Source organism: Streptococcus hillyeri, from assembly GCF_003686955.1.
Lineage (GTDB): Bacteria > Bacillota > Bacilli > Lactobacillales > Streptococcaceae > Streptococcus > Streptococcus hillyeri.
Window position 1 is genome coordinate 1 of record NZ_RCVM01000005.1, and the last position, 57,671, is coordinate 57,671.

Here is a 57,671-nt window from a genome sequence, read left to right on the forward strand (position 1 = left end):
CGAACAAAGTAACAGTTGTTCCACCGAGTCCAAATCCACCAAAACCACCGGTTCCAATCAACCCACCTACTCCAAATAATCCGCCTTCAGGTAATACCCCACCACCAGGTGAAACACCACCACCAGGTAATACACCTCCAGGCAATACCCCACCAACACCGCCAGCAAACCATAAACCAAACTTGCCAGCAACTGGTGATAGCACTACCTACCTTGCGGTAGTTCTAGGAGTTATGAGTTTAGGTTTAGGTGCATGGGTTATGAGAAAGAAACGTGACTAAAGAGAAGGCATAAGCGATAGCTTAAACTTCTAGAAGCAGAGAAAACTCATTCTCGCTTGATTAGAATGTTTCCTTAAAAAGAGAGAAGACCAAATGAAAGGTCCTCTCTCTTTTTTGTACCATTGGGATATTGGTAGTGAGTAAGCGCCCAATAACAGAGTATATTGAACCTTCCAAAGTCTTTGTTGACTCTGGAAGGTTTTGTTTATCTACAATTTTTTTGAATCGTGTCAGACATGGCCAATAAGCCTCTAGCACCTCTTTTTTTTGCGAGTATCTCCACATTTGGTAGATGTTCTAGAAGATAAGTGATGTATTTTTTTGCTTATATGATGACATAGGGGAGCGATTTTATGCTCTTTTAAAAACGCTTGCAAAAGAAAGCGCTTTATAATAAAATAGAAGTGTAAATAAGGATTGTTACTGGTAAGCAGGCAAAACCTAGAAATTTCAATATACAGTCGCTATTTTTGGTCGTACTGTTATTTGGATTTTCTAGGTTTTTTGGTTTGCCATAACAGCCCAATATAAGGAGGCAATCTTATGGATTGGAAAAAACTTATGGCTCTAGGACTGTCAAGTATGGTTCTAGTGGCTTGTTCTAACGATGGTTCGACGGAAACAAAGCAAACCTTCAATCAATCATTGACGCAAACCATTGCTAGCGGTAGTCTTAAAGGTAAAGAAGACTCAGATAATAAGGCGTTAGAATGGTTAGGGGTTCCGTATGCCACAGCAGAGCGCTGGCATGCGCCTAAAGAAGTTGCTAAATGGAAAGACACTTATGATGCTACTCAGTATGGTGAAAAAGCACTGCAATTTTCAAACGGTGAAGTTACTGGTAGTGAAGAAGCATTAAACTTAGATGTAGTCAGACCAAATACGGATGAAACAGAATTACCTGTCATCGTCTTTCTCCATGGTGGAAATAATCAAACGGGCCATGCACAAGAGATTAAAGGAAACACTTTGGTTAATGACCTGAATGCGGTTTATGTTTCTGTCAATTACCGCTTAGGTCCTCTTGGCTTTAATCCGCTGGAGGCTTTGAAAACTGGAAGCGATGAGGAAAATTCAGGGAACTATACTTTATTAGACATTGCTGCTGCTCTTGACTGGGTCGAAGAAAACATTGAGTCTTTTGGTGGAGATGCTGATAATGTCACCCTTACGGGTTTCTCAGCTGGAGGACGAGACGTCATGGCTACCCTGATTTCGCCATTATTTAAAGGGAAATATGACAAAGCCATTTCTTTTAGTGGTGGGATGACACTAGCTGATACCAAGGAAAGTCAAGATATTTTCGCGACAGCCATTGCCCCATTAGTAGTAGAAGATGGCATTAAAGCGACCGAAGAGGAAGCAAAGAGCTGGTTACTAACTTCAGATGGAGAAGTACTAGAGTATTTAAAATCTGTCTCTGGAGATCGTCTGGTTGCTCTTATGGGTAATGCCATGATCCGAATGAAGGCATTCCCTCATCTTTATAAGGATGGGGTGGTTATACCTGAGGAAGGGTTTGAAAGCAAGACCTATAATGATGTGCCTATCATGCTAATTACAGGAACAAGTGAATTCTCATTATTCTCAGCTTTTGACCCACGCTTTGCCAAAGACTTTTCAAGTGGTGATTTGTTTAAAAATACTAGTCAATTAGCGGAATTAACCTATGCAGAGACTTACGGTAGTGCCTTGTATCGTCTATCAAATGGTGTCGAAAGTGCACGTCAGATGGCTGCTAATTACAAATCGGATATCTTTATCGGTGAGATTGCCTATGGTGATAATACTGAGGTGACGCCAACTTTAGCAGCTTCACTTGGAGCCTTCCATGGCATTTTTGAACCGTTACTTCAACAACCGTCAAACTATGCCACTTTTATTGGAGAAGACTTTAACACAGAAGGGGCTCAGGATTTAGCCAAACAATTCAAACATTATCTGAAACAGTTTGTGAGAACTGGCAATCCTAATGAGAAGTCTTTGACCAATTGGACAGCTTGGACGGCTAAAAATAACGTGCTTCGTTTAGATGCAGATCAAAAGAAAGCCATTATAGAAGATACCGTTGATACAGAAAACGCAGAAGAGATTCTCAAGAAAATGACAGAGGACACGACGTTACCTTCTGATGTGAAGCAAGAACTCGACACTACGGTTTTGAATGGACGTTGGTTTAGTACGGTGGTTGACAAGAAATAGAAATAAGGGATAGCTCTGGGCTAGATGATTAGCTTAAGGGCTATTTTTTGCTAAATTCCCAAACTAACTTCCACCGTCTGTTATACTTAACAAAAATCAAAAATTACTTTTTTGCTTCTTTCTTAAAAGTGCGGACGCTCCAAAGGTCTGGGAGACCTTTGGAGGTGGGAAATAAGACGAACAGAGTTCGTCACAGTCGATAAGGTTTGGGAAACCTTTTTAGGTGGGAAATAGAGCTGACGAAGTCAGTATCGCAACCTCCTTTGGAGTTTCATTGCTACTTTTTGATCCCAGGTCTCAAAAAGTCCGTTATAATCAAGAGTTTACTCTTGATTATAATACCACCATGGCGAAAGAAGCGCTGGGAAATTGATACCTTTATTGGTCCTTGAGTTTGCTCAATATGCTAATTTTGATTTTGGTTGAGTATTAAAGTGGAACTTACTTTGGGAAATTACCAGGCTATTTTTTAAAATGTTTTCAAAAAAAACGCTTGCAAAAGAAAGCGTTTTAGGTTATAATTTAAACATAGTTAAGGATTGTTACTGGTAAGCAGGCAAAACCTAGATAAATGCAAAATAACAAGTTACCTTTTTGGGGTACCTGTGTTGTTTGGTATTTGTTTAGGTTTTTTCTATTTTGCCTAGCAGTCCGTACCATGTTTAGACCTGATCACCCTAAACGAATCACAAATCAAAAGGAGATTCCCCATGGCTAATAAGTACACAGAATTAGTTACGGATATTTTAGAACATGTTGGTGGTAAAGAAAATATCACCTCAGTTAAGCATTGTGTGACACGTCTTCGTTTTCAATTGAAAGATGAGTCAAAAGCAGATGACGATTACTTGAAAGCTCGAGATGGTGTCGTGACCGTTGTTAAAGCAGGTGGGCAATACCAAGTTGTTATTGGTAACCACGTCCCTGATGTTTATGCTGAATTTTTGAATGTTAGTGGTTTATCAGGTTCAGGAAGTCTAGATGTTGACGAAGGTGATGCTCCTAAAGGAAATCTGTTTGATCGCTTTGTTGACTTGATTTCGGGTATTTTCCAACCTTCTCTAGGTGCACTCGCAGCTGCAGGGATTATCAAAGGTGTTGTTGCTATTTTGGCTGCAACTCTTGGTTGGAGTAATGCTAATAGTGCGCTATATGCAATCTTAAATGCTGCTGGAGATGGTTTCTTCCAATTCTTACCAATCGTATTAGCGTATAATGCAGCCAATAAATTCAAAATGAATCCATTTACAGCTATGGCGATTGCAATGGCTTTGGTTTACCCAACACTTCCAACTACTGTTACAGCTCTAAAAGAAGCTGGACTAGATCATGTCTTTGGTATCCCATTCCAATTGCCATCAGCTGGAAGTTACCTTTCTACAGTAATGCCAGTTCTTTTGGCCGTTTGGGTAGGATCACATATTGAGAAAGTAATGAAGAAAATCACACCAGATGTGGTTAAAGTTTTCGTGGTACCATTTGTAACAATTATTCTAACTGTTCCATTGACTTTCTTGGCTGTTGGTCCAGTAGCTAATATGGCTTCAGATTTCTTATCAGCGACATTTACAGCTGTTATGAACTTTAGTCCAATCTTATATGGTATTTTACTTGGTGGTTTATGGCAAGTTCTTGTCATGTTTGGTCTTCACTGGGCCATTGTGCCACTTGCTCTTCTTCAATTCTCTCAAAATGGATGGTCTACTATTTTGATTGCTGCTGCTCTTCCAAACTTTACACAAACAGGTGTTTTAGCAGCTATTATGCTCAAAACCAAAGAGTCAAAAGTAAAATCTGTGGCAATGCCAGCCTTCATTTCATCAATCTTTGGTGTAACAGAACCAGCAATCTATGGGGTTACTCTCCCAATGAAAATTCCATTCTATATCTCATGTGCGGTTTCAGCTCTTATCGGAGCAGGCCTCTCATTCTTTGACCTTAAAAACTATGCAATGGGTGCAATGGGTGTCTTCATGTTCCCTGGATACGTTAGCCCAACAGAAGGTATGACACCAATGTTTATTCTAATTGGATTTGCAGTAGCAGCTATCGTTATTTCATTTGCTATCCAAATGGTTGTTCCAGTTCCTTACCTTTACGGTGGACCTGAAGCTGCGCCTGCAAAAGCTGAAACCATTGAACCAGTAGCAGAGCTTAAAGAAGCTCAACAAGAAATCATTGCTAGTCCGCTTATCGGTAAACGTGTTGCCCTTACTGATGTTCCTGACCAAGTATTTGCTTCAGGAGCAATGGGGAAAGGGATTGCGATTGACCCAACAGATGGTTTAGTAGTTGCACCTGCTAAGGCAGAAGTAACCCTTCTTTTCCCAACAGGTCACGCCATCGGTCTTCGCACTGAAAATGGTGCTGAAATCCTTATCCATGTTGGTATGGATACTGTTTCTCTAGCAGGTAAAGGCTTCAAGTCATTCGTCGCTGTGGGTGATAAAGTTGAAGCGGGTCAACAATTGCTTCAATTTGACCTTGACACTATTCGTTCAGCAGGTCTCCCAGTCATCACACCAATCATTGTAACCAATACAGGCGATTTTGACGACATCCTTACCACTCAAGAATACAACTTGAATGCAGGAGATTACCTATTGACAACAGTCAAATAATAATAACTTAAGCAATTGCCTAATTCTTCATTTAGAGAGGAGGAAGGCAGTTGTTTTTCTCTTAAAATCACTCGTTATCACGTTAGTTTTACAACGGAATTGCTGAGTTTTGAGGTCCGAACAAGCCTATGGTGAAAAATAGAGATTGTCACCTCCCCTTAAGTAGCATTTTTTTAGCAATGACTATATTTCTTGTTACAGTGAGTTTCTAGGAAGTAATTGAATTAAAGTGTTATTCGTTATGTAGCAATAGCTAAAGATATTCTTGTACTTATAGAATTCACTGTGATAAGTCATATTGACTTAAAATTTTTGGCGACAAAATTTAGAAAAAATACATAAGAAAAAACGAATGACTGATAACTGGCCTTTTTGACCAAATGCAGACATTCGCTTTTTTATAGTGTCTTAGCTTTAAAATAGTAAACTCGTTTAATACTTAACAAAAATCAAAAATTACTTTTTGTTTCTTTCTTAAAAGTGCGGACGCTCCAAAGGTCTCCTAGACCTTAACGATTGAGACGAACTTCGTTCGCCTTATTCCCCACCTCAAAAGGTCTCCCAGACCTTTGGAGCGCCCCACACCACATTAGGAGAAGTGCTAACAAAAATACTAAATAAAAACTAATTGATTTTAGTACATTGATTTTTATCTAAAAAATTATTTCGATAATCTTTATAGCTTCTAGTAAAGTTTTTATGACTAGTAAGATGAGTGTATCAATACTCTATATGTATTGGTAGTAAACTCTCTATTTTTATAAATTAGTGATAGCGTTTTATTATATAAGCCAAAAATGGTAAGACACCTAGAGCTCCTAGAAGTGATATCATCACTGAAGATAAACCAGATTCTAATGAGTTTGCTTGTGGCAATTTCTTCATTATCCGACGTAGTGTCGCTTTACTTTCTTTGAAGTTGAGGTTTTTTTGTTCTTGTTTAATGGTTTCTTTAGAGTTTATCATTGATTCTGATGAATTTGTATGCTCGGTGTCTTGATTATTATATTTTGATTCAAGATGTGTTTGCTCAGTTTTATAAGATTGAAGTTGTAGTTGAGGCTTTTTTGTTAATGTTAGCATTTCCTCCTTGTTCATATCAGGTGTTTTAACTTCCTCTTTGTGAGGGATCTCTTGCTGATGTCCCAAATCTTGCTTACGCTCTAAGAAAGCCAATTCTTCTGAAGAAAGTGGTTGACCTTTATCAAACTTCTGTTGGAGTAGTTGTTCTATTTGTTTCAGACGTTTATTAATAACTTCCCAGAAATCTTCATTTTGGGCAGGAGAGTTGTCATTCTCAATTGATTCAGTATTATCAAGCGATGCCGTTTGCATAGGACCGAAATAGTCTAGGTACTCTAGACTTTCATGCGATTCAACATTTTCAAGATTTTGACGAAGCTCTTGTTCAATCTGTTTTAAACAATCGTCAATATCTTTCCAGGAGTTTTCAGAATTTGTATGCTCGCCTTCTTGGGGATGTTGACTATTTTGCTGATATTGATAGTCTTGTTGACGGCATTCATATTCTTTAAGTTGTTCATAAGCTTGCTTGAGTTCTTTCTCCCTTAGACTATTTTTGTCTTCCTTAACTTCTAATGTTAAAACTTGTGATATCATTGCTGGATCAAATTTTACTTCTACTACATCTCTATTTTGATCAATTCCTTCGCAGGGTTTCTTTTCGCTTGAACTTTGGATGTCAGACTCGTTATTTTGACGAAGTGAAGCCACAACGGTATCTGTATCTTCTGTTAGAGATTCAATGGTTAAGTCAATTCCGTTATCAGTAGTCACTTGAGTTGCCAAATTCCCTGCCTCATCTGCATTCACCGTTGTTGGTATCAGAATACCACTAACTAATACAGCAGCTAACATTGTACTACTGACACTGCCCCATGCTTTTTTTCGTTTAATCGTTTTGATACGATGCACAGTATTTTTCATGAGCGCTTTGCTCCTTTATTTGTTTTCGACTATAGTTTACAACCTTTTGGAATCTTTACAAGGGGGAAGAAATAATTTTGCCTAAAGCTAAGATAGATTTAAGGTTATCTAAATATTCTTAATGATATCTTTATATTTTATGCTTCTTGTAGTTATTTTTTATAAAGTAAAGCGACACTGTTTATCAAGAAAATAGTTAATTCATATCGTAGTTGATAATGTTGCTTACGACGCCATTTAAGTTGAGTTTTACAATTACTATTATAGAGAGTCTATACTCGCCAATTCAGTCAAAATAGGATAAAATAGAATAAAACGTTTCCAGAAAGGCTTCTCATGCGCAAATTTATCCAGACGACTCTTTATGAATTATCTTTCTATGTGGAAATTCTGATTTCCATGATTTTGGTGCTAGTCCTCTTAGCCTTGACTGGACGGTTGTTTATTGATTTGTTTTCTGTGTTTAGCAGCCACGCAACGATTGGTGATTACCTTCAAGAATTTCTTAATCAAGCTATGAGCATTGCCATCGGTGTTGAGTTGATTAAAATGCTTAGTAAGCATACGTCAGGGACCATTATCGAGGTCTTGCTCTTTGCGGTAGCGCGGCAACTTGTGATTTCGCACGGTTCAGCACTAGACACGCTTTTAAGTGTTTTGGCAATAGCTGCGCTGTTTGCGACACGTAAGTACCTGTTTACCAGCTTTGATGATGCTAGTAGTATTATTGTCCGTGGAAGTCAAAAAGTTCGCTTGGTAAATGTGATTGCCAAAGTAAATCTTAAACCTACTGAAAAAGGAGAGTTACTCAGAGACTTCATGGTACGATACTTAGAAGCCGAAGAAAAAACAGTGGCTATTGGCGCCTCAGTTTATTTTACGGATGTCGCTTTACGAATTGATAGCATGAAATCTGGACAAATTACGCGTGTGGAAGTGATTAAGTCCTCAATGTGATTTTCTTGAAAATTTCTGAAAAAAATGAAAGTTGGATGAAAATTTAATGAATGTAAGAAAAAGATTGAAAAAAGAGTGATAAAGCGATATCATAGTATATGATTTAGATATTTATAGGAGAATAGCATGTCACATATTACATTTGATTACTCAAAAGTTTTAGAAAAATTTGCTGGTCAACATGAGATTGACTACTTGCAAGGTCAAGTCTCAGCAGCAGATAAATTATTGCGTGAGGGAACTGGACCAGGTTCAGACTTCCTAGGATGGATTGACCTTCCAGAAAATTACGACCGTGAAGAATTTACTCGTATTCAAGCAGCTGCTGAAAAAATCAAGTCAGATTCTGAAGTCTTGGTTGTTATCGGTATCGGTGGGTCTTACCTTGGTGCGCGCGCAGCTATTGATTTCTTAAGCAACCATTTTGTAAACCTTCAAACAGCTGAAGAGCGCAAAGCCCCACAAATCCTTTATGCTGGAAACTCAATCTCATCAACTTACCTTGCTGACTTGGTTGAGTATGTTCAAGATAAAGAGTTCTCAGTTAACGTGATTTCAAAATCAGGTACAACAACTGAGCCTGCGATTGCTTTCCGTGTCTTCAAAGAGCTTTTGGTTAAAAAATACGGTCAAGAAGAAGCTAACAAACGTATCTATGCGACGACTGATAAAGCTAAAGGTGCTGTTAAAGTTGAAGCTGACGCTAATGGTTGGGAAACATTTGTGGTTCCAGATGACATCGGTGGCCGTTTCTCAGTCTTGACAGCAGTAGGACTTCTTCCAATCGCTGCGTCAGGTGCTGATATCACTGCTCTTATGGAAGGTGCAGCAGCAGCACGTAAAGAGTACTCATCAGATAAAATCGCTGAAAATGAAGCATACCAATACGCAGCAGTTCGTAACGTCCTTTACCGTAAAGGTTACTCAACTGAGATTTTGGTCAACTATGAGCCATCACTTCAATACTTCGCAGAATGGTGGAAACAATTGGCAGGTGAATCAGAAGGGAAAGACCAAAAAGGGATTTACCCATCATCAGCGAACTTCTCAGCGGACCTTCACTCACTTGGTCAATACATCCAAGAGGGTGCTCGTATCATCTTTGAAACAGCTATCCGTGTTGACAAACCACGCAAAAACGTGATTATCCCAGAACTTGCTGAAGATCTTGATGGCCTTGGCTACCTCCAAGGTAAAGATGTAGATTTCGTTAACAAGAAAGCAACAGACGGTGTGCTTCTTGCTCACACAGATGGGGATGTGCCAAACATGTTTGTGACCTTGCCAGCGCAGGACGAATTCACATTGGGTTACATCATCTACTTCTTCGAGCTTGCAATTGCTTTATCAGGTTACCTCAATGGTGTTAACCCATTTGACCAACCTGGTGTTGAAGCCTACAAGAAAAACATGTTTGCCCTTCTTGGGAAACCAGGATTTGAAGAACTTTCAGCAGAATTAAACGCACGTCTATAATTAAGACTAATCTCTCCTTTTTTGAGGAGGGATTTTTTGCTAGTAGAGTTGTAAAGTTCGTCAGAATTTACATTAAGATGTGACCTCTTTATGCAAAATTCCACTCGGCCTCTTTTTATACTTATCCAAAATCAAAATTAGCATTTTAGAACCTCTAATACTTTTGATGGACTACCGAACGAAGTGAGGCTAAAATGTTTCTTTCGCTATAGTGGTATTCATATCGAGAGTTTACCCTCGATATGAACGGATTTTTTGGGAGAACTACAGAAATTGAGAATCAATTTCGTAGTAGTTCCCCCGCAAGGATGATTAGGTTGGACGCTGTTGAGTAGTCGACAAGTACAGCCAATCATCTACTGCGATAGAGGGCTCAAAAAATAGCAATGAAACTCCGTAGGAGGTTGCTTGCGTCCGCACTTTTAAGAAAGAAACAAAAAGTAATTTTTGATTTTTGTTAAGGATTAATTTCCAAATTTTCAGACAATTTGTTATAATAGTAAGCACATAAACTTGAAATTGAAAGGACTGGAGTGTTTAGTGAGGGAGAGTTGCAGTAACTGTTCTTTTGCTAAAAGTGTCAAAAAAAGAGTGAATAGCTTACCTGTCTCTTTTTTCTCGCTTTGGTAACACTCTAGGGGATTTTAACTATGACAGCGCAAAAAATGTCTGCTCAGGAAATTATTGCTTTTATTGGAAATGCTGTGAAAAAAACGACTGTAAAGGTAACGTTTGAAGGTGAATTGGCGGGAGCTATTCCTGCTGAGGTAACTAAACTTGGTAATGTTCTGTTTGGTGATTGGAAGGATATTGAGCCACTACTTGCGAACTTGACTGAAAATAAAGACTATGTGGTTGAGCAAGATGGCCGTAATTCAGCTGTGCCATTGCTTGATAAACGGAATATCAATGCTCGTATTGAACCAGGTGCCATTATTCGTGATCAAGTAACTATCGGTGATAATGCGGTTATTATGATGGGGGCTGTTATCAATATTGGTGCTGAGATTGGTGAGGGAACCATGATTGATATGGGAGCAATTCTAGGTGGTCGTGCAACGGTTGGTAAAAATAGTCATATCGGTGCTGGTGCAGTCCTTGCTGGCGTGATTGAGCCTGCTTCTGCTGAGCCTGTTCGTATTGGTGACAATGTGCTTGTCGGAGCAAATGCTGTCGTTATCGAAGGTGTTCAAGTAGGTAATGGTTCTGTCGTAGCGGCAGGTGCTATCGTGACTCAGGATGTGCCAGAAAATGTTGTTGTAGCAGGCGTTCCTGCACGAGTTATCAAAGAAATTGATGCACAAACGCAACAAAAAACAGCGCTTGAAGACGCTCTTAGAAATTTGTAATAACTAAAAAGGTTGAGGAAGCTCAGCCTTTTCCCTTAAGGAGATAGTATGTTAGATTTAATTAAAACACGTCGTGACTTGCATCAAATTCCTGAGATTGGCTTGGAAGAATGCAAGACACAGGCTTATTTGCTAGAACGCATTACCGAAATCACAGCTGGCAAATCATTTGTGGAGCAGCGCCTTTGGAAAACAGGGATTTTAGTCTTTTTACATGGTTCGTCTCCGATGAAAACCATTGGTTGGCGGACGGACATTGATGGGCTTCTTATCACTGAGGAGACGGACTTGCCTTTTTCCAGCCAACATGAAGGGCGGATGCATGCCTGTGGGCACGATTTTCATATGACGATTGCTTTAGGGCTTTTGGAGAAAATGGCAGAGCAACAACCTAAAGAAAATATGCTTTTCCTATTTCAACCTGCAGAAGAAAATCTGGGTGGGGCTAAGCTCATGTATGAAGATGATGCTTTTAAAGATTGGTTGCCTGATGAATTTTATGGGCTTCATGTTCGACCAGATTTTAAGGTGGGAGATATAGCAACTAACCGTTCAACACTTTTTGCTGGTACCTGTGAAGTCTATCTAACTTTTAAAGGAAAAGGTGGGCACGCAGCCTTTCCACACCTTTCCAATGATGCCTTGGTAGCGGCAGCTTATTTTGTAACCCAGGCTCAGACAATTGTGAGTCGAAATGTTGACCCTATCGAGGGAGGTGTTGTGACTTTCGGTGCTATGCACGCAGGGGTGACAAGTAACATCATTTCTGAGACAGCCAGTCTTCGCGGAACCATTCGTGCCTTGACGCAGGAGATGAGCTTGCTCATGCAGGATCGCGTCAAGACCATAGCACAGGGCGTAGCGGTTAGTTTTAACATGGAAGTTGAAATCGAACTCCGTCAAGGGGCTTGGCTTCCTGTGGAAAATCAACCTGAACTAGCTGATGAGCTAATGGCTTTCTTTGGACAAAGCAGTGCGGTCAATCTGATTGATTGTCCTCCAGCAATGACTGGTGAAGACTTTGGTTACTTACTACAAAAAGTTCCTGGTGTCATGTTCTGGTTAGGGATTGATACTCCTTACCCGCTCCACCATGCCAAAATGAGCCCTGATGAAACAGCTCTGCCCTTTGCCGTAGAGGAAATTTCAACATTTTTGAGTTATAAAGTTCAGTAAGATAATTATATAAAGAGAGAGTAGGATAGAAGTTATAAGTTCAAAGAAAATAGCTTCCGTCCGCTCTTTATTTTTTACATTTAGACTGAGGTTAGGGCAAAAATATCTCAACTTATACTCATCCAAAATCAAAATTAGCATTTTAAGTAAAATCAAGAACCAATAAATGGCTTGATTTACCAGAGCTTCTTTCGCCATGGTGGTATTCTTATTAGTGAAACTGTCCAGTGGACAGTTTTAGCCCAAGCTCAGAAATAAAAGAGTGAGGGGAATTGGCTTGATAAGAACGGATTTTTGGGAGAACTACAGAAATTGAAAATCAATTTCGTAGTAGTTCCCCCGCAAGGATGATTAGGTTGGACGCTGTCGAGTAGTCGACAAGTACAGCCAATCATCTACTGCGATAGAGATAAGCTCAAATCTAGCAATGAAACTCCGTAGGAGGTTGGGACACTGACTTCGTCAGCTTTATTTCCCATCTCAAAAGGTTCCCCCAACCTTTTGAGCGTTCGCACCTTTTTAGAAAGAAGCAAAAAAGTAATTTTTGATTTTTGTTAAGTATTAATGCTAATAACAAATTGAAGCAGTGGGTGATTAGAAATCCTGAAACTGGATATTTTTTATTTTCAAGTATCCACCTAGAATACCCACTGAACTATTCTTGCTCTTTAGTACCACGCATCGTTAGTGGCCGTCCTATACGACTGTGACGGTTTTATACCTAACTTCAAAAGCCTTTAAGACTTTTTGATTAAACAGTAAGTGATGATAAAAAAGCGTACTTGTTTAAACATGGAATGACTATTGGTCAAGTGGAATCATCTATTTGAGAAATCTGAAATGAATGCCAAAAAGCGAACAAGCCCCTCGGAGTGAGGAGCTTGTTCAGGAGATTTATGAAAAAGTGGGAAATTAGGAGATTTCCCAACCACTTAAGGAAGTGGTGATTAGGATATTTATATCATAACGTTTTATTGTTAAGATAAGGTTAAAAAAACCTAAAACTTTCCTAAATTTTAGTGATATCGCAATTTTTTTGCCAAAATGAAGCTACTTGGAGCTAAAATGATAACACTTCCTAACCAAGCGGCGGGGCTTGCACTGGCAACGCCGTAAAATCCAAAGTAAATCATGCCGATAATGGCGACACCAGCTCGCATGATGAGCTCCATAATACCAGCAAGGGTTGGAACAAATCCTTTGCCGAGACCTTGGATAAAACTTCTAAGGATAAACAAAATGGCTAAAATCCAGTAACAGAAACCATTGATAGTGAAATAAATCAAGGCAAGGTCAAAAACCTCTTTACTACCATTTGATAGGAAAAGTCCCGAGAAGAAATCGTGGAAATTTACGAGGATAATGGCAAAGATGATGGACCAGATGATATTAATTACCAGAGATTGTTTAAGACCTTCTAAAATGCGACGGTATTGTTTAGCTCCGTAATTTTGGGCGGTAAAGGTTGAGACAGCAAGACCTAGATTCATCATTGGTAACATGGCAAGTTGGTCGGTTTTACCGGCAATAGCCTGCGCTGCGATAGCATTTGTCCCTAGTTTATTTAAAACGACTTGAAGCGTAATAGCACCCAGTGCGATGATACTGGCTTGAAAGGCCATTGGGAAGCCTAAGCGTGCATGGATGTTTAAATTTTTCCTGTCCAAATGCCAATCACTTTTGTGAATATGAAGTTGAGGCACCGCTTTTTTAATGTGAATGAAAAGGAAGAGGACAGAAAAGGCTTGAGCGATGATGGTTGCAAGACCTGCCCCGAAGACTCCCATGTGGAAATTAAGGATAAAGCTGAAATCTAGAATGATATTGATGATACAGGCAATAATCAGAGCATATAGAGGCGTTTTTGAGTCTCCGAGACTGCGCAAAATGCTGGAGAGATAGTTGAAAAGGATGGTGAAAATCATACCTCCAAATATAGCTATTAAAAAGTTTTGCGAATGTTCGATTAGATTCTCTGGTGTCTGCATGAGTATCAAGAGAGGACGCAAGCCAAGTAAGGAGATACTACTAAGGGTGATTCCAGTTAGTAGGGCATAGAACAGTCCATGGACAAAACTTTGCCGAATACCAACATCATCCTTGGCACCGAATTTTTGAGCTGTGATAATCGCTAATCCACTGGTAAGACCTTGAGCAAATCCTAAAATTAAAAAGGTAATACTCCCAGTTGCCCCCACACTAGCAAAGGCGTCTTTTCCTAGGGTGTGACCTACAATCATACTATCAGCGAAATTATAGGCCAGCTGAAAGAAGCTTCCTATCAATAGCGGAATGGTAAATAATAAAATAACCTTAATCGGTTTTCCTTTTGTTAAGTCTTGCATATCCCAGAACACCTAATATTATGCGTATCTAAACTATACGCCAATCTTTCTACAAAATAATATCTCCGGTCAGTATTTTACGTTTTCGTCGTTAGAATTGCAAGAAGAAAGTCGTTAAAAGATGTTTTTTTTCGTTTTTGTATAAATTTGTTTTTTAATTCTTGAAAAAGTTGTCATTGGTTGATGAAGACGCTTCGTTTAAAGGGTTTTGAGCTGGTCTAAGGAGAAGCATAAATTTTGTATAAAAAGGGGACAAAGATTTTTCATGAAAAAAGTAATAAATCATGATATGATGTGAACATGGACAAAAAGAAACTTAGGACGACAATGTTAACGATGTTAAAGTCGCAAGATAGGGAGTGGAAATCACATTATGATAAACGATTGGCAGAACGCTTATTTCGTTTACCGATTTATCAAACAGCGACAACGATAGCGGTTTATCTTTCATTTGATTTTGAATACGACACCACTCTGGTGATTGAAAGAGCTTTGGCGGATGGAAAAAGGATTGTGATTCCTAAAACCTATCCAAACGGCAAAATGATTTTTGTTGACTACGATCCCACGGCGCTAGTAGCCTCTTCCTTTGGGGTGTTAGAGCCTGTGAGTAGTCAAGAAGTAGTTAAAGAGACGATTGATTTGGTGGTGGTTCCAGGGGTTGTTTTTAGCAATCAGGGCTACCGCATTGGTTATGGGGCAGGTTATTACGACCGTTATTTGAAGGATTATCTGGGTGAGACTATCAGCCTCATTTATCCTAGTCAGCTCAGCCATTTTCAACCACAAAACCATGATATTCCCGTGAAAGGATTACTTTATGAAGACGATACAACAGACATTTAGACAAAGTCCTGTGACAGCGACGCTTTTGTCTTTGACCATAGGCTATTTTCTCCTGATTCAGCTTCTCTTTTGGGGGAAGTCGACAACAGCTGTTTCTATCTTGAGAGCTGGCGGGATATATGGCGCTTACTTGCACTTTTATCCAGCAGAGCTGTGGCGCTTGATTTCTCCCATCTTTATTCATATTGGTTGGGAACACTTGATTATGAATGCTATTTCGCTTTATTTTGTGGGTGCAATGGCAGAGCAGTGGTGGGGAGTGTGGCGTTTCTTAATGCTTTACCTTCTTTCGGGGGTGATGGGAAATGTTTTTGTCGTCTTTTTTACTCCTGATGTTGTGTCTGCAGGAGCCTCCACATCAATTTTTGGGATGTTTGCAGCCATTTCTGTAATCGGTTATTTTGGCAGAAATGCCTACCTCAAGCAAGTAGGGCAAAATTACCAAGTTCTCTTAGTCATGAACCTTGTGTTTAATGTCTTTATGCCAAGCGTCAGCATAGCAGGACATATTGGTGGAGCTATTGGTGGTGGTCTGTGTGCCGTTTTTCTGACCACTCGCTTTGACCGCTTTATATTTAAACAATCTCAGAGAATGTTGGCCTTGGTGGCTTATGTTGCCCTACTCATCCTGCTCTTAGGAATCGTTTTTGTGAGACCATTATAATTGAGGAAACAATATGACTGAAAATGATAAACAGCTGATTGAAACTATGGAAGCAAAATATGACGCCTTTAATTCAAAACTAGAGGCACTGAGAAAAGCCGTAGAGGATTTTCAAAATCACTATGATGATTATATCGCCTTGAAAGATTTTTATGGTAGTGATGACTGGCATAGACTTTATGACCAACCTCATGACGACGTCAAATGTGGAGTCCTAAGTCAGGATCAATTATTTAACCTCGTCACTGACCATAACGATCTCCTCAAAAACTTCTTAGAACTTGCCCCTAGCATGTATAAGAATATGTGAGGAAATTAGTCACTCAATATTGGAATAAAAAATAAGGCTAGGATTTTATTCTTAACCTTATTTTTATTGGAGATTTTAAATAGAAAATTAATCGAGTTTTCCACCTTCAACAACAATTTCATCTGGTTTGGCCTGATCACCGTAGACAGGGTGAAGGGTTTCTTCGTAGTTCTTGTGGAAGAAGTTTTCTGCCACGAGGCCTTCGATGTGTTTGTTGATGTAGTCTAACAGTTCAGTGTTTCCTTTTTGAACAGCTGGTGCAATGGTATCAACATTTCCAAGAGAAGTAATACCGACTTCAAATCCTTTATTTTCAATAGCCCAAGCCAGAACTTCTGTGTTATCTGTTGAAAAAGCGTCGCCACGTCCGTCAAGGAGAGCTGAGTAAGCATCACTGTACTGGTCAAATTTGATTAATTCTACTTCTGGGAAGTTTTCAGAGAAATAAGTCTCAGCAGTTGTTCCTTTAGCGACAATCAATTTTTTACCGTTGAGCTGCTCTGCGTCTGTGATGACCTTACCTTCTGGTGAAACAACACCGAGAGATACTTTCATGTAAGGATGGGCAAAATCTACCTGCTCTTTACGTTCATCAGTGACAGTGAAGTTTGCTAGGATGACGTCAACTTTAGCAGATGTTAAAAATTCCACACGGCTGGCAGCTTCTACTGGGACATATTTTACTTTGACTCCGAGGTCTTTTGCAAGTCGGTTACCATAGTAGACATCGTATCCTTGGTAGTCTCCGTTTTCGTCAACATAACCAAAAGGTTTTTTATCACTAAAGACGCCGATAGAAATTTCTCCACTTTTTTTGATATCGTCTAGTGTACGAGCTTTGGCAACACTAGGTGCATTGGTAGATGAAGTGCTTTGTTTATCTGAGGATTTATTAGCACAAGCTACCAAGAAAAATGTTGTAACAAAAGCTAAAATAACAGTTAAAAGATTTGATTTTTTCATAAATAATACTCCTTTTTAGATATTATGCGATTTGACTAAAGTCAAAGACGTTTAGAAAGTCACGTGCTCTTTCAGTTTTAGGATTAGTAAAAAATGCTTCTGGAGTGGCTTCTTCGATAATTTTTCCCTTATCCATAAAGATAATACGGTCTGCAATAGCACGTGCAAATTGTAATTCATGGGTAACGATGATCATTGTCCGTTTTTCATTAGCTAGGTCACTGATGAGTTCAAGGACTTCTCGAACCATTTCAGGGTCTAGAGAAGCAGTCACTTCGTCAAATAAAATAATTTCTGGATGCATGAGTAAAGCACGTATTATAGCAACCCGCTGCTTTTGACCGCCAGATAATTGCCTTGCAAAGCTGTGCTTTTTATCCAATAAGCCAACCCGATTGAGAAGTTGTTCAGCTTCCTCAATAATACTAGCCTTAGGTTGTTTGGTTACCTTGCTAGGAGCCAAGGTAAGATTTTGTAAGACATCTAGGTGAGGAAATAACTCGTAGTTTTGAAAAACCATTCCAATTTTTTGCCGAACCAGATGCAGGTTTTTGGTATTGTTGATTAAAGGATTTCCGTCTAAGAGGATTTCCCCTTTTTGGATGGTTTCGAGACCGTTAAGGCAACGTAGTAAGGTACTTTTTCCACAGCCAGATGGACCTAGAACAACGACAACTTCTCCTTTTTTGACTCGAAATGACAAGTCATGAATAATGGTCTGGTCATCGAAGGTTTTTGTGAGATGAGTGATGATTAAAGTATCTGTCATGACTTAGTCCTTCCAATTGTTTTCTAAATAACTTGCAAATTTTGAGATGGGATAACAGGAGATAAAATAAAGTATTAGGATAACTCCGTAAACCCAGAGTGCTGCTGAGGGATATCCAAGGCGATTGCTTTCGATGATTTGTTGTCCTGTTTTAACCATTTCGACAACTCCGATTAGTACGATTAAGGATGTGGTTTTAATCATTCTGGTAACAAGATTGATGGCTTGTGGGAGTAGACGCCGTAACATTTGAGGAATTAGAATATGGCGGTAGACCTGATTTTTTGAGAGTCCTAGTGCTAATCCACTTTCTATCTGATGACTAGGTAAGGAAGTGATTGCTCCTCGTACTAAATCTCCGATCTCTGCCGTTCCCCATAAGGAGAAGACTAAGATTGCAGCAATCTCTCCGGACATGTTTATATTGAATGCTCTTGCTAATCCAAAATAGATTAAAAAGAGGAGAACGAGCTGTGGCATAATTCGGATAAATTCCAGATAGGTTTTGGATAATAGTCTTATTGTGAAATGATGCGAGGTCATAATAATGCCAAAGATAGTCCCCAATACGAGAGAAATTAAGACTGACACCAAGGCAATGCCAAGTGTAATGCCCAATCCTTGTAATAACCGTAAAAAATTATTTCCCTGAAAGAGAACTTGTAGACCCAAATCCTGCATAACGTAGCCTCCTTTCAATTAGACTAAGGATAATAGAAAGAGGAAGTAAAATAATCAAGTAGGAAACCACCAGCATTAATAGAGCTTCGTCCGTTTCATAATAAATACCAATCAATTCTTTTGCTACATACATTAAATCCGCTAGTGCAACAATTGAAAATACAGATGTTTCCTTAATTAAGAAAATCACATTAGCACTGATAGATGGCAGTGAAATAGCTAAGGCTTGCGGCCAAATAATATAAACAAATACTTGCCAAGATTTAAGACCTAGAGCAGTAGCAGATTCTTTTTGACCAAGACTAATAGCTTCCATACCACTGCGGAAAGATTCTGCCATATAAGAGCCTCCTAAAAAAATGAGCCCAATAATGGCACAAGCTTCAGACGATAGGGTCAGCCCAATCTTAGGCAAACCAAAGTAGAGAAAGAATAGTTGGATGAGGAGAGGTGTGTTTCGAGAGAGTTCAATATAAGCGCCAGCTACTTTACTAATAAGAGGAATCTTAAAGTAACGAATGAGACTGATAAGCGAACCGATTACCAAGGAACCTAAAATCCCCAAAAATGCCAAGCGAATGGTTAATAAAAATGCCTCTTGATAGAGTGGGATATTCTCTTGTATAAAATCCCAATTCAACTGTTACCACCACCTTTAACTAAAAGATGAATTTAGTTTAGCATAGATTTAATCATAAGAATAATAGATATTTTTAAAGGCAGCTATAAATAAAAACTATTGGATTTCAAAATATTAAAAGAGTTGTAGATAAGTTATAACTAGTTATTCAAGAGTCTTATTTAGAATAATTTAAAAAGATAATTTATTGAGATTAGCTTTTGATGTTGTTAATAAACAAAAAATCGTTCACAGAAAACATGAACGATTTTTTCAATCTTAGTAAGTCAATACAGAGTATTTTTTCTTACCGCGACGAATAACAGTGAGTTCGCCATCGATTTTATCTGTATCTGAAAGTGTGTAGTCTAAGTCTTGAACACGGTCGCCGTTGATGTAGATGGCACCGTTTTGCACATCTTCACGGGCTTGGCGTTTAGATGGAGACACGCCTGCAGTTACCAAAATATCCACGAGGTTAAGGTTATCATCAGTTTGAACGGCGTAGGTTGGGACACCATTAAGAGCTGCTTTCAAATCTTTAGCGGAAAGGGCACGGATGTTTCCAGCAAAGAGTTGCTCTGTGATATTGAGGGCTTGGTTATAAGCTTCTTCTCCATGGACAAGCGTGACAACTTCGCGAGCAAGAATTTTTTGAGCTAAGCGTTCGTGGCGTGCTGCATCAAATTGTTTTTCAATGTCAGCAATTTCATCTAGTGAGAGGAAAGTGAAAATTTTCAAGAAACGAACGGCGTCATCATCCATCACGTTGAGCCAGAATTGGTACATTTCGTAAGGTGATGTTTTCTCAGCATCAAGCCAAACGGCGTTTCCTTCTGATTTACCGAATTTTTTACCAGTTGAGTCAGTGATAAGTGGAACCGTCATAACGTGACCGGTTTTATCAGCTTTACGGCGAAGCAATTCAGTACCAGCAGTCATGTTGCCCCATTGATCTGAACCACCGATTTGAAGGGTAACATTGTGCTTGTCATTGAGTTCGTAAAAGTCATAGCCTTGCATAATTTGGTATGCAAACTCAGTGTATGAAATCCCTGTCTCGATACGTTTTTTAACAGAGTCTTTACTCATCATGTAGTTGACGGTGAAGTATTTACCGACATCACGTAGGAAGTCAATAAAGCTCACTGAGCAGAACCAGTCGTAGTTATTCACCATTTCAGCTTTGTTGTCGCCATTTTCAAAGTCGAGGAAACGTGATAGTTGACCTTGGATTTTAGTCACCCAACCATCAACGGTGTCCTTTGTTTGAAGGCTACGCTCTGCATCTTTAAATGATGGGTCACCGATGAGACCAGTAGCACCACCAACAAGGGCATAAGGTTTGTGCCCTGCTAATTGTAAGCGACGTGATGTCAAGATTGCTACCAAGTGACCAAGGTGAAGACTGTCTGCTGTTGGGTCGTAGCCAGTATAATAGGATACTTGCCCTTCTGTTAATGCTTTGACGAGGGCTTCTTCGTCTGTCGTTTGAAAGACGAGGCCACGTGCTTTGAGTTCTTCGAAAATATTCATTGGCTTTCTCCTTTTATTAAGATACAAAGATTTAGACTTAAAAGTCTACTACACCCTTGCTCATTTTATAAAACTTAGATTATTATATCAAAAAATAAGGAAAATAAGCAAGTTGGGTAAAAGAATCTTGAAATAATTTAGCATAATTTGATAGTGGTTTCTCTATTTTTTGAGTGAGTTGTTCAAAAAGGAAAAGTGAACTTAAAAGGATATTGGCTAACCTTAAGAATAGTAGTGTTTTATTAAGTTTGGCTTATCTATTCTTAATGTAATCTTATGAAATAAAGGCTGTATTTTGTGCTAGAATTAAACGTGCAGAAGAAGTGTTTTTGTCTAAATAACGAAATTCTAAATCATAAAGAAAAGAATAGGTGGAAATGAAAATAAATCAAGAAATCACATTAAAACGACTTGCTCTTAAGCTAACCGTCGGGGTTATCGGGGTAGTCCTTACCGTTGGAACACCTGATGTTAGTGCGGAGAACCACGCTAGAGCCGTAAGCCAGTCGAGAGTAACTTATCAAGCGCCTAGTATCCTATCACGTGTCATGGATAAAAGGGATGCCAAGCATAAGTTTAAAATGTCAGAGTTATCTCTTAAAGAATCATTGAAGAAAGCGTTTTCAGAGTCTGGAAATAAGTCAATTAGTGTTCATACCTTCGCTGGTGAACGAAGCAAAGCAGAAGTGGGGACTACAGCTGACATTTTGACTCAACTGAAGAAAGAGCTTGGTGACAATGTAGAATCTGATTATACGTTATTGCTAGTAAATGATACATTTTTGAACCATAATACCATAGCGTATGTTGTTAAGAAATCAGGTCGCATTGTCAATACCATGTCTGAATATCAGGCCTTAGTTCGAGAAATGTTAACCACTAATCAAATGGAGCAAGAAGTCTATGCTTCTATTGGTTTCAAGAGAAGTTTCTCAGATATTCTACTACACGCGAATGGCCTAGCACTTGTTCCGCAAGAGCGTCGCTACAATATTATCAATGATGTTGAAATGCACGGGGCGAATTATCGCTTGTCTATTTCTGCTGAAGAGTTAAGTCAGATTCCTCAGGATAAAACTCTGTTAAAAATGGAATCATATATTCAGAATGACACAAAAATTTGGGAGTTGATTCAAAAGTCAGGTGTCTTAGATAAGAAAACGGACGAGGAAAAAGTCAAGGCATGGTCTGATTTTGTGCAACGAAATTTCCCCTACGATACTGCCGCTTTGGCAGCAAGAAAAAACAACTATAATGTTGCCTCTAGTATTTTTTCGGTAACCGAACGTGCAAAAGCCATGTGTGTCGGCTACAGTACCCTATCGGCTCGTGCATTCAATATGATGGGAATTCGTTCTTATGTGGTGTATGGCTTTACTCCTAGTGGAGGCGGGCATGCGGTGACTCGTAGCTATTATGATGGGGCTTGGCATTTTGTGGGTACGACGGCTGCTGAAAATGCAAGCATTGTTTCGTATGTCATTGATACTTACGTTGGGACTGATGGTTCTGCGACCAATAATCAAATGGTCGTTAATAAAGCCTTTGAAAAATGGGCTGAGAAGCAGCGACCGCGTGATTTATTGCTAGTCAATACGGAAATTGGGAAATCGTCGAATCAACGTGATGACGAGTTTATTTCGGTAAATGAATACAAAGAACTTCAAGAACGACAACAATTTATCCGTGAACGCTATCAATATATTGTTGAAAAAGTGAAAAAAGATTATCCAGATAATCCATATTTATTGGAAAATGTAGAAAGTTTTCTTAAAGCTGTTGAAAAAGATCAAGAAGAAACAACAACGAGCGACCTACTAATTGGAAGCCTAGCAGATAACTATACAGAGCATCTAACGGACTTAGAAAAACAAGCAGGTGCAATTGAATATCAATTAAAATTTGAACCATTCAAAGAGGGTAAATCATTTAAAGATATTACGTATGTGAAAGCATCACAGGATGAGGTTCTGAAGGAAGAATCAAATACAGTACAACAATTAAATGAGACTTTGAACAATATAGAACTTGATGAAAAGTCGGAGCATTTAAGAACAAAATATTCTGAGTTGTATCGACAATATGAAACAACAGAAAATACAACAGAGAAAGAGACGATTGCTAAACAATTGTTGGATTTGGGGCGACAGATTGAGACAGAACAAGTAAAAACAATGTCGCAAGATTCAACTAGTCGTGATTACCAAGCGGTAGAAACGGGAGAATCAAATCAAGATGTTCGTGAAGAAGTACCTGTTCAAGAACAAGGTGAGGCGTTCTCGCAAGAAGAAGCCACACTTGAAACCGCATCACTCCAGAATACAGCTGATGCCCTGACAGATATTAATCAAGAGGCGACGACCAATTTTATGAATGACTACGTTGCTCCAGTATTTGACTATGCTGTACCTGTTGTTGAAACAGACAAGCATTTGCGACGGAGATTTGGAGCTCAATCAGTTCAATTTGGCAATAAACAATAGTTAAGAAACGACAAAAAAAGGAGAAGTAACCTAATGAATAACCGTTTATCAAATAAAAGAAATGTCACAAGCGTTTGTGCCTTGGCACTAGCCACAATGTTCTTGTTTTCTAACCATCAACCAGTGATTGTAAGAGCGCAAAGCAATACTGCTACCCATCAAGGGGTAGTAGATAAGTCAAAAGCGGGTCAGATAGTGGAGGATATTCGCTCTGGGAGAAGAGGCCCCCTCTATGCAGGGTATTATCGAACATGGCATGATGAAAAGGCGACAAAGAATAAAGAAGCAGCAGGAAGTAATCCATCCGAAATTGATAAGCCATTGGGGGGACTCAATCGTATGTCAGATGCTCCGAAAGAAGTAGATATTCTTTTTGTATTTGATAGTTTCGTCCATGAGAAAAGTCCTTTTTGGACAACATTGAGAAATGATTATGTTCCTAAATTACATAAAAAAGGAACAGCGGTTGTACAGACAATTGGCATTAAATTTCTAACTGGTGAAGCAGGCCTCTCAGTTGATAGTAAGACTTATCCTGATACTGATGAAGGAAACCAAAAACTTGCCAAAGCTATTGTAGATACCTATGTTAAGGAACGTGGGGTAGATGGCTTGGACATTGATATTGAAGCTCCAGATTATGATGTGGAACAGAAACCTAAAGAGGCCAAACGTGCACTAGCAGTGTTTAAAGAAATTGCTAAATTGATTGGTAAAGATGGGGCTGATAAATCAAAATTATTGATTATTGACACAACCCTTGCGCCGGATAAGAACCCTTTGTTTACAGAAACGGCTAAGTCTATTGATTTCCTTTTACGTCAATATTATGGGAATCAAGATGGAAGTGATGGTTTCAAAAAAATCAATGAAGAATGGTTGCAGTTCAAAGAGCATATTAAGTCGGAACAGTTTATGCCTGGATTCTCATTCTTTGAAGAAAATACCCCGGATAAGAGCCTATGGTTTGATGTTGATCAAGAGGATAGTAATGAAGAAACACGTGCTGAGAAATACGCTAAATGGCAACCTCAAACGGGTGGTCTAAAGGGAGGGATTTTCTCTTATGCTATTGATCGTGATGGTGTTATACATCCAAGTAGGAGACTATATTCCCCTCATCATAAATCAAATGAAAAAGTAAAAACAGAGTATAAATTCTCGCAAAAATTGAAAAAAATGATGACTGATGATGAGCGAAACAAAACGATTTCTGAGAAGGATATCCATGATGAAATACTGCGCAAAGAGATCATGAAGCAAGTAGGAAGAGGTCAAGGTAACTTTGACTTGTTTGATGGAACATTGGTTATCAATAATCCTGAAATTACTTCTCTTAAAGGTTTAGAGAATTTTAAGAATGTTAAGAAGATTGTTATTGATGGTTTGAAAAATATAAAAGAATTGTCTACTAACCATTTTCCAGAAAGTTTAAAGTATGAAAATGGTCAAACGGATTCTGTTATTGAAATTAAAAATATGCCTACTTTGGAAACAATTGATTTGTCTAATTTGAAGATTCAAACATTAGATGGTATTGACTTCAAAAGTATGCCTTTGTTGAAAACGGTTGATATTTCTCAAAATGCTATTGATTTTTCACTTAACAGTAAAGATTATACTACTCTTACGTCTCTCTTAGATAATCGTAAGCAAGTGACTTTTGATAAGCAACGTCCAAAAGGGTATGTTCCAAACCGTTTTGGAAACTCCAAGGTACAATGGGATAAATCTGGGAATGCTATCAATTTGATTGATGCCTTTTTAACTGGTGGTCAGACCGTTAGTGGAAGGACTCTTTTTGATGAGAGAAGTTTTAATGAGATGGTAGAAGAGAAAATTCACGGCCAAACATTCATTGATCCGAACTATAAATTCGATGAATTTAAAGTAAACTATAGTGACTATACTGTTGATATTGTTGATCATCGTTTAGTAAGATCAAAAGAGAAGACTTTGGTGCCCTCTCAAGATTCGGTTTATAAGATTACTTTTAAAGATCCGGCGGATAAAGAAGTGTTGTTTGCAGACGGTGCAAATCAAGCTGTGCTGACAGTTGGTAGTGGTGCAGATACCTTAGATGATTTAGCAGTAGGGGCTAAAGAATTATATAGAACAGGAGTTTCGGATAGTAGATTACTTTTTGATGGAAAATATGAATCAGGAGAGATTTACAAAGAATATCAAGATAGATTTGTTGTATTTGAATTATTAAATCCTGGTGTAGCTCAGTACTGGAATCTTTATAGAAGTGGATATGGAATAGGGGGGTCAAATGGTGATGTAATTCAAGCTAGTTTGAAAATTTTGAAGAATGAAGAGGCGTATTATGAATTACTATCAAATTCTAATATTGCATTAGAGTATTTGAAGAATGAGGATAATTGGCAAGAAATATCAAGTTTTTCTAATGATGTGAGTGGTACTACGCTTTCCTTGCCTATAACTGTGCAACAGGCTCGTATCTTTAAGGTGCATTTTCAAAAATCTTCTGATGGTTATGGGGTTGCGAGTGTCGAACTACAAATTGTAGGGAAAAAACTAGCTAATAATGAGACAATTGTTACTCCAGTGGCCCCTTTAAGTGAGTTAAAAGCAAAACAAGCAGAGTTATCTAAGAAACAAGAGAGCATAGAAGGGACTTCTGAATTTCATGCAATTGCTCAGCAGTTGCATGAAATTAATCGTCAAATAGAGGAATTAGAGGGGAATAGGTCTTCGAGTTGGGAATCTTCAGATGAAGATACGGGTCAGAAAGTAGAGAAAGAATTAGAGCTGAACGTAATTCCTCCTGAAACGGTAGCTCTACAAACGGAAAATTCTTCAGAAACCAATTACATTGATTCAGCATACGAAACTGTTCAAGAGCTTGTCTCTAAAGCATGGAAAGACATCAGTGAGTGGGCTCTTCAATATATTCAATAAAGTAATAAAAGACAAAAAAGTGTTAGGACACTTTTGCAAAGAAAGAAAAATATGCAATGACTTATAAGCAAACAAATATTAAGAAATACGCTCTTAGAAAATTAGCTATCGGAGTAGCCTCATGTGCGATTGGCTGTGCAGTTGTTAATATAGGGTCTCTAAAAGTTTATGCGAATACAAGTGCAGTAGCAACAACAGGTAGCGCTTATGATATTTCGGACATCATTGCAAGAATACCTAAATCCAAAAAAATTGCGGAACGTCAATTTAAGAAAGTCAATTTATCGGAAATTACTAGCATACAAGAAGCTATTAAAAAGGAGAATCCTGAAAACGGAACAGTCCATATCAGTAAGATGCTTGATTCAACTTTTATGGAAATGGATGTTCCTATTAACAAATTAAAGGAAACGTTACAGCAAGAGCGATTTAAAGAATATTCTATTGTAATGCTTGATAGTCAAAAATCATCTTAATTTAGCCGGTAGTAAGATTCTTTATTTGATGAAAACTGATGGTAGGATTGTTAATTCTGAGGAAGAGTACAATCAATTAGTGTCAGAATTATTACAGGCGAATACTGTTGAGAATCGTGAAATTTACGCACCATTTGAGTTTGAAAACTCCTACATTGACTTACTCCTAGATGGTAATGGATTAGGTTTGGCAGGTTATCGTAATTCCGTAACCATTAATGGTATCAATATGTATACTGGTAAACTGAGATTAGCTACTTCTGGTGAATCAATTAATAGAACAGAGTTCAGTCAATTAAATCGAACCATTGAAGACTATGCTAATAATGATAAAAAGATTTTGGAGTTAATTTATAAGTCAGGTGCTTTGAATAAGGAAACAGAAGCGGAACGTGTTCAAGCATGGTCTGACTTTATCAGAAAAGAATTTTCTTATGACATTGATGCACTAAGGGACGGAGGAGAAGATTATAATAAAGCTTCTAGTATTTTTTCGGCAGTAGAGCGTAAAATGGCGATGTGTGTTGGTTTTAGTACCCTGTCTGCTAGGGCATATAATATGATGGGGCTTAGAGCTTATGTCGTTCATGGCAAAAGGCAGAATGGTTCACCACATGCTATAACACGTGTCTATTTCGGTAATAAGTGGCATTTTTTGGATACGACAGCTTCGATTGATGGCAACCGTTACGCGTACCTTTTAGATACTTATAAAGAGGCCGATACAAGCGCATTGGCAGGTGAGATGGTTATCCATCGAGACTTTGAAAAGTGGCTAGAAAAACAACGGCCACGTGATATTCTTTTGGTGAATAATGATGTAGCAAAAATTTCTCCAACATCATCAGTTGATTCTTTTGCTGAAAGAACTGAGCTACAAAAAATGTACGACAGAGTTGTATTTGATATTGCCCGCTATAACTATTTAATTACAAAGTTAGAGGAAAAGGCATCACAACCAACAAGTATTATCAGTCAATCCAAAGATGCTGTGCGTGAGTTAGAAATGTATCGCGATGATATTGATGTTTCAGATAAAGTAGTAAAAAGTTACCTGGAATTACTTGACTGGAAAATAAAAGTTTTAGAAAATTTTGCTGGCCAAGTTGAAATTGGATTTGAAATTCCAAAATTTTTAGAACAACGGACAGCAAATAAAGAAGAAACTATTCTTGAAAAGCATATCTCATCAAATGACTCAGATGAAGATAGTCTACATTCTGAAGATGAGCGGATGTCTCCTCAAGAGGATGTTCAAATAAAAAAAGTAGAGAGTACAGTTGAGGAAGTAAAAGAACTTATAGTACCAGAAAGTAATGGTATTGAGGAAAGTAGGCATAATGAAGAAAATTCAGAACTTGTAGAAAATGTGCCGGTTTTGCATGAATCAATTCCAACTAATGATAATTATAGTGACGTAACTTTAGGAACTGTTCAAAATATTATTTTTTCACTTTGGAACGATGTAAGTAGTCTGTTTTCAAGTAACTAAATTATATAGCACCACCTCTACCTCCAAAATAATCATAAAATCCTTAGTAAGTATTATCTACTTATTGAGGATTTTTGGGTTATTGAAGTCTATCTGAATGTGACAAGTAAGGAGTAGATTCAGATTTTGTGAGTCATGGAAATATTTTTAAGATAACATTAATGTCATCTTAAGAGTGTCTTTATGATGGTGTGATAGAATATTACCAAAAAGAATAGAAAGCAGTATTGATTTATGAATGGTAAGGTAAAACAAACAACTAATCGAAAAATAGATTCACAAAAAGTAAAACTTGGGCTCGCTTTAGGTGTTATCGGAGCAAGCTTGGCGCTCCAAAGTTATTATGCTAAAGCAGAAGATATCTTATCTCAAAATTTAACTCAAAATAGTTCATTTTCAAGGTTTCTTGCTGAAATGAACAGGAATCAAAAGAGCTCAAATACATTTAGTAAAGATGGTTTAGGTGTTGATACTGCCTTTGGTAAAATTAAAGATGAGCTTTCAGTTACCAAGCGAACAGCTATTAATGTGCGTGAATTAGGTGGGAATGAAGGGCTTCTTACTCAAGTTGATGTTCAGGAGTTGTTACCTAAATTAAGACATCGAATTCCTAATTTTGATTCAGACTATACTCTCGTGACTGTTAATGGGAAATATCTTTATGATGATGTTACGCTTTACATTGTTAAAAAGTCAGGTCACATCGTTAATTCTATGCAGGATTATAGTAAGGTGCTGCACGACTTAATGAAGAACAGTGGAAAAGAAATGGATGTCTATGCTCCTTTTAATTTAGATGAGAGTCATTTGAATTTATTGCTACAAGCTAATGGTTTTGGTCTAGTAGGAGATCAACATACTATAGCGGTTAATCATTTAAATATGTATCATGGGAAAGTAAAGGTAGCACCAGTATCCGAATATTTCACTCGTGTTAAGTATAAAAATTCTAATAGAACTCTAGAAGATTACTTAGAAAATGATAATAAGATTCTAGAGCTGGTAAGAGCTTCAGGGGCAATGGAACAAGCAACAGAACGTGAAAAAATTACTCAGTGGTCAAACTTTCTAAAAAGTAAGTTTCGCTATGATAGAAGCTTACTAGATATCGGGGGGACAGACAATTATAATATCGGTTCAGATATTTATTCGATTACAGAACGTGATACAGCCATGTGCGTGGGATTTAGTGTTCTATCAGCGCGAGCTTTGAACATGATGGGAATGCGCTCTTACGTTGTTTATGGTAAAACAAAGGATGGTATCGAACATGCTATCACTAGGGTGTTCTTTGATAATAACTGGCATTTTGTAGATACTACAACACCTCTTAATCATTTGGTGCAACTAACGATTGATACTTTCTCTGAGATGGATAAAAACGAAGGTGGCTATACTCCTAACGGAACGATGCGTGTTGACAAGTCTTTTGAAAAATGGGTGGAGAACCAAAATCCTAGACATCTTTTGCTGTTGAACACTGAAAAAGCGCTTTTCACAAATAAACGTTTAGAATATTATATTTCGGATGGTGAAAAGCAACAGTTGTTAAGTTTGCAACAACTATTGAAAGATCGTTATGACTATATTGTATCAACATTAGAGAAATCTCCTCAGAAAAATGAAAACTTGTTAAAAAACATCAAAGGGTTTGTTGATAACATTGAACAGGATATTGAACAAGTTAAGAGCTATGACAAGATGATTGGTAGTGTCGCAGATAAGTATCGAATGACGATTGACCGATTTAATAGCACTGCTGGATCTATTGAAAGAGAACTTGCCATACAAAATTTCAGTAAAAGTTCAGAAATTGAAAAAGATATAAAAGCTATCAGTAAAAAAGCAACAGAAATAGCCGCTATGACTGAAGATAAGTATACAGAGGCGGAAAAAAATGCTTACAGTGACCACGAGGTAGAACAAGAAGAGAAGGTTGTGAAGACTGAAGAGAGTAAAAAACGCTCTAGGCGTTCGTTGCCAAGTGAATCAGAAGAATCAATCAGTCATAAGGAGAAGCAAGAGTCTGATCAGGATGCCCTTTCTCAAGAACTAGAGACGCTAGTTTCTCAAGAAGTTACAACAGAGGAAAAAGTTGTAGTAGAAGAGAAACAAAAGCTAGAAGAGAGCACTCCAATATCAGAAAAAGTTGATCAAGGAAATATCGTGTCAGATACTTCTGAACAGCAAGAATCATCGCAATCAACGGATAGTAGTGGTACAATGTCGTTTGATAATGGTCTTACAACAACACTGGATGTTATTAAAGAGATTGTTTCTACCGTTTGGGAGAGTCTGAGCTGGATTTTGGAATAGCCAATTTATAAAGGCTTCTTAAATGATTTAACAGAGAAATGACAGATAGAATTTAGTACTGGCTGGGTTCTATTTGTCGTTTTTTATTGGGCAGAATTTGAAGGTTCGTAAACGTCTAAACAGACAAACCCATTAAAGGAGGAGATGACGATTTGGAGAATGTATAAGCCTCGTTGCAAACTGTTAATTTTTATCTTTTTTTGATATAATGAATAATGAGGTATTTTATGAACGATTGGAAAAAGAAGTTTGCTGATTTTTGGCAAGGCTTGAAAAATAAAAACGGCTCCAAAAATTCATCGCGATCATCAAAAAGTGCTGAACGCTATAATTGGAAAGATTATGGCTTGGTTTTTTTGAGAACTTTAAAGCTCTTGGTTGATTTCGCTTATTTGATTCTTGCCTTGATAAGCTTGCTAGGCGCGGGTATTGGTGCTGGTTATCTTGCTAGTCAAGTCGATACCGTGGATGTTCCAGAAACTAAAGAATTGACCGCTAAGGTTAGTGATTTGAGCAAGATTTCTCAGTTGACCTATGCCGATGGAAAACTGATTTCAAAGATTGATACGGATTTGCTACGAACACCTGTTGAAAGCTCTGCTATTTCTGATAATATCAAAAATGCTATTGTCGCAACTGAGGATGAAAATTTTAAGTCCCATAAAGGTGTGGTTCCTAAAGCGATTTTTCGTGCAACCTTGGGCTCTGTCCTAGGTATTGGAGAGTCTAGTGGTGGTTCAACGCTGACACAGCAATTGATTAAACAACAGATTTTAGGTGATGATCCGACCTTTAAGCGTAAGGCGACAGAAATTCTCTATGCCTTAGAGCTTGAGCGGAATATGGATAAGGACACTATTCTCACCAACTATCTGAACGTTTCACCGTTTGGTCGAAATCATAAGGGGCAAAATATTGCAGGGATTGAAGAAGCAGCGCAGGGGATATTTGGAGTCTCTGCGAAAGATTTGACCATTCCGCAAGCGGCTTTCTTGGCTGGTTTGCCACAGAGCCCGATTGTCTATTCACCGTATTTGCCGACAGGTGCCTTTAAGACGGATGAAGACATGACGTTAGGACTGACACGTCAAAAAAATGTGCTTTATAACATGTATCGCGCAGGCATGTTGACCAAAGAAGATTATGAGAGCTATCTTGCCTATGATTTAAAACAAGATTTCAGACAACCAGAAGCAAGGACAACTGACAGTCATGATTATCTCTACTACGCTGTTTTAGAGGAAGCTCAGGAAATCATGTATCAATATCTTATCAAACGTGATAAGGTATCTGAACAAGAGTTGAAAAATGATGCAACCAAGGAGACTTATCGTGAATTAGCCTACCAAGAATTATCGCAAGGAGGCTATACGGTTAAAAGCACCATCAAGCCTAATATTTACAAGGCTATGCAGGATGCAGTTGCTAATTATGGTCATCTACTTGATGATGGTACTGGTGAGGTTCAAGTGGGGAATGTCTTGCTTGATAATAGCACCGGAGCTATCTTAGGTTTTGTTGGTGGTCGTAATTATAATACTAACCAAAATAATCACGCTCTAAATTCTCTACGCTCCCCAGGTTCGAGTATCAAACCTATTCTTCCCTATGCTATCGCAATTGACCGAGGTTTAATGGGAAGCGCAAGTATTGTCTCTAACTACCCGACGACTTATTCTAGTGGTCAACGGATTTATCACGTTGGTGATGCAGGGACGAAGATGATTACGCTTCAGGAAGCTTTAAATATTTCTTGGAATATTCCCGCTTTTTGGACTTATAAAATGTTGCGAGATAAAGGTGTGGACGTTGAATCCTATATGACAAAAATGGGATATGATATCCAGGAATACGGTATTGAAAGTCTTCCTTTAGGTGGAGGTGTTGAAGTATCGGTCTTGCAACAAGCTAATGCTTATCAGACCTTGGCAAATGGTGGAGCTTATTTAAAACATTATATTGTTGAATCTGTGACGGCAAGCGATGGAACAGTAATTTTCAAACATGAAAAAAAACCTGTTCAAGTGTTTTCTAAAGCAACGGCAAGCATCATGATGCATCTACTTAGAGGACCGTTGACATCAGGTTATACCACACGTTATTTAAGTGCTTTAAGAGGCGTTAATGGAAATCTTGCCAATGCCGATTGGGCAGGTAAAACTGGAACCACTGATGACTACACAGATTCTTGGCTCGTTGTTACAACGCCAGGAGCTTCGCTGGGTTCGTGGATTGGTCACGATGATAATACACCGCTAGCTGCTGGTACTGGTGTTACCAATATGGCATCCTACCTAGCACAACTAACCAATGCCATTCATGCAGCGGATTCGTCTGTATTTGCGACTAATAAGCGCTTTGAATTGGATTCTAGTGTGATTGGCTCAACCGTTCTAGCTTCAACAGGGCTAAGACCAGGTACTGTGTTGGTAAATGGGAAAAGTATCACTGTTGGTGGTGCAACAACGACAAGTTATTGGGCTAAAAATGGTGCGCCAAGCATGACTTACCGCTTTGCGATCGGTGGAACAGATGCAGACTATACCAACGCATGGGGGGCTTTCATGCCAAACGATTCCAATAAAAATAAACAAGAGTCTCGAACAGACGAAAAAGATAAAGATAGAGACAAAAAGGAAGACACTAAAACGGACGATAAAGAAAGCTCCGAATCGAGTGATGCGGAAAGTGATTCGTCAGAATAAAATAGTTGCTTCTAACAAGAAAATATGATAAAATATCATAAATTATTTGTCGTCTGTTTTCTTGAAATATTGTCCAGGAAGACTTACAGCAGTTAAATCCAGCTTTTATAGTCAGATTTAGCTGCTCTTTTTGTGCTTAATTTTGACGAATTTAAATCTTGTCACAAAGATTTAAAAGTTCTGAAAATTGCAAGAAGGACAAGGAAGTCTGTTAGCTCAGACGTGTAAAAGCTGTGACCTAAGGTCACGTGTCAGATAATAAAAAGGAGAACAATCACTTGGCAGGACATAATGTTCAGTACGGTAAACATCGTACTCGTCGTAGTTTTTCAAGAATCAAAGAAGTTCTTGATTTACCAAATTTGATTGAAATTCAAACCGACTCATTCCAAGAATTCTTGGACAATAGTTTGCGTGAAGTTTTTGAAGACGTACTTCCAGTATCAAACTTCACTGATACAATGGAACTTGAATTTGTTGGCTACGAATTAAAAGAACCTAAATATACTTTAGAAGAAGCGCGTGCACACGATGCTCACTATTCAGTGCCTCTCTTTGTCACTTTCCGTTTGGTTAACAAAGAAACTGGTGAGATTAAAACGCAAGAAGTTTTCTTTGGTGACCTTCCTTACATGACTGAAATGGGTACGTTTGTTATCAATGGTGCAGAGCGTATCATCGTATCTCAGTTAGTGCGTTCACCAGGTGTTTATTTCAACGATAAGGTTGATAAAAATGGTAAAGTTGGCTATGGCTCAACAGTCATTCCTAACCGTGGCGCTTGGCTTGAATTGGAAACCGATTCAAAAGATTTAGCTCACACACGTATTGACCGTACGCGTAAAATTCCATTTACAACACTTGTTCGTGCGCTTGGTTTCTCAGGTGATGATGAGATTTTAGATATCTTTGGTGATGGCGACTTGGTGCGTAACACGATTGAAAAAGATATCCATAAAAATCCAGCAGATTCACGTACAGATGAAGCCCTCAAAGAAATTTATGAGCGTCTTCGTCCAGGTGAGCCAAAAACTGCAGATAGCTCACGTAGCCTTTTGACAGCACGTTTCTTTGATCCAAAACGCTATGATTTGGCAGCTGTTGGTCGCTATAAAATCAATAAGAAACTTAATGTTAAGACACGCTTGTTGAACCAAACTATTGCTGAAAACTTGATTGATGCTGAAACAGGCGAAATTCTTGTTGAAGCTGGTACAGTGATGACGCGTGACGTGATTGATTCAATTGCAGAGCACCTTGATGGTGATCTTAACAAGTTCGTTTACACACCAAATGATTTTGCGGTAGTAACAGAGCCTGTTATTCTTCAAAAATTCAAGGTCGTAGCTCCAACTGATCCAGACCGTACAGTAACTATCGTTGGTAATGCTAATCCAGATGACAAGGTTCGTGCCTTGACAACTGCGGATATCTTGGCTGAAATGTCATACTTCCTTAACCTTGCTGAAGGTATTGGTAAAGTGGACGATATCGACCACCTTGGAAACCGTCGTATCCGTGCGGTTGGTGAACTTCTTGCTAACCAATTCCGTATTGGTCTTGCTCGTATGGAACGTAACGTTCGTGAGCGCATGTCAGTTCAAGACAACGAAGTGTTGACACCACAACAAATCATTAATATCCGCCCTGTTACAGCTGCCATCAAAGAATTCTTTGGTTCATCACAGTTGTCACAGTTCATGGACCAACACAATCCACTTTCTGAGTTGTCACACAAGCGCCGTTTGTCAGCCTTAGGACCTGGTGGTTTGACACGTGACCGTGCAGGATATGAAGTCCGAGACGTTCACTACACCCACTATGGTCGTATGTGTCCAATCGAGACACCTGAGGGACCAAACATTGGTTTGATCAATAACTTGTCAACCTATGGTCACCTTAACAAATATGGTTTCATCCAAACACCATATCGTAAAGTTGACCGTGCAACTGGTCAAGTAACTAACGAAATTGTTTGGTTGACTGCCGATGAAGAAGATGAATTTACAGTAGCGCAAGCTAATTCAAAACTTAATGAAGATGGTACTTTCGCTGAAGAAATCGTTATGGGACGTCACCAAGGTAATAACCAAGAATTCCCAGCAAGTATCGTTGACTATGTAGACGTATCACCTAAACAGGTAGTTGCCGTTGCGACAGCATGTATTCCATTCTTGGAAAACGATGACTCTAACCGTGCCCTCATGGGGGCGAACATGCAACGTCAGGCTGTGCCGTTGATTGATCCTAAAGCACCTTACGTTGGTACAGGTATGGAATATCAAGCAGCGCACGATTCGGGTGCTGCAGTTATTGCCCAACACGATGGTAAAGTTGTTTATTCAGATGCTGATAAGGTTGAAGTTCGTCGTGAGGATGGTTCACTTGATGTTTATACCATTCAAAAATTCCGCCGTTCAAACTCAGGTACTGCTTATAACCAACGTACGCTTGTAAAAGTTGGTGATATTGTTGAAAAAGGAGACTTTATCGCTGACGGACCTTCTATGGAAAACGGTGAGATGGCGCTTGGACAAAACCCAATCGTTGCCTACATGACTTGGGAAGGTTACAACTTCGAGGATGCGGTTATCATGTCTGAACGACTTGTGAAAGAAGATGTTTACACATCTGTTCACTTGGAAGAATACGAATCAGAAACGCGCGATACGAAGTTAGGCCCTGAAGAAATCACTCGTGAAATTCCAAACGTTGGTGAAGAAGCCCTCAAAGATCTTGATGAGATGGGTATTATCCGTATCGGTGCGGAAGTTAAAGAGGGTGACATTCTTGTTGGTAAGGTAACACCTAAAGGTGAAAAAGACCTTTCAGCAGAGGAACGCCTCCTTCACGCTATCTTTGGTGATAAATCACGTGAAGTTCGTGACACTTCTCTTCGTGTACCACACGGTGGTGACGGGGTTGTTAGCGACGTTAAAATCTTTACGCGTGCTAATGGTGACGAGCTTCCTTCAGGTGTGAATATCCTTGTTCGTGTCTTCATTGCTCAAAAACGTAAAATCAAGGTCGGAGATAAGATGGCCGGTCGTCACGGAAACAAGGGTGTCGTTTCACGTATTGTTCCAGTTGAAGACATGCCATATCTTCCAGATGGAACGCCTGTTGATATCATGTTGAACCCACTCGGGGTGCCATCACGTATGAATATCGGTCAGGTTATGGAACTTCACCTTGGTATGGCGGCTCGTAATTTGGGTATCCACATTGCAACTCCTGTCTTTGACGGTGCAAGTTCAGAAGACCTCTGGTCAACTGTTCGTGAAGCTGGTATGGATTCAGATGCCAAGACAGTTCTTTACGATGGTCGTACAGGTGAACCATTTGACAACCGTGTTTCTGTCGGTGTCATGTACATGATCAAACTTCACCACATGGTTGATGATAAACTTCACGCACGTTCAGTTGGTCCTTACTCACTCGTTACGCAACAGCCACTTGGAGGTAAAGCTCAGTTTGGTGGACAACGTTTCGGTGAGATGGAGGTTTGGGCCCTTGAAGCTTACGGTGCGTCAAATGTTCTTCAAGAAATCTTGACTTACAAGTCAGATGACGTTAATGGACGTTTGAAAGCCTATGAAGCTATCACAAAAGGTAAACCAATTCCAAAACCAGGTGTGCCAGAATCATTCCGAGTTCTTGTCAAAGAATTGCAATCTCTTGGACTTGATATGCGAGTTCTTGATGATGAAAACAATGAAGTTGAACTTCGTGACCTTGATGAAGGTGAAGATGATGACGTGATGCACGTTGATGATCTTGAAAAACTTCGTCAAAAACAAGCAGAAGAAGAAGCTCGCCTAGCAGCAGAAGTTGCAGCTGAAAATGGTGAAACACCAAGTGAAGGTGAATAAAACAGTCCAGTGGACTGTTTTATCCGACACTTGGAACTTGAAAAGTGTTGTCAGTCAGTTTGGATGAGTTACTCAGCACTTTGACTGGTATTTGAAAACACAACATTAAATTTAACGAGAGGAAGAGCTTAATGAGAATAGTCCTTCTCATTAGCTCCTAATACCTCTGAATGCTCTGTCTGAATGTAGCTCTGCTATGTTCAAAAGAAAAAAGAAAGGTAATACTAGTGGTTGACGTAAATCGTTTTAAATCTATGCAAATCAGATTAGCCTCACCAAGTAAGGTCCGTTCATGGTCTTATGGTGAAGTTAAAAAACCTGAAACAATCAACTACCGTACGCTCAAACCAGAACGTGAAGGTCTCTTTGACGAAGTCATTTTTGGACCTACAAAAGACTGGGAATGTGCTTGTGGTAAATACAAACGTATCCGTTATAAAGGAATTGTCTGCGACCGTTGTGGTGTCGAAGTGACACGTGCTAAAGTTCGTCGTGAACGTATGGGACACATCGAGCTTAAAGCACCAATTTCTCACATTTGGTACTTCAAAGGTATTCCATCACGTATGGGGCTTACCCTTGATATGAGTCCACGTGCGCTTGAAGAAGTTATTTATTTTGCTGCTTATGTGGTCATTGATCCAATGGATACCCCACTTGAGCCAAAATCACTTTTGACTGAACGTGAATACCGTGAAAAACTTCAAGAGTACGGCTACGGTTCATTTGTTGCGAAAATGGGTGCGGAAGCTATCCAAGATCTTCTTAAACGCGTCGATTTGTCAAAAGAAATCGCAGAGCTTAAAGAAGAGTTGAAGTCAGCAACAGGTCAAAAACGTGTTAAAGCTGTTCGTCGATTGGACGTGCTTGACGCTTTCTATAAATCTGGAAACAAACCTGAATGGATGATTCTTAACATCTTGCCAGTTATTCCACCAGATTTACGTCCGATGGTTCAATTGGATGGTGGTCGTTTTGCCGCTTCTGACTTGAATGACCTTTACCGCCGTGTTATCAACCGTAACAACCGTTTGGCTCGTCTCTTGGAACTTAACGCTCCAGGTATCATCGTGCAAAACGAAAAACGTATGTTGCAAGAAGCGGTCGATGCGCTTATTGATAATGGTCGTCGTGGTCGTCCAATTACAGGACCAGGTAGCCGTCCATTGAAATCTTTGAGCCACATGCTTAAAGGTAAACAAGGACGTTTCCGTCAAAACTTGCTCGGTAAACGTGTTGACTTCTCAGGACGTTCCGTTATTGCCGTTGGTCCAACGCTTAAAATGTACCAATGTGGTGTGCCACGTGAAATGGCAATTGAGCTCTTCAAACCATTTGTGATGCGTGAAATCGTTGCCCGTGATATGGCTGGTAACGTTAAAGCGGCTAAACGTATGGTTGAGCGTGGAGACGAGCGCATTTGGGACCTTCTTGAAGAAGTAATCAAAGAACACCCAGTTCTTCTTAACCGCGCACCGACTCTTCACCGTCTTGGTATCCAAGCCTTTGAACCAGTTCTTATCGATGGTAAAGCCCTTCGTCTTCACCCACTTGTGTGTGAGGCCTACAATGCCGACTTCGATGGAGACCAAATGGCGATCCACGTGCCACTTTCAGAAGAAGCTCAAGCAGAAGCTCGTCTTTTGATGCTTGCTGCGGAGCACATTTTGAACCCTAAAGATGGTAAACCAGTTGTTACCCCATCTCAGGATATGGTACTTGGTAACTACTACCTTACAATGGAAGATGCTGGTCGTGAAGGTGAAGGTATGGTCTTCAAGGACCGCGATGAAGCTGTTATGGCTTACCGCAATGGTTATGTTCACTTGCACTCACGTGTCGGTATTGCTGTTGATAGCATGCCAAATAAACCTTGGAAACCAAATCAACTTCACAAAATCATGGTGACAACTGTTGGTAAAATCCTCTTTAATGATGTGATTCCAGCAGAAATTCCTTACCTTCAAGAGCCAAACAATGCAAACTTGACAGAAGGAACACCTGATAAATACTTCCTTGAACCAGGACAAAACATCCAAGAAGTGATTGATGGCTTAGCAATCAATGTGCCATTCAAGAAGAAAAATCTTGGTAATATCATTGCTGAAACCTTCAAACGTCTTCGTACAACAGAAACTTCTGCTTTCCTTGACCGTTTGAAAGACCTTGGTTACTATCACTCAACTCTTGCTGGCTTGACTGTGGGTATTGCCGACATCCCTGTTATTGATAACAAAGCTGAGATTATTGAAGCAGCTCACGAAAAAGTTGAGCAAATCAATAAAGCCTTCCGTCGTGGTTTGATGACAGATGATGACCGTTATGTTGCGGTTACAACAACATGGCGTGAAGCTAAAGAAGCTCTTGAAAAACGCTTGATTGAGACACAAGATCCTAAGAACCCAATCGTTATGATGATGGACTCAGGAGCCCGTGGTAACATCTCAAACTTCTCGCAACTTGCGGGTATGCGTGGTTTGATGGCTGCTCCTAATGGACGCATCATGGAACTTCCTATCCTGTCAAACTTCCGTGAAGGTCTTAGCGTTTTGGAAATGTTCTTCTCAACTCACGGTGCGCGTAAAGGTATGACGGATACGGCTCTTAAGACAGCCGACTCAGGTTACCTTACTCGTCGTTTGGTTGACGTTGCCCAAGATGTTATTATCCGTGAAGATGATTGTGGTACTGACCGTGGTCTTCTTATCCGTGCTATTACAGATGGTAAGGAAGTTACAGAAACTCTTGAAGAGCGTCTTCAAGGTCGTTACACTAAGAAAACTGTTAAACATCCAGAGACAGGTGCTGTTATCATTGGCCCTAACAAGTTAATCACAGAAGATAAAGCTGCTGAAATTGTTAATGCAGGTGTTGAAGAAGTGACGATTCGTTCTGTGTTCACATGTAACACGCGTCATGGTGTTTGCCGTCACTGTTATGGTATCAACTTGGCAACAGGCGATGCGGTTGAAGTTGGTGAAGCAGTTGGTACAATCGCTGCGCAATCTATCGGTGAGCCAGGTACTCAGCTTACAATGCGTACCTTCCACACGGGTGGTGTAGCCTCAAATACCGATATCACTCAGGGTCTTCCACGTATCCAAGAGATCTTTGAAGCTCGTAACCCTAAAGGGGAAGCAGTTATCACAGAAGTTAAAGGTACTGTTATCGAGATTGAAGAAGATGCGTCAACACGTACTAAGAAAGTTTACGTTCAAGGTGAGACTGGTATGGGAGAATATGTCGTACCATTTACAGCTCGCATGAAAGTTGCTGTTGGTGACGAAGTTGCTCGTGGTGCGGCCCTTACGGAAGGGTCAATCCAGCCAAAACGTTTACTTGAAGTTCGTGACACACTTTCTGTTGAAACTTACTTGCTTGCGGAAGTTCAAAAAGTATACCGTAGCCAAGGGGTAGAAATCGGAGATAAACACGTTGAGGTAATGGTTCGCCAAATGCTTCGCAAAGTTCGTGTTATGGATCCAGGTGATACTGATCTTCTTCCAGGTACTTTGATGGATATCGCAGATTTCACAGATGCTAACAAAGAAATTGTTATTTCTGGTGGTATTCCAGCGACATCTCGTCCAGTCCTCATGGGAATTACAAAAGCTTCTCTTGAAACTAACTCATTCTTGTCGGCTGCATCCTTCCAAGAAACAACACGTGTTCTTACAGATGCTGCTATCCGTGGTAAGAAAGATCACCTTCTTGGTCTTAAAGAAAATGTTATCATCGGTAAAATCATCCCAGCTGGTACTGGTATGGCTCGTTACCGCAACATTGAACCACAAGCAATCAATGAAGTTGAAATCATTGAAGAAGCAGAAACGACAGAAGAAGTGGTTACAACAGAAGCAGAATAAGATAATCGTTGCTTAAATTGGTTTTTTGAATCGATTGGTAGCTGATTTGGAAAATCATAAAACAAGGCGACTCCTGAAGGGGTCGTCTTTTTGAGTATCTGTTAATAAAAATGCCTCTTTGTGAATTATGGTGGGGAACTTATAAAAATCAAGATAGGCAATATTTTATACCTACCAGGCTTATTCATTTTATAAGTGATTAATGGTGTCTCTCTCATGGCAAAAAGGGATCTCTAAGATTCCTTGCCAGCTGGAAATAATATTAAAATATACTTGATTAAGTGTATATAATTAGGTAAATAGGTTAAACCATGTTATACTAAGAGAGTAATTATATTAACTTAGGAGATTAATACCCCATGCCAAGAATCCAACGATTCTCAATTAAAAAATTATCAGTAGGTGTTTGTTCTATTTGCATCGGATATGCTTTTTTATCAGGTGCAGTTGTTCGAGCAGATGTTGTCACTGATACTGCGGAGTCTACTGCAGTAGTTGTATCTGATTTGAAACAGGCTTCAGAGGATTCAGCACCTTTGCTGACTAAGGAAGAACAGCCGATCTTAGGTAGTGAGCCAGTTTTAGAAGACGTAGAAGAGACACAACAACTTCAACCACAGGATTCTGAGTCTACTGCTCTACCATTGACAAAAGACCTAGAGGTGACTGATAAAGTATCTCCTGAAAATACAGCGGTAGAAGCTCCTAAAGAAGTGTCAAAGAGTGAAGAAGATGCAAGTGCTCCTCTTTCTCAGACAGGATTTAGAGCCGCAACTACAGCAACGACAGGGTCTCAGACTGCTATAGATGTTTTAACAGAAGAAGCGGCAACATTCCCGAATAGCAAGGTTATAGCAATATTAAGTAGTGACGATCAAAAGCGTTTGAATGAGATAGTGGTCACTAACTTTGAAACTAAGGCTAATGAAGTTGCTCTTCGTGATGTGGTGAAACCTGTCACATCGTTGACAATTGACCAAATTACAAAGTATTTAACGCCGACCATCACTAAATTGCGCACCGAAGCTAAAAACCGTGGCGAAGATATTACTAATACTGAGGTTTTGAAAGGTATTGTTGCACAGGCAAATAAACAAGCCCTAGCTGCCGCCAATGCCGACCTTTATAAGGATGAGGCGTTTAGCAATTTAGCACCAGAGGCTAAGACGTTGTTGACTTCTTTCTTGGATAAAGGGTTGTTGGCAACTAACCAGCAATTGACAGTTTCCCAATTGAGAGCGGATTTAGGGGCTCTGTATCGTGGTGTTCTCTATTTGCAACAACAATTTTCGTTTGCGGCGGATTTGCCAGAGCGCTTAGTCTTTGATCCACAAATGATTAGTGGAACTGCAGAACGTGATACTGCTTACGATCGCTTAAAAGCATATGGTACGGTATCACTAAAAGACCCTCAACGGGTGAAGCGGTCTATGACCTTACTTCAAAACATTAATCAATTTCAAGATCGTAAAGTAGCTTATTACACTGGTACAGCTAATCCAGCAGATTTGGTGGAACGTTTAGCCCAAGAAAAAGGGAAATCGGCAGCTGATTATTTTGAGGAGCAGACACAAGCTCTAGTTGGGTCAGTTTCTGGAACACGTATTTTTGACTTATTGAAGGCAAATAGACCGGAGTTGATTTTACCGCTCTTGTCACAAGGGAAAGGCCTTTACGCAGCAACAACTTCTAAAACGGTATCGGTTGGAATGCTGGCTAGCTATGTTGATCAATTCCCAGAATTAGCGAACTTTAACAAAGCTAGAGGAGATAAGCAACCCGAGTTACCATTCTTTGCGCAGCCATTGGCTTACCAAGAGAATTTTGTGAAGTTCTTAGAGTCGGTCAAGGTGAAACCAATTTCTTTCACATTGGCTATTGACACCATGAACCGCTATAATACATCTGGAAAAATTGGTTGGTCACCGAGTGAGGGAGATAATGCAGAGAAGGCTGTCATTAATTTCTTTGTACCAATGAATTACTATGATTCTACCTATTCTAACGCTAAGAATTTGGGTGGAATGTCTACGAGTCAAACGTCAATGCGCATTTTTGAAAATCGCTTGATGGCCAAAGAAGCGGCAGGATTAGCTGTTTTCACTCATGAATTAACCCACAGTAATGATGAAGAAGGATTGTTTGGTGGGACTTATCAAAAGAATGGTCGTAGAAAAGGTCAAGGAGCGGAGCTTTATGCACGTGGCTTGTTTGAGGTGATTGACAATACGCAAAATCAAAAAGCGAGTGAATTTGTTCCTGTCTTTAACTTGAACACAGCTATTGAGATTGCCAAGACACCAAATCGTGTTCAGGCAGCGCTTCCTCAAACGTCTAAAGAAGCCTTGGAAAACTATAGTAGAAACTTGATGGATTTGGTTGCCTACTTAGAAGTTAAAGAGGCTGAAGCAGCTCTTGCTAGCCTATCAGCTGAAGATCAAGCGATTTACTTTAATAAGGTTGCTCAAGTGAATCCACAGTTGCGTAGTGGTGCTGTTGATACAGCGCGTGTGGCAAATAAATCAACCAATGACCAGTTTGTCCCATTTGGAAAACTCGGTCAAGCGGAGTTTAAGCCAGCAACCAGTGTTGCAGATTTAGTGGATCAAGCAGCGGTCAGTGGTCAGTTTATCCCACGAGGGGTAACACCATTTATCCGCAATCTTGATACCAACCAATATGATAATGTACCGCTATTAGAAAGTTTTTATGCAGCGAATGTTGCTCCTTCTGGTATGAATACGGTAGGTGATATTAGCTTTAAACGTAATGCCTATGAAATTCTTGGTTGGCAGGGCTGGGATGCTTTTGTAGACTATTTGAGTAACCGTTATACAAGTGACCAAGAGGTGTTTTCTAAAATCTTAGCCGATGACACGGAAAAAAGCTGGGCTGATTATAAGAAAGCTCAGTATAACCGCTTATCAGAATTAGAAGCAGTTAATCATCTTTGGGAAACAGATACCTTAATGGCAGATTTGAAGGTGGCTATTCAAAAAGATTTGGCAGTTATCAAAAACTTTAAAGCTCAGGTTGAACCTAGCTGGACAACTGCTACTGTAACAGATTCTGAAGTTGCTAGCCGCCTTGGTTTCCCAACACAGGCAACTAATGTCCGTAAAGTTAAATTGGCAATCTTGCGAGCAGCATTAGATTATAATGAATTAGTTGAGACTGTCTTAGTAAAAGATCAAATAGAAACAGCAAAAGGCTCAGGGCTTGCTCAAGATGCGAAACCAGAGTTAATCTGGGAAATCGCGAAAGGTTCAGGTCTTGTTCAAGAAGAGAAACCCGAATTAGTTTGGGAAATCGCGAAAGGCTCAGGGCTTGTTCAAGATGCAAAACCCGAATTAGTTTGGGAGACCGCAAAAGGTCCAGGTCTCGTTCAAGATGCGAAACCAGAGTTAATCTGGGAAATCGCGAAAGGCTCAGGTCTTGTTCAAGATGCAAAACCCGAATTAATCTGGGAGACCGCGAAAGGTTCAGGTCTTGTTCAAGAAGAGAAACCCGAATTAGTTTGGGAAATCGCGAAAGGTTCAGGTCTTGTTCAAGAATCTAAACCAGAGTTATTGTAGGAAACAGCAAAAGGTTCAGGGCTTGTTCAAGAATCTAAACCAGAGTTAATCTGGAAGACTGCTAAAGGCTTAGGTCTTGTTCAAGAAGAGAAACCCGAATTAGTTTGGGAAATCGCCAAAGGCTCAGGTCTTGTTCAAGAATCTAAACCAGAGTTAATCTGGGAGACTGCTAAAGGTTCAGGGCTTGTTCAAGAATCTAAACCAGAGTTAATCTGGGAAACGGCGAAAGGCTCAGGTATCACACAAGCTCAAAAACCAGAAGCAGAGTTACTAATCCAACAATTAGGTACTCAAAATCAAAAAGTTGATCAAATGGCTACAAAGGAATCAAATAACACTACCGCTGAGACGACTTCTGCCAAACTACCTGAGACAGGTGAACAATTTAATTTCCTAGCGTTACTGGGCTGGCTATTATTATCTGTATTTAGCTGGATTACATTTGGTGATAAGAAAAAAGATACGAATTAAAGGACGTTACAGTACTGTTAATCATATTACTAGTGACAATCATTGGTGATTTTAATCCTGATTTTCTATTTTGGAAAATCAGTGAAAAAGTTGAAAACGCATTCTGAGCATATATTTTCCTATTTCTTTAAAAAAGGTTTATAATAATCGAACAGTTAGATAAATAGTGGAAAGGAATGTTCAGTTAATAGGTCTAACTGAACGGGGACAAGTTTATCAAGAAAAAGGTCTATCCTTATTTGAATATCAGGCAGTCAATAGCTGCTTTTGTCCCTTGCGTTTAAATTATGTATCAAGTAATCAATTTATGTGGAGATTTCGAGCCTTGGTGGTTTTTAGATGATTGGAAAGAAGATATCACTGAACTCCAAGAGTTTAGCACTTTTGAAGAAGCGGAACAGCATTTCTTAAAACAGTGGCAGGACTTGCAGAAAGGCTTTCCCTATTTTGAGAGCCGTTCGGATTATTTAGCAGCTTTTTGGGATAATAAAGAGCTCCGCTGGTGTGAAGAGTGTACAGAGGATTTGCAACAATACCATTCCATTTTATTGCTCAAAGATTATCAACTCATTAGCGAAGACAGGTATAACGATAAACTGTCTATTTCCAATGCGGAACCTCGTCAACCCTCAAGTTGTCGCCTATCTCTTTAAATCTATTCTTAGTGAGACTGGAAAAAATTCCGGTCTCCTATTTTTTGTCCCTAATAACCACTGATACTCATCCAAAATTAAAATTAGCAGTTTAAGTTAAATTAAGAACCAATAAATGGCTTGATTTACCAGAGCTTCTTTCGCCATGGTGGTATTCTTATTAGTGAGGTTGGGGCATAAATATTTCAACCTTCTATTTTTAATGGTAATAACAGATTGACGCAGTGGTTGATTGGAGGTCTGCAACTGGACACTTCTTCATTTTCAAGTGTCCACCTAAAATAGTCCACTGGACTATTTTACTACCACGCAATCGTTAGCGGCCATCCTAATCAACTGTGCGGAGGTGGGACGACGAAGTCAATTTCTTCGAAATCATGACTTCTGTCCCACTCTCAGCCTGAGCTTAGAAACCTGGGAGCGAAGGAAACCTAGGCTTGCCAAGAAGGAATGGAACTCTGTAGGAGGGGAGGTTCTGACACTGACTTGGTCAGCTTCATTTCCCACCTCAAAAGGTCTCCTAGACCTTTTGAGCGCCCCACACCACATTAGGAGAAGTGCTAACAAAAATACTAAATAAAAACTAATTGACTTTATTAACATTTTAGAGTATCAACTTATAGAAGACTGTCCATTTTTCAGAATTATCTCCACAAAGTTTTGGCATTTCAGATATAAAGGTAATTGAAATTGTTGGTGTAAGGACAGTTGGATTGGGGATAATAGGGGTATTTGATTATTTTTCAAAAAATCGAATTTTCTAGAGTGAAATCACTCATTGAAAATAGCAACTACGGGAATGATTCAGCTAATCAAATACTACAAAAATATTGTACTTTTTGTTATAATAAGGTCAGTATTAGTCAAAAACCTCTAGTTTTTCGATCAGCAAAAGCGATATTAGAAAAGTGATAGCTGGAGGTAATGAGGAATGAAAAGAGGGGCCGATGGCGTTAAAAAATACATCTGATTATATTGAAGAACACATCAAACGCTTGCTTGCCCAAACAGGTGTTGCAGAAATTCAACGGTCGCAACTGGCGGAATCTTTTCAAGTGGTTCCTAGCCAGATTAACTATGTGATTAAAACACGTTTCACGGAAAGTCGTGGCTATGTTGTTGAGAGCAAGCGAGGTGGTGGTGGCTATATTCGTATTGTTAAAGTTGCTTTCTCTGACCAGCACCATTTTTTAGGAGATTTGCTTAGCAAGCATTGCCAAAATCCTAGCGAGCAAGTTTTTGCTGATGTGATGCAGCTCCTTTATGATCACGGGGTGATTACTGAGCGAGAAGGTAATCTGTTGCTAGGCATATGTAGCGATGAGATTTTGGGAGTTGATGCTAATCAGATAAGGGCAAGGCAACTTCGGAAAATTCTTCAAAGATTAGATAGAAAAGGTTAAGTATGGTTAAATATTCGTTAAAAATGCAGGAAGTCTTTCGCTTAGGACAAGAGCAGGCAGCCCGCTATGAAAGTCTTTACCTAGAGACTTGGCATTTGCTTTTAGGGATGGTGGCCCTCCATGATTCTGTAGCAGGTCTTAGTTTTTCAGAGTATGAGGATGAATTTCCTTTAGAGGAGTATGAAGCGGCAGCTATTTTAGCCATGGGAAAAGCTCCGCAGGATGATGTGAAAAGGACTGATTTTCTGCGTCCATCGTCTAAAGCCTTAAAAGAGGTTCTTGACTATGCGTTAGCTATTGCTCAAGTGATGGCTAATGATGAAGTCGGAACAGAGCACGTTCTTTTTGCTATGTTAGTGAATGCTGACTTACTGGCAACGAGAATTTTAGAGTTAGTGGGCTTCAAGGTCAAGGATGATGGGAATTCTCTTCGCTTAATTGATCTGCGCAAGACTTTGGAGCGTCATGCGGGAATCACTAAAGAAGATTTGAAAGCCATTCATGAATTGAGAAAACCTAAAAAAGCAAAATCTGCTGGCAACTTCTCTGATATGATGAAGCCACCTTCAACAGCAGGGGAACTTTCTGATTTTACACGTGATTTGACGGCAATGGCAGAGCAGGGATTGTTAGATCCTGTTATCGGACGCGACAAAGAAGTAACACGCATGATTCAGGTATTGAGCCGTAAGACAAAAAATAATCCTGTCCTAGTTGGGGATGCCGGTGTCGGAAAAACAGCTCTAGCTTACGGCCTTGCCCAGCGTATTGCTACTGGAGAAATCCCATATGAGCTCCAAGACATGAGAGTCTTAGAACTTGATATGATGTCTGTGGTTGCAGGAACACGTTTTCGAGGTGACTTTGAAGAGCGAATGAATCAAATCATCGAAGACATCGAAACAGATGGGAAAATCATTCTCTTTATTGATGAACTTCATACTATTATGGGGACTGGTAGCGGTGTTGATGGGACGCTTGATGCAGCCAATATCTTGAAACCTGCCCTTTCACGTGGAACCCTTCACATGGTTGGAGCTACCACACAGGCTGAGTACCAAAAACATCTTGAAAAAGATGCCGCTCTCTCTCGTCGATTTGCAAAAATTATCATTGAAGAGCCAAGCCAAGCTGACGCTATTGCCATTTTAAAAGGACTTAGACCAAGTTACGAGGCTTTTCACAATGTTTCTATCTCAGATGAAGCGATTGCGACGGCTGTCAAAGCTGCGCATCGTTACTTAACAACGAAACAGTTACCAGATTCGGCTATTGATTTGCTTGATGAGGCTAGTGCTACTGTTCAGGTCATGACTAAAAAAGAAGTCCAAGAGACTCTTAGCCCAGTTGACCAAGCTCTGCTTGCAGGAGACTTAAAACGTGTTAGCCAGTTATTAAAAGTCTCACAAAAAGAGACCCTTCGTCCAGCAATCCCTGTGACCGAAGACCATATTTTAACAACTCTAAGTCGCCTATCAGGGATTCCTGTGGAAAAATTAAGTCAGAAAGACAGCCAGAAATACTTGAACCTAGAGACGGAGTTACACAAACGTGTTGTTGGTCAAGATGCCGCTGTTTCAGCTATTAGTCGTGCCATTCGTCGCAATCAATCAGGCATTCGTACAGGGAAACGACCAATTGGTTCCTTCATGTTCCTAGGCCCAACGGGTGTTGGTAAGACGGAGTTGGCAAAAGCTTTAGCAGAAGTGCTCTTTGATGATGAATCAGCTCTTATTCGCTTTGACATGTCTGAGTACATGGAAAAATTTGCGGCAAGTCGTCTTAACGGTGCCCCTCCAGGTTATGTTGGTTACGATGAGGGTGGCGAATTGACTGAGAAAGTTCGTAATAAACCTTATTCAGTTTTACTCTTTGATGAGGTTGAAAAAGCCCATCCAGACATTTTCAATGTGCTGTTACAGGTTCTCGATGACGGTGTTCTGACAGATAGTCGTGGACGTAAAGTTGACTTTTCAAATACCATTATCATCATGACCTCAAATCTTGGGGCAACCGCTCTCCGTGATGATAAGACCGTTGGATTTGGAGCGCAAGCCATTTCCCACGACCATAAGGCTATGGAGAAACGTATCCTGGAGGAATTGAAAAAGGCTTACCGCCCAGAGTTTATCAACCGTATAGATGAAAAAGTGGTCTTCCACAGTCTTGAAGAGGTGCATATGCGTGAGATTGTGACGATCATGGTTCAACCTTTGGTGAAAGCTTTGGCAGACAAGGGAGTGACCTTGAAGTTCCAACCAGCAGCTCTGAAACATCTGGCCCAAGATGGCTATGATATTGAAATGGGAGCTCGCCCACTGCGTCGCACCATCCAAACAGAAGTTGAGGATAAACTATCTGAACTCATCTTAGCTGGTGAGCTAGCCCAAGGACAAACTCTAAAAATCGGTTTCTCTAAAGGAAAATTAAAATTTGATATGGCTTGATAATAAGTAAGCTACTGCGTCAATCTACTTTTCACATTAAAACAAGAAGTGGTTGGTCAAAAACTTAAATTTTAGTCTTGCTGTTGAAAATGGAACAAAATAAAATGGCTTAGAATCAACGTTTTTTGACGACGTTACTCTAAGCCATTTGCTATTTTGAAGATTTTTTGTCCACTCTCTCTTTTTAATATAGTTTAAAACTATACTAAAACTTATAAAACAACTATTTTTCAACAAATTAGTTATAGTTTATAATAATACCATAACAAATAAATGAGGTAAGACACATGGCACAATCTAAATTTCAACTAGTCAGCTCACTCCTTCGTCCAGCAAATCTTCGTGAATTCAAAACTGAAATTGAGCACCGTGATGATATTCAATATCCTTTCTATGATGCTCTACCTGGTTACCAAGAAACCGAAACAGCTGGCATCAAGCAGATTATTGTAGATCAAAAATCAAATGGTATTGATATTTTAACAGATGGGGAGTATGGTCGTTCTATGTGGCATCTTGATTTTGTATGGGGCCTCAAAGGAATTGAACGCTATATTGCGGAGCATGGCTACCGCTTCAATGACCACGATGGCGGAGATTTTGAAACACGAAAAGACATTGGGATTCGTATCACAGAGCCACTTTCAGGAAAAGGCCATCATTTCCTTAACATTTTTAAATTAGTTAAGGCAGAAGCAGGTGGTGAACAAACGAAACAAACCATTTGGGGACCAGCTCATGCCTATACAGAACTAGCTATTTTTGATAAACTAGCTGGTGAAGGCCAAGTTTATGAGACAAACGAAGAATTGAAAAAAGGCTTGATTCAGGCTTACAAAGAATTTTTAGCTGAATACAAAGAAGCAGGTGGTGAAATCATTCAGTTTGACGACTGCCTTTGGGAACTCTTTGACGAGTCAAATCCTGCCTCTTTCTTCGCTGATGGTAATGCTGCCTTAGCAGATTTAGCGGATGAATTTATTGCCATCAATAATGAGGTTGTGGATTATGCTCATGAGATTGGCTTAACGGTTTGGACTCATAACTGTCGTGGAAATTACGAAAGCCGTTCTGCTGCAGAAGGGACTTACGAAGCTATTGCGAAAAAATTCTTGGCAGAGCAACACTATGACCGTTTCTTCTTAGAGTGGGATAGCGACGTAGCCGGTGATATTCGTGCATTAGAAGCTTTAAAAGATAGTGAAGCAGAAGTTGTTTTAGGTCTTTTGTCTTCTAAAACGACAACACTTGATGATGAAGAACGTGCCCTTGCCTTGCTTGAGGAAGCTAGCCAAATTTTGCCAAAAGAGCGTCTTTTCCTCTCTCACCAATGTGGTTTTGCCTCATGCGACTCGGGAAATGAACTTGCCATTCCACAACAATGGGAAAAAATCAAACAAGGTCAGGAAATCGCAAAAAAATTCTGGAATGATTAGACTTTTTCTATTGAATCGATTAAGAAGTCGATATTATACTCATTCCAAATCAAAATTAGAATTTTAGAACCACTAATATCGTTGAGATAGTGATGAGCGTAGCGAGAAAAATGTTTCTTTCGCTATAGTGGTATTCTTATTAGTGAAACTGTCCAGTGGACAGTTTCAGCCTGAGTTTAGAAATTAAAAAGCGAGGGTAATTTGCTTGCCAAGAACGGACTTTTTGCGATAGAGAGGCTTAAAAAAGTAGCAATGAAACTCCAAAGGAGGTTTTGATGTTGACTTTGTCAACTCTATTTCCCACCTCAAAAGGTTCCCTGAACCTTTTGAGCGTCCGCACTTTTAAGAAAGAAACAAGAAAGTAATTTTTGAATTTGGTTAAGTATTAATATAGTAAAAAGCATAAAATCTCGTTCAAACAGACAGATTTTATGCTTTTCATTTTACTGTTTAATTTCTCGTAAATGGATGGTCGTCAGCATCAGCGGATTGTCCGATAAGGATGCGGTCGGTGTCTGTTACATCTCCAAAATGAGGATTCGGAACATTGGCAGGGATGACGATAAAGACAGCTCCCCCTACCAATTGGTTAGGATCACCGATGCCTGCAAAGAAGCAATTATCATGAACTCTTCCTTGAGAAATTTGGAGTGTTGTTGTTTTTTGTGTGCTTGTTACTTGCCCATCTTGGTTAATGGTGATAATTTCCCCTAGGTCATTAGACCAAGTTCCAGCGATGGTTGTTAAGTCTTCGTTGAGGAGTGCATCGATGTCGATAGAAGAGCTAGTATGAGCTGGTTGGACAGTTTGTGCTTGGCTGGTAGTTGCTTGTGTTTCTGCATTGCTAGAGTTGCTCGCTAAAGTAGTTTCTGTGCTTGAATCAGATGCTTTTGAGGTATTCTTGGTAGTTGAAGAAGATTTTTCAGATTTTTTAGGAGTAACTTTGCTGCTTTGAACAGTAGATTGGTTATTTGTAGACTTACTTTCTTTTTTTCCACAAGCTCCTAATAGGAAGAGACTAGTTAGTAGGACGATGGCAGTTGCTTTCTGGCTGTTTTTCATGAGGCTACTCCTTATTTATTGTGTTGATTTGATTACATTATATTACAAATATGTTTCAAAATCAACAAAAATGTCATTTTTTTGAAATATTCATTTAGCTATTAATTTATTTATTTTTAGTTAGGTGCTTTTATGACAAATGACTATGACTTGAAAGACCATTCTCAGTAGAATTAACGTGAAGATGGTATCACATATAAAAATGGTGTGTCTTTAGAAAATAGCACATGCCTATTCCTCGTAAGTTATCTGACTAACTTGACATTTCTGTACCAATTGGTACAATTGTAACAATCAGCTTTTAATGATTTGTAAAAAATGTCACCTAGGAATCAAAACATCTCATTTCCCCCTCCTTAAATTTATGAAACTCGCTTGAAAGGACTTGATATGGCAGTAAGAGATACGATTATATTAAAGACGCAAGAGCTTATATATTTAAAAGGCTATGTTGCCACGTCAATAAGCGATATTTTGACTGCATCTGGTGTGGGGAAAGGGCAGTTGTACCATTATTTTTCATCGAAGAAGGAGTTGGGCTTAGTTGCAACGAAACTGCTTTTAGAGCAATGGCGGGTGGAATTATTTCAAAGTATTTTCCAATCAGACAAATCGCCTTCAGCTAAATTTTTAGCCATGCTAGATTGGGTTTACAATTTTCACTTAAACCAAGAAGGAGACGTTTTTAATGGTTGTCCAGTAGGTAACCTCATTGTGGAGCTCTCGACGAAGGATGAAGAATTTCGCTTATTGCTTCAAGGGTTTATGGAAGAATGGCAGAGCGAGTTATCGAAGGTTTTGAATGGTAGTCATCGAAGCTGGTCAAAGAAAAAATGCCTCCAAGAAGCTCAGCAGATTATTGCCAGTATTCAAGGAGCGATTATCCTTCTGAAAGTTAGTCAAGATTTTTCTGTGATTACAACTGTCACGATGGATTTAAAAGAGAAGTATCTGTAAATAAAGAAGAAAAATGCTTTAAATAGCATAATGAGGTTGGGACAAAGGTCCCAACCTCTCTTTAGGGTAGCGATCATTTGATGCAGTAGGTTATTGGAAGTGAATGCTTCAAAATTACGATTTCTGACAGATTCTCATTATGATAGCGTATTATACTGTGAAAAAGTTTTCAAAAAAAGGCTTGTTTTTTTGAAAATATATGACAAAGGCTGGGTAAGCTATCATGGAAGTCTTCCCCAGCCTCTTTTATTTATTATGCTCGTTTGGAGCAAGTTGGAAATCATCTCAAGGTATTAAAATGTCCTTGAACTTCCTCAAATGTTTCAGCCTTAGCAACAGCTGAACGAACTTTAGCAGCGCCAGAAGTACCACGGAGATAGTAAGGAGCAAGTCCTCGGAATTCACGGACAGCTACTTTTTCACCTTTGAGATTAACGAGACGGCGAAGGTGTTCTTCTGCGATGTCCAGTTTTTTGACAAAAGGAAGATCAGGTAATTCTTCACCGGTTTCAAAGAAGTGATTGATCTGAGTGAAGAGATGTGGATTGTTAAGGGCTGCGCGGCCAATCATAACGGCATCCACACCAAGTTCTTCAATCATGAATTTAGCATCTTTGACACTACGAACATCTCCATTTCCGATGAATGGAATTTTTGTAGTGGCTTTGGCAACACGAGCAAGGGTTTCATGGTCACAAGTACCAGTGTACATTTGTTCACGGGTACGGCCATGCATGGCAAGCGCAGAAACACCAGCTGATTCTGCAGCAAGGGCATTTTCAACTGCTAGAGAGCTATCAGACCAACCTGTGCGCATCTTGACAGTCAATGGGATATCAAGAACAGAAGTTACTTCTTTAACGATGTGGTAAATCTTGTCTGGGTCTTTTAGCCACTTAGCACCAGCTTCATTTTTGACAACTTTGTTCACAGGGCATCCCATATTGATATCAACGATATCAGCTTTGGTATTATTTTGAATGAAATCAGCTGCGCGTTTAAGACCTTCTGCGTCTCCACCGAATAATTGAATGGACATTGGGTGTTCATTTTCATCGATGTGGAGCATGTGGAGGGTTTTTTCATTGTTGTAAAGAAGTCCTTTTTCGGAAATCATTTCCATAACGACGAGACCTGCACCAAATTCTTTAGCAATGGTACGAAAGGCAGAGTTGGTAACTCCAGCCATCGGAGCTAAAACAGTGCGGTGTGGAATTTCAACGTTTCCAATCATAAAGGATGAACTGAGTTTAGTCATTGATAAGATCCTCCAAATCAGTTTCGGTGAAGTTGTAGTGATTTCCACAGAATTGGCAAGTGATTTCAGCCCCGTGGTCTTCCTTAGCCATGGCTTCCAGCTCTGCTTTTCCAAGAGTGATAAGAGCGCCTTCAAAACGTTCACGTGAGCAGTCGCAGGCAAAACCGATTTCTTCTTCAGAAAGCACTTTGTAGTCATCATCTCCATAAATAGCTTCTAGTAGAGCTTGGGTGTGATTGTCTGATTCAAGAAGGGTTGAAATAGCAGGCATTTCCTGAATGCGTTTTTCGTAGCGTGTGATTTCTTCCTCAGAAGCTCCTGGGAGGACTTGAAGCATGAAGCCACCCGCAACCTTAACCTTGTCATTTTCATCTAGAAGGACATTGAGCCCGACAGCTGACGGTGTTTGCTCTGATTCGGTCAAATAGTAAGCAAAATCTTCTCCAATTTCTCCTGAGATAAGAGGAGTTGTAGAAGTGTAGGGGTTACCTGTACCGTAGTCGATGATACTAACAAAGTGTCCATTTCCCATGAATGGCCCAACTAATACTTCACCAGTGGCAGTTTTTTTGATATCAACACCAGTGTTTTGGATGTAGCCTTTGACATGTCCCTTTGTATCAGCAACTGAAATGATGTGACCAAAGGAACTGTCACCGATCACTTTGACAGTGATTTTGCTGTCGCCTTTTTGGTTGGCTGCTAAAATCTGATTAGCAATCAATGTACGTCCAAGTGCGACAGTAGAAGAGGAGAGGGTTTGGTGTTTTTCTTGAGCGGTTCTAACAGTTTCAGTGCTATCAAGAACATAGGCACGGAAAGAACCAGATGTTGCAATTGATTTAATAAGTTTATCCATAATGTTCTTATTATAACATAAACAAGAGAAAACGAGACTTGCTTTAGCCTCGTTTATGTCATTTAGTTTATAAAAATAATACTGCTTGAAATTGTGCCACTCTCTTTAGTTGGGTGTGACGTCTTCCCTTGGACGCTCAACTTCTTCTTGAACTTGTTTTCCTTCGTTGAGGAGGGCAGCGACGATTTTCTCATCACGCAATTTAACAGAATCGTTGATGGTTTCAGCTGACTTGATGATGGCTGTTTCTAGTTGAGCACGTTGCTTGCGACCAGTTTCAATAGCGGCGATGATACCATTGTTTTGAGCGACAAGGCTTTCTGCTAAGGCAGCAACAGATGTCATGGATACTGTTGGACTTTGGGCAGAACGTTCCAGAGCAGGAATGGCTTCCTTACTTGTCTCAGCAAGCATTTGGAGAGCTGCATTGTTAGCGTTGACAATAGCATCTGCAGTGACACCAGATTTGACAGACTGTTGCAACATGCCGAGTTGGGCAATTGAGAGCTTCATTGTAGGAATCGTGTTACGGCGTAACATGCCTAATTTTTGCCGCATATCTGAGGAAACCTTAACCAGGTTGCGCATCTGAGGTGTGGTTGCCCAAGCCACATAAAGACGGCTGACATACTCGGTATGCTGTTGTTCCAAGGTATTGATGACTTCAGTTATGCGTGCCAGTTCTTCAGATTTGGTATGAAATTCTGGGCTTTGTGTTTCAAGAGTCGCAATTTCAGCCTGCAATTGGCTAGCGCGTTTAGCACCTTCAAGGCTGGTGGCTTCAAGAAATGAAATCACTCCCACTAGATTTTCGATAGACTTGGTATTGTCTTCAATTAGCATTTCAGCTGAGACGATGTTACGAGCTAAGATCTCTTCTTGTTTAACAACGGAAGCAGCCATACCATCCATCTTTTGTTCGATATTCTGTGAATCGAAGTAGAATTCTTGAAGAGTGTTTTTGCTTTGTTTAAATAAACGTTGCAAGAAGTTTGGTTTTTCTTCCAATTCAGCTGGTTTCACATCCTTGTATTTAGCGATAAAACCATTAAGCTCACGGTTGGTATTTTTTAAAAGTTCATCAACTTGAGGAATTTCTAATTTTTTCTGTTCAGATAAGATGTGGTTAACTGTTGTATTGACTTGTTCAACGGCAGCTGTTCCAAAATCAAGCAAGGCATTTTGATCCACCAAGAAATTATCAACGAGAGCAGGAGCTTTTTCAGTAATCGCAGCCTGCTGCTCAGGACTTAATTTTTCAAGGAAAGAAATTTGCCCAGTCGAGGTTGTTGTCTCTGTGGCGATAATTTCAGTAGTTTTATCTGTTTTTGTGATGGCGTTATTAGCAATTTTATCAATATCGAAGTTAAAGTCGGCCATGGTCATCTCCTTTTAATAAATATCAGAACCAGTATTGGTATCTTCCATCATGCGCATGCTAATTTCAAAATCTTTGAGTTCTTGTTCGTTGAGCTTGCGTAGGGTTTCGTCTAGGGACAAATCAAATTTTTCTAAGGTTGCTTTAGCCTGAGATAAGCGTTCGTCAGCATTATAAAAATCTTTTGGTGATTGCTTGATTTTCAGGTAGCCAGAAAGAATATCCTTGAAACGATTCATTTCACTCTCGTGAATGGCTAGCAATTCTGCCTTATTATCCATCTGTTCAATCTTATCTAGAATAACCCCGTGGTCTCTTTGAATATTACGGTAAATCGTCAGAAGTTCAGGAGCATTTTCAAGAAGTGATTTTTCTTCAGCAGAAGCAGCCTTGAGATCAGGAGCGATATCTAACCGTTTTAATTGTTTTTGAATGTCTGTGATAACATCAGTCGCTTTTTTATTCACACGTTTGTAGATGTTGAGGTCCATCTTATCTTTCAAAGCTTCGCTCTCGTCCCTGATATGTTCCACCTGAGGAAGCACCTCTCGGGCAAGTAGGGTGTACTGACCGTAGTCTTTATTGCTTAAATATTTTTCTAATAGTTTAACTTGACTATCTGTTTGGTGAATATCGTCTCTAAGATCTTGTAAGCGTAGGCTCGTGTTGCGTTTTTCTAAACTGGCTTGGCGTGTAGCTAGGCGATAAACTCCATAGCCGATAGCACCAACAACGACGATTGGCAAGATTGACTTGATGAGAACAGCCAATAAAATGAGAAAGACAATACCTTTTAGAAAAACATTACCTGTATTGTTAGGATTTGAATGGTGATGGGACATCTTTGATACACTCCCAAATATAATTGTAGTATGATATTTATTCTATCGTAAAACTGAAGTAAGGACAAGATTTTACTCATGTTTCTGGGAAAAGTTCTTGTTTTTATGCTATATTAGATGGTATAGAGTAAATGTGATAGCAAATAGTCTATACCAAGATTTTCGTTGGTATAATTTATACTTGTCAAAAATCAAAAATTACTTTTTTGCTTCTTTCTTAAAAGTGCGGACGCTCCAAAGGTCTGGGAGACCTTTGGAGGTGGGAAATAAGACGAACAGAGTTCGTCACAGTCGATAAGGTTTGGGAAACCTTTTTAGGTGGGAAATAGAGCTGACGAAGTCAGTATCACAACCTCCTTTGGAGTTTTATTGCTAGATTTGAGCCTATCTCTATCGCAGTAGATGATTGGCTGTACTTGTCGACTACTCGACAGCGTCCAACCTAATCATCCT

At 39.5% G+C, this 57,671-nt stretch carries 37 protein-coding genes; 25 read left to right on the plus strand and 12 right to left on the minus strand.

From position 1 onward, the window contains the following. The 3 genes from EAF07_RS03860 to EAF07_RS03870 form a co-directional block, all read left to right on the plus strand. Positions 1-281: LPXTG cell wall anchor domain-containing protein (locus EAF07_RS03860; protein WP_142925587.1), on the plus strand; the 281-nt coding region annotated here is incomplete at its 5' end. 543 nt (positions 282-824) lie between these two features. Continuing rightward, positions 825-2,483 (plus strand): carboxylesterase family protein, encoded by a 1,659-nt coding sequence (locus tag EAF07_RS03865; RefSeq protein ID WP_121834978.1) that lies wholly within the window; start codon positions 825-827, stop codon positions 2,481-2,483. A 710-nt stretch (positions 2,484-3,193) separates the two neighbouring features. Continuing rightward, positions 3,194-5,104, plus strand: coding sequence for a beta-glucoside-specific PTS transporter subunit IIABC (locus tag EAF07_RS03870; RefSeq protein ID WP_121834979.1), 1,911 nt, complete (start codon positions 3,194-3,196; stop codon positions 5,102-5,104). Positions 5,105-5,869: 765 nt separating this feature from the next. Here the strand turns inward: EAF07_RS03870 and EAF07_RS03875 are convergent. Further along, positions 5,870-7,051, minus strand: a complete 1,182-nt coding sequence (locus EAF07_RS03875) for a hypothetical protein (protein ID WP_121834980.1) — start codon at positions 7,049-7,051, stop codon at positions 5,870-5,872. 336 nt (positions 7,052-7,387) lie between these two features. Here EAF07_RS03875 and EAF07_RS03880 point away from each other — a divergent pair, with 336 nt between their 5' ends. The 4 genes from EAF07_RS03880 to EAF07_RS03895 all read left to right on the plus strand — a co-directional run bounded on the left by EAF07_RS03880 (position 7,388) and on the right by EAF07_RS03895 (position 12,009). Next, positions 7,388-8,008, plus strand: a complete 621-nt coding sequence (locus EAF07_RS03880) for a phosphate-starvation-inducible PsiE family protein (protein WP_121834981.1) — start codon at positions 7,388-7,390, stop codon at positions 8,006-8,008. 126 nt (positions 8,009-8,134) lie between these two features. Then, on the plus strand, positions 8,135-9,484 hold the full coding sequence (locus EAF07_RS03885) for a glucose-6-phosphate isomerase (RefSeq protein ID WP_121834982.1): 1,350 nt from the start codon (positions 8,135-8,137) through the stop codon (positions 9,482-9,484). Between the two features lie 650 nt (positions 9,485-10,134). Then, the gene (dapD, locus tag EAF07_RS03890; protein WP_121834983.1) at positions 10,135-10,833 is read left to right on the plus strand and encodes a 2,3,4,5-tetrahydropyridine-2,6-dicarboxylate N-acetyltransferase; all 699 of its coding nucleotides are present in this window, start codon (positions 10,135-10,137) and stop codon (positions 10,831-10,833) included. A gap of 48 nt (positions 10,834-10,881) precedes the next feature. Beyond that, positions 10,882-12,009: an N-acetyldiaminopimelate deacetylase gene (locus EAF07_RS03895; RefSeq protein WP_121834984.1), complete on the plus strand. Its 1,128-nt coding sequence runs from the start codon at positions 10,882-10,884 to the stop codon at positions 12,007-12,009. A gap of 1,016 nt (positions 12,010-13,025) precedes the next feature. On the opposite strand, the gene EAF07_RS03905 is transcribed toward EAF07_RS03895, so the two are convergent. Continuing rightward, positions 13,026-14,354, minus strand: coding sequence for an MATE family efflux transporter (locus EAF07_RS03905; protein ID WP_121834986.1), 1,329 nt, complete (start codon positions 14,352-14,354; stop codon positions 13,026-13,028). Between the two features lie 300 nt (positions 14,355-14,654). Between EAF07_RS03905 and EAF07_RS03910 the strand changes: the two genes are divergently transcribed. From EAF07_RS03910 to EAF07_RS03920, 3 genes are read left to right on the plus strand one after another with little or no spacing between them, the layout of a single operon-like run. Next, positions 14,655-15,200 (plus strand): 5-formyltetrahydrofolate cyclo-ligase, encoded by a 546-nt coding sequence (locus EAF07_RS03910; protein WP_121834987.1) that lies wholly within the window; start codon positions 14,655-14,657, stop codon positions 15,198-15,200. Beyond that, complete coding sequence (locus tag EAF07_RS03915; protein WP_425452081.1) at positions 15,175-15,864, plus strand: rhomboid family intramembrane serine protease; 690 nt, start codon at positions 15,175-15,177, stop codon at positions 15,862-15,864. The genes EAF07_RS03910 and EAF07_RS03915 overlap by 26 nt, the downstream gene beginning before the upstream one ends. A 13-nt stretch (positions 15,865-15,877) precedes the next feature. Then, positions 15,878-16,174, plus strand: coding sequence for a DUF4298 domain-containing protein (locus EAF07_RS03920; protein ID WP_121834988.1), 297 nt, complete (start codon positions 15,878-15,880; stop codon positions 16,172-16,174). An 87-nt stretch (positions 16,175-16,261) separates the two neighbouring features. On the opposite strand, the gene EAF07_RS03925 is transcribed toward EAF07_RS03920, so the two are convergent. The 5 genes from EAF07_RS03925 to tyrS form a co-directional block, all read right to left on the minus strand. After that, positions 16,262-17,137, minus strand: coding sequence for a cysteine ABC transporter substrate-binding protein (locus EAF07_RS03925; protein WP_121834989.1), 876 nt, complete (start codon positions 17,135-17,137; stop codon positions 16,262-16,264). A gap of 22 nt (positions 17,138-17,159) precedes the next feature. Continuing rightward, positions 17,160-17,906, minus strand: coding sequence for an amino acid ABC transporter ATP-binding protein (locus EAF07_RS03930; RefSeq protein WP_121834990.1), 747 nt, complete (start codon positions 17,904-17,906; stop codon positions 17,160-17,162). Between the two features lie 3 nt (positions 17,907-17,909). Then, positions 17,910-18,587 carry an amino acid ABC transporter permease gene (locus EAF07_RS03935; RefSeq protein ID WP_121834991.1) on the minus strand — a complete coding sequence of 226 codons (678 nt, stop codon included), beginning with the start codon at positions 18,585-18,587 and terminating at the stop codon, positions 17,910-17,912. Beyond that, positions 18,547-19,227 (minus strand): amino acid ABC transporter permease, encoded by a 681-nt coding sequence (locus tag EAF07_RS03940; protein ID WP_121834992.1) that lies wholly within the window; start codon positions 19,225-19,227, stop codon positions 18,547-18,549. Before EAF07_RS03940 ends, EAF07_RS03935 begins: the two co-directional genes overlap by 41 nt. 258 nt (positions 19,228-19,485) lie before the next feature. Next, on the minus strand, positions 19,486-20,742 hold the full coding sequence (gene tyrS / locus EAF07_RS03945) for a tyrosine--tRNA ligase (RefSeq protein ID WP_121834993.1): 1,257 nt from the start codon (positions 20,740-20,742) through the stop codon (positions 19,486-19,488). A gap of 377 nt (positions 20,743-21,119) precedes the next feature. Between tyrS and EAF07_RS03950 the strand changes: the two genes are divergently transcribed. The 14 genes from EAF07_RS03950 to EAF07_RS04015 all read left to right on the plus strand — a co-directional run bounded on the left by EAF07_RS03950 (position 21,120) and on the right by EAF07_RS04015 (position 50,862). After that, entirely contained in the window at positions 21,120-23,225 is a 2,106-nt protein-coding gene (locus tag EAF07_RS03950; protein ID WP_121834994.1) for a transglutaminase-like domain-containing protein, read from the plus strand. Positions 23,226-23,258: 33 nt separating this feature from the next. Next, positions 23,259-26,150 carry an EndoS/ChiA family endoglycosidase gene (locus tag EAF07_RS03955; RefSeq protein WP_121834995.1) on the plus strand — a complete coding sequence of 964 codons (2,892 nt, stop codon included), beginning with the start codon at positions 23,259-23,261 and terminating at the stop codon, positions 26,148-26,150. A gap of 56 nt (positions 26,151-26,206) precedes the next feature. Further along, complete coding sequence (locus EAF07_RS03960) at positions 26,207-26,626, plus strand: YSIRK-type signal peptide-containing protein (protein WP_121834996.1); 420 nt, start codon at positions 26,207-26,209, stop codon at positions 26,624-26,626. A 28-nt stretch (positions 26,627-26,654) separates the two neighbouring features. Next, positions 26,655-28,118, plus strand: a complete 1,464-nt coding sequence (locus tag EAF07_RS03965; protein WP_142925588.1) for a transglutaminase domain-containing protein — start codon at positions 26,655-26,657, stop codon at positions 28,116-28,118. A gap of 234 nt (positions 28,119-28,352) precedes the next feature. Beyond that, a complete protein-coding gene (locus EAF07_RS03970) occupies positions 28,353-30,434 on the plus strand; it encodes a hypothetical protein (RefSeq protein ID WP_121834998.1) in 2,082 nt (693 codons plus the stop codon). Between the two features lie 215 nt (positions 30,435-30,649). Then, on the plus strand, positions 30,650-33,139 hold the full coding sequence (gene pbp1b / locus EAF07_RS03975; RefSeq protein ID WP_425452085.1) for a penicillin-binding protein PBP1B: 2,490 nt from the start codon (positions 30,650-30,652) through the stop codon (positions 33,137-33,139). 278 nt (positions 33,140-33,417) lie between these two features. Further along, positions 33,418-37,011, plus strand: coding sequence for a DNA-directed RNA polymerase subunit beta (gene rpoB / locus EAF07_RS03980; RefSeq protein ID WP_121835000.1), 3,594 nt, complete (start codon positions 33,418-33,420; stop codon positions 37,009-37,011). Between the two features lie 227 nt (positions 37,012-37,238). Beyond that, the gene (rpoC, locus tag EAF07_RS03985; RefSeq protein WP_121835001.1) at positions 37,239-40,877 is read left to right on the plus strand and encodes a DNA-directed RNA polymerase subunit beta'; all 3,639 of its coding nucleotides are present in this window, start codon (positions 37,239-37,241) and stop codon (positions 40,875-40,877) included. 359 nt (positions 40,878-41,236) lie between these two features. Next, on the plus strand, positions 41,237-44,452 hold the full coding sequence (locus EAF07_RS03990) for a ZmpA/ZmpB/ZmpC family metallo-endopeptidase (RefSeq protein WP_121835045.1): 3,216 nt from the start codon (positions 41,237-41,239) through the stop codon (positions 44,450-44,452). Between the two features lie 312 nt (positions 44,453-44,764). Beyond that, entirely contained in the window at positions 44,765-44,923 is a 159-nt protein-coding gene (locus EAF07_RS03995; protein WP_121835002.1) for an LPXTG cell wall anchor domain-containing protein, read from the plus strand. Between the two features lie 287 nt (positions 44,924-45,210). Then, complete coding sequence (locus EAF07_RS04000; RefSeq protein WP_121835003.1) at positions 45,211-45,576, plus strand: DUF1033 family protein; 366 nt, start codon at positions 45,211-45,213, stop codon at positions 45,574-45,576. A gap of 947 nt (positions 45,577-46,523) precedes the next feature. Continuing rightward, the gene (locus EAF07_RS04005) at positions 46,524-46,979 is read left to right on the plus strand and encodes a CtsR family transcriptional regulator (protein WP_121835004.1); all 456 of its coding nucleotides are present in this window, start codon (positions 46,524-46,526) and stop codon (positions 46,977-46,979) included. A 2-nt stretch (positions 46,980-46,981) separates the two neighbouring features. After that, positions 46,982-49,426, plus strand: coding sequence for an ATP-dependent Clp protease ATP-binding subunit (locus EAF07_RS04010; protein WP_121835005.1), 2,445 nt, complete (start codon positions 46,982-46,984; stop codon positions 49,424-49,426). 287 nt (positions 49,427-49,713) lie between these two features. Then, entirely contained in the window at positions 49,714-50,862 is a 1,149-nt protein-coding gene (locus EAF07_RS04015) for a cobalamin-independent methionine synthase II family protein (RefSeq protein ID WP_121835006.1), read from the plus strand. 450 nt (positions 50,863-51,312) lie between these two features. On the opposite strand, the gene EAF07_RS04020 is transcribed toward EAF07_RS04015, so the two are convergent. Beyond that, complete coding sequence (locus EAF07_RS04020) at positions 51,313-51,924, minus strand: DUF6287 domain-containing protein (protein WP_121835007.1); 612 nt, start codon at positions 51,922-51,924, stop codon at positions 51,313-51,315. 390 nt (positions 51,925-52,314) lie between these two features. On the opposite strand from EAF07_RS04020, the gene EAF07_RS04025 reads away from it, so the two are divergent. Then, complete coding sequence (locus EAF07_RS04025) at positions 52,315-52,881, plus strand: TetR/AcrR family transcriptional regulator (RefSeq protein WP_121835008.1); 567 nt, start codon at positions 52,315-52,317, stop codon at positions 52,879-52,881. Between the two features lie 280 nt (positions 52,882-53,161). Here EAF07_RS04025 and dusB read toward each other — a convergent pair whose 3' ends face one another. From dusB to EAF07_RS04045, 4 genes are all read right to left on the minus strand, one after another. Next, positions 53,162-54,139 carry a tRNA dihydrouridine synthase DusB gene (gene dusB, locus EAF07_RS04030; protein WP_121835009.1) on the minus strand — a complete coding sequence of 326 codons (978 nt, stop codon included), beginning with the start codon at positions 54,137-54,139 and terminating at the stop codon, positions 53,162-53,164. Then, a complete protein-coding gene (hslO, locus tag EAF07_RS04035) occupies positions 54,132-54,998 on the minus strand; it encodes an Hsp33 family molecular chaperone HslO (protein ID WP_121835010.1) in 867 nt (288 codons plus the stop codon). The genes dusB and hslO overlap by 8 nt, the downstream gene beginning before the upstream one ends. Positions 54,999-55,103: 105 nt before the next feature. Further along, positions 55,104-56,378, minus strand: coding sequence for a toxic anion resistance protein (locus tag EAF07_RS04040; protein ID WP_121835011.1), 1,275 nt, complete (start codon positions 56,376-56,378; stop codon positions 55,104-55,106). Between the two features lie 12 nt (positions 56,379-56,390). Beyond that, on the minus strand, positions 56,391-57,218 hold the full coding sequence (locus EAF07_RS04045; RefSeq protein WP_121835012.1) for a hypothetical protein: 828 nt from the start codon (positions 57,216-57,218) through the stop codon (positions 56,391-56,393). Positions 57,219-57,671: the final 453 nt, after the last annotated feature.

Coding starts and splice junctions, on each gene's coding strand:
- EAF07_RS03990 (WP_121835045.1), top strand. CDS start 41,237: ATGCCAAGAATCCAACGATTCTCAATTAAAAAATTATCAGTAGGTGTT.
- dapD (WP_121834983.1), top strand. CDS start 10,135: ATGACAGCGCAAAAAATGTCTGCTCAGGAAATTATTGCTTTTATTGGA.
- EAF07_RS03915 (WP_425452081.1), top strand. CDS start 15,175: ATGAAGACGATACAACAGACATTTAGACAAAGTCCTGTGACAGCGACG.
- EAF07_RS03935 (WP_121834991.1), bottom strand. CDS start 18,587: ATGCAGGATTTGGGTCTACAAGTTCTCTTTCAGGGAAATAATTTTTTA.
- EAF07_RS03925 (WP_121834989.1), bottom strand. CDS start 17,137: ATGAAAAAATCAAATCTTTTAACTGTTATTTTAGCTTTTGTTACAACA.
- EAF07_RS03950 (WP_121834994.1), top strand. CDS start 21,120: ATGAAAATAAATCAAGAAATCACATTAAAACGACTTGCTCTTAAGCTA.
- tyrS (WP_121834993.1), bottom strand. CDS start 20,742: ATGAATATTTTCGAAGAACTCAAAGCACGTGGCCTCGTCTTTCAAACG.
- EAF07_RS03965 (WP_142925588.1), top strand. CDS start 26,655: ATGAAAACTGATGGTAGGATTGTTAATTCTGAGGAAGAGTACAATCAA.
- EAF07_RS04040 (WP_121835011.1), bottom strand. CDS start 56,378: ATGGCCGACTTTAACTTCGATATTGATAAAATTGCTAATAACGCCATC.
- EAF07_RS03905 (WP_121834986.1), bottom strand. CDS start 14,354: ATGCAAGACTTAACAAAAGGAAAACCGATTAAGGTTATTTTATTATTT.
- EAF07_RS03995 (WP_121835002.1), top strand. CDS start 44,765: ATGGCTACAAAGGAATCAAATAACACTACCGCTGAGACGACTTCTGCC.
- EAF07_RS04025 (WP_121835008.1), top strand. CDS start 52,315: ATGGCAGTAAGAGATACGATTATATTAAAGACGCAAGAGCTTATATAT.
- EAF07_RS03885 (WP_121834982.1), top strand. CDS start 8,135: ATGTCACATATTACATTTGATTACTCAAAAGTTTTAGAAAAATTTGCT.
- EAF07_RS04015 (WP_121835006.1), top strand. CDS start 49,714: ATGGCACAATCTAAATTTCAACTAGTCAGCTCACTCCTTCGTCCAGCA.
- EAF07_RS03875 (WP_121834980.1), bottom strand. CDS start 7,051: ATGAAAAATACTGTGCATCGTATCAAAACGATTAAACGAAAAAAAGCA.
- dusB (WP_121835009.1), bottom strand. CDS start 54,139: ATGACTAAACTCAGTTCATCCTTTATGATTGGAAACGTTGAAATTCCA.
- EAF07_RS03910 (WP_121834987.1), top strand. CDS start 14,655: ATGGACAAAAAGAAACTTAGGACGACAATGTTAACGATGTTAAAGTCG.
- EAF07_RS03880 (WP_121834981.1), top strand. CDS start 7,388: ATGCGCAAATTTATCCAGACGACTCTTTATGAATTATCTTTCTATGTG.
- pbp1b (WP_425452085.1), top strand. CDS start 30,650: ATGAGGTATTTTATGAACGATTGGAAAAAGAAGTTTGCTGATTTTTGG.
- EAF07_RS03970 (WP_121834998.1), top strand. CDS start 28,353: ATGAATGGTAAGGTAAAACAAACAACTAATCGAAAAATAGATTCACAA.
- EAF07_RS03960 (WP_121834996.1), top strand. CDS start 26,207: ATGACTTATAAGCAAACAAATATTAAGAAATACGCTCTTAGAAAATTA.
- EAF07_RS04010 (WP_121835005.1), top strand. CDS start 46,982: ATGGTTAAATATTCGTTAAAAATGCAGGAAGTCTTTCGCTTAGGACAA.
- EAF07_RS04045 (WP_121835012.1), bottom strand. CDS start 57,218: ATGTCCCATCACCATTCAAATCCTAACAATACAGGTAATGTTTTTCTA.
- EAF07_RS04000 (WP_121835003.1), top strand. CDS start 45,211: ATGTATCAAGTAATCAATTTATGTGGAGATTTCGAGCCTTGGTGGTTT.
- EAF07_RS03865 (WP_121834978.1), top strand. CDS start 825: ATGGATTGGAAAAAACTTATGGCTCTAGGACTGTCAAGTATGGTTCTA.
- EAF07_RS03870 (WP_121834979.1), top strand. CDS start 3,194: ATGGCTAATAAGTACACAGAATTAGTTACGGATATTTTAGAACATGTT.
- EAF07_RS03930 (WP_121834990.1), bottom strand. CDS start 17,906: ATGACAGATACTTTAATCATCACTCATCTCACAAAAACCTTCGATGAC.
- EAF07_RS04005 (WP_121835004.1), top strand. CDS start 46,524: ATGGCGTTAAAAAATACATCTGATTATATTGAAGAACACATCAAACGC.
- EAF07_RS03920 (WP_121834988.1), top strand. CDS start 15,878: ATGACTGAAAATGATAAACAGCTGATTGAAACTATGGAAGCAAAATAT.
- EAF07_RS03895 (WP_121834984.1), top strand. CDS start 10,882: ATGTTAGATTTAATTAAAACACGTCGTGACTTGCATCAAATTCCTGAG.
- EAF07_RS04020 (WP_121835007.1), bottom strand. CDS start 51,924: ATGAAAAACAGCCAGAAAGCAACTGCCATCGTCCTACTAACTAGTCTC.
- hslO (WP_121835010.1), bottom strand. CDS start 54,998: ATGGATAAACTTATTAAATCAATTGCAACATCTGGTTCTTTCCGTGCC.
- EAF07_RS03955 (WP_121834995.1), top strand. CDS start 23,259: ATGAATAACCGTTTATCAAATAAAAGAAATGTCACAAGCGTTTGTGCC.